The 57,671-nt window shown below is 50.4% G+C and carries 51 protein-coding genes and 13 pseudogenes (2 of these 64 cut by a window edge); 38 read left to right on the top strand and 26 right to left on the bottom strand.

Going from position 1 to position 57,671, the window contains the following annotated elements; all coding sequences use genetic code 11:
* The 3 genes and pseudogenes from tnpB (HV229_RS07700) to HV229_RS07690 form a co-directional block, all read left to right on the top strand.
* On the top strand, positions 1 to 64 hold the end of the coding sequence (gene tnpB, locus HV229_RS07700; RefSeq protein ID WP_000609174.1) for an IS66 family insertion sequence element accessory protein TnpB. 284 nt of this gene lie to the left of the window's left edge; 64 of the gene's 348 nt are visible here — the last part of the coding sequence; its start codon lies beyond the left edge, outside the window; its stop codon occupies positions 62 to 64.
* A gap of 49 nt (positions 65 to 113) precedes the next feature.
* Entirely contained in the window at positions 114 to 1,649 is a 1,536-nt protein-coding gene (locus HV229_RS07695; protein WP_016239903.1) for an IS66 family transposase, read from the top strand.
* Positions 1,650 to 1,685: 36 nt separating this feature from the next.
* Positions 1,686 to 1,766, top strand: a pseudogene (locus HV229_RS07690) (arsenate reductase); the annotation flags it as partial.
* Positions 1,767 to 1,956: 190 nt separating this feature from the next.
* Here the strand turns inward: HV229_RS07690 and HV229_RS07685 are convergent.
* The 8 genes and pseudogenes from HV229_RS07685 to HV229_RS07650 all read right to left on the bottom strand — a co-directional run.
* Positions 1,957 to 3,858, bottom strand: a pseudogene (locus HV229_RS07685) (hypothetical protein); the annotation flags it as partial.
* Positions 3,859 to 3,882: 24 nt separating this feature from the next.
* Positions 3,883 to 4,580 (bottom strand): IS1 family transposase gene (locus HV229_RS07680; RefSeq protein WP_223335778.1). Its coding sequence is split into 2 segments (ribosomal slippage): positions 3,883 to 4,331 and positions 4,331 to 4,580, totalling 699 coding nucleotides; the frame shifts between segments, so codons are not numbered across the junction.
* Positions 4,581 to 4,640: 60 nt separating this feature from the next.
* Positions 4,641 to 5,255, bottom strand: a pseudogene (locus HV229_RS07675) (hypothetical protein); the annotation flags it as partial.
* Positions 5,256 to 5,291: 36 nt separating this feature from the next.
* Complete coding sequence (locus HV229_RS07670; protein WP_181547196.1) at positions 5,292 to 6,737, bottom strand: hypothetical protein; 1,446 nt, start codon at positions 6,735 to 6,737, stop codon at positions 5,292 to 5,294.
* A complete protein-coding gene (locus HV229_RS07665; protein WP_047738096.1) occupies positions 6,737 to 7,582 on the bottom strand; it encodes a hypothetical protein in 846 nt (281 codons plus the stop codon). Before HV229_RS07665 ends, HV229_RS07670 begins: the two co-directional genes overlap by 1 nt.
* A gap of 34 nt (positions 7,583 to 7,616) precedes the next feature.
* On the bottom strand, positions 7,617 to 8,495 hold the full coding sequence (locus HV229_RS07660) for a WYL domain-containing protein (protein WP_181547194.1): 879 nt from the start codon (positions 8,493 to 8,495) through the stop codon (positions 7,617 to 7,619).
* A 304-nt stretch (positions 8,496 to 8,799) separates the two neighbouring features.
* Positions 8,800 to 9,411 (bottom strand): inovirus Gp2 family protein, encoded by a 612-nt coding sequence (locus tag HV229_RS07655; protein ID WP_181547692.1) that lies wholly within the window; start codon positions 9,409 to 9,411, stop codon positions 8,800 to 8,802.
* 383 nt (positions 9,412 to 9,794) lie between these two features.
* Entirely contained in the window at positions 9,795 to 10,001 is a 207-nt protein-coding gene (locus tag HV229_RS07650; protein ID WP_181547192.1) for an AlpA family transcriptional regulator, read from the bottom strand.
* Between the two features lie 394 nt (positions 10,002 to 10,395).
* Here HV229_RS07650 and HV229_RS07645 point away from each other — a divergent pair, with 394 nt between their 5' ends.
* The 15 genes and pseudogenes from HV229_RS07645 to HV229_RS07575 form a co-directional block, all read left to right on the top strand.
* Entirely contained in the window at positions 10,396 to 11,307 is a 912-nt protein-coding gene (locus HV229_RS07645) for a hypothetical protein (RefSeq protein ID WP_181547190.1), read from the top strand.
* Between the two features lie 90 nt (positions 11,308 to 11,397).
* The gene (locus tag HV229_RS07640; protein ID WP_181547188.1) at positions 11,398 to 12,261 is read left to right on the top strand and encodes a GTPase family protein; all 864 of its coding nucleotides are present in this window, start codon (positions 11,398 to 11,400) and stop codon (positions 12,259 to 12,261) included.
* Positions 12,262 to 12,350: 89 nt separating this feature from the next.
* On the top strand, positions 12,351 to 13,178 hold the full coding sequence (locus HV229_RS07635; RefSeq protein WP_181547186.1) for a DUF932 domain-containing protein: 828 nt from the start codon (positions 12,351 to 12,353) through the stop codon (positions 13,176 to 13,178).
* Positions 13,179 to 13,404: 226 nt separating this feature from the next.
* Positions 13,405 to 14,091 (top strand): WYL domain-containing protein, encoded by a 687-nt coding sequence (locus tag HV229_RS07630; protein WP_047738081.1) that lies wholly within the window; start codon positions 13,405 to 13,407, stop codon positions 14,089 to 14,091.
* A 72-nt stretch (positions 14,092 to 14,163) separates the two neighbouring features.
* Positions 14,164 to 17,007, top strand: a complete 2,844-nt coding sequence (locus HV229_RS07625) for an Ag43/Cah family autotransporter adhesin (protein ID WP_181547184.1) — start codon at positions 14,164 to 14,166, stop codon at positions 17,005 to 17,007.
* Between the two features lie 141 nt (positions 17,008 to 17,148).
* Positions 17,149 to 17,613 (top strand): antirestriction protein, encoded by a 465-nt coding sequence (locus HV229_RS07620; protein WP_181547182.1) that lies wholly within the window; start codon positions 17,149 to 17,151, stop codon positions 17,611 to 17,613.
* Positions 17,614 to 17,621: 8 nt separating this feature from the next.
* Positions 17,622 to 18,104: a DNA repair protein RadC gene (gene radC, locus HV229_RS07615; protein WP_181547180.1), complete on the top strand. Its 483-nt coding sequence runs from the start codon at positions 17,622 to 17,624 to the stop codon at positions 18,102 to 18,104.
* Between the two features lie 8 nt (positions 18,105 to 18,112).
* Positions 18,113 to 18,334: a DUF987 domain-containing protein gene (locus tag HV229_RS07610; RefSeq protein WP_181547178.1), complete on the top strand. Its 222-nt coding sequence runs from the start codon at positions 18,113 to 18,115 to the stop codon at positions 18,332 to 18,334.
* A 17-nt stretch (positions 18,335 to 18,351) separates the two neighbouring features.
* On the top strand, positions 18,352 to 18,669 hold the full coding sequence (locus HV229_RS07605; RefSeq protein ID WP_115615054.1) for a type IV toxin-antitoxin system YeeU family antitoxin: 318 nt from the start codon (positions 18,352 to 18,354) through the stop codon (positions 18,667 to 18,669).
* Positions 18,670 to 18,689: 20 nt separating this feature from the next.
* Positions 18,690 to 19,031 carry a TA system toxin CbtA family protein gene (locus tag HV229_RS07600; RefSeq protein WP_114263376.1) on the top strand — a complete coding sequence of 114 codons (342 nt, stop codon included), beginning with the start codon at positions 18,690 to 18,692 and terminating at the stop codon, positions 19,029 to 19,031.
* A 147-nt stretch (positions 19,032 to 19,178) separates the two neighbouring features.
* Positions 19,179 to 19,400, top strand: a pseudogene (locus HV229_RS07595) (transposase); the annotation flags it as partial.
* Between the two features lie 236 nt (positions 19,401 to 19,636).
* The gene (gene lacI, locus HV229_RS07590) at positions 19,637 to 20,719 is read left to right on the top strand and encodes a DNA-binding transcriptional repressor LacI (protein WP_069729011.1); all 1,083 of its coding nucleotides are present in this window, start codon (positions 19,637 to 19,639) and stop codon (positions 20,717 to 20,719) included.
* Between the two features lie 122 nt (positions 20,720 to 20,841).
* Positions 20,842 to 23,916 (top strand): beta-galactosidase, encoded by a 3,075-nt coding sequence (lacZ, locus tag HV229_RS07585; protein ID WP_040119782.1) that lies wholly within the window; start codon positions 20,842 to 20,844, stop codon positions 23,914 to 23,916.
* A 51-nt stretch (positions 23,917 to 23,967) separates the two neighbouring features.
* On the top strand, positions 23,968 to 25,221 hold the full coding sequence (gene lacY / locus HV229_RS07580) for a lactose permease (protein ID WP_015572119.1): 1,254 nt from the start codon (positions 23,968 to 23,970) through the stop codon (positions 25,219 to 25,221).
* 65 nt (positions 25,222 to 25,286) lie between these two features.
* Positions 25,287 to 25,427 (top strand): annotated as a pseudogene (locus HV229_RS07575) (maltose acetyltransferase domain-containing protein); the annotation flags it as partial.
* A 14-nt stretch (positions 25,428 to 25,441) separates the two neighbouring features.
* Here the strand turns inward: HV229_RS07575 and HV229_RS26445 are convergent.
* Both HV229_RS26445 and HV229_RS26440 read right to left on the bottom strand, forming a co-directional pair.
* Positions 25,442 to 25,817, bottom strand: a pseudogene (locus HV229_RS26445) (IS1 family transposase).
* 44 nt (positions 25,818 to 25,861) lie between these two features.
* Positions 25,862 to 26,137 carry an IS1-like element transposase gene (locus HV229_RS26440; protein ID WP_001775621.1) on the bottom strand — a complete coding sequence of 92 codons (276 nt, stop codon included), beginning with the start codon at positions 26,135 to 26,137 and terminating at the stop codon, positions 25,862 to 25,864.
* A 242-nt stretch (positions 26,138 to 26,379) separates the two neighbouring features.
* On the opposite strand from HV229_RS26440, the gene HV229_RS07565 reads away from it, so the two are divergent.
* Positions 26,380 to 27,303 (top strand): IS5-like element IS903B family transposase, encoded by a 924-nt coding sequence (locus HV229_RS07565; protein ID WP_001118619.1) that lies wholly within the window; start codon positions 26,380 to 26,382, stop codon positions 27,301 to 27,303.
* 120 nt (positions 27,304 to 27,423) lie between these two features.
* Here HV229_RS07565 and HV229_RS07560 read toward each other — a convergent pair.
* The 5 genes and pseudogenes from HV229_RS07560 to HV229_RS07540 all read right to left on the bottom strand — a co-directional run.
* Positions 27,424 to 27,732, bottom strand: a pseudogene (locus HV229_RS07560) (integrase core domain-containing protein); the annotation flags it as partial.
* Positions 27,733 to 27,748: 16 nt separating this feature from the next.
* Positions 27,749 to 28,825: an IS110 family transposase gene (locus HV229_RS07555; RefSeq protein ID WP_000227969.1), complete on the bottom strand. Its 1,077-nt coding sequence runs from the start codon at positions 28,823 to 28,825 to the stop codon at positions 27,749 to 27,751.
* 281 nt (positions 28,826 to 29,106) lie between these two features.
* Positions 29,107 to 29,286: pseudogene (locus HV229_RS07550) on the bottom strand (DDE-type integrase/transposase/recombinase); the annotation flags it as partial.
* Between the two features lie 80 nt (positions 29,287 to 29,366).
* Positions 29,367 to 30,875 carry a group II intron reverse transcriptase/maturase gene (gene ltrA, locus HV229_RS07545; protein WP_001189111.1) on the bottom strand — a complete coding sequence of 503 codons (1,509 nt, stop codon included), beginning with the start codon at positions 30,873 to 30,875 and terminating at the stop codon, positions 29,367 to 29,369.
* Between the two features lie 672 nt (positions 30,876 to 31,547).
* Positions 31,548 to 31,973, bottom strand: a pseudogene (locus HV229_RS07540) (IS3 family transposase); the annotation flags it as partial.
* Positions 31,974 to 32,037: 64 nt separating this feature from the next.
* Here HV229_RS07540 and HV229_RS07535 point away from each other — a divergent pair.
* Positions 32,038 to 33,189: an IS30-like element IS30H family transposase gene (locus HV229_RS07535; protein ID WP_001254955.1), complete on the top strand. Its 1,152-nt coding sequence runs from the start codon at positions 32,038 to 32,040 to the stop codon at positions 33,187 to 33,189.
* 12 nt (positions 33,190 to 33,201) lie between these two features.
* On the opposite strand, the pseudogene HV229_RS07530 reads toward HV229_RS07535, so the two are convergent.
* The 4 genes and pseudogenes from HV229_RS07530 to HV229_RS07515 all read right to left on the bottom strand — a co-directional run.
* A pseudogene (locus HV229_RS07530) lies at positions 33,202 to 33,459 on the bottom strand (transposase); the annotation flags it as partial.
* A 322-nt stretch (positions 33,460 to 33,781) separates the two neighbouring features.
* Positions 33,782 to 35,116, bottom strand: a pseudogene (locus HV229_RS26435) (IS66 family transposase).
* A gap of 39 nt (positions 35,117 to 35,155) precedes the next feature.
* Positions 35,156 to 35,503, bottom strand: a pseudogene (tnpB, locus tag HV229_RS07520) (IS66 family insertion sequence element accessory protein TnpB).
* Positions 35,503 to 35,718 (bottom strand): hypothetical protein, encoded by a 216-nt coding sequence (locus tag HV229_RS07515; RefSeq protein ID WP_123923598.1) that lies wholly within the window; start codon positions 35,716 to 35,718, stop codon positions 35,503 to 35,505. The pseudogene tnpB (HV229_RS07520) and the gene HV229_RS07515 overlap by 1 nt, the downstream one beginning before the upstream one ends.
* Before the next feature lie 14 nt (positions 35,719 to 35,732).
* On the opposite strand from HV229_RS07515, the pseudogene HV229_RS07510 reads away from it, so the two are divergent.
* From HV229_RS07510 to HV229_RS07500, 3 genes and pseudogenes are all read left to right on the top strand, one after another.
* Positions 35,733 to 36,116, top strand: a pseudogene (locus tag HV229_RS07510) (IS5 family transposase); the annotation flags it as partial.
* 697 nt (positions 36,117 to 36,813) lie between these two features.
* Positions 36,814 to 37,005, top strand: coding sequence for a helix-turn-helix domain-containing protein (locus HV229_RS07505; protein WP_013098166.1), 192 nt, complete (start codon positions 36,814 to 36,816; stop codon positions 37,003 to 37,005).
* Positions 37,006 to 37,234: 229 nt separating this feature from the next.
* Positions 37,235 to 38,233 (top strand): hypothetical protein, encoded by a 999-nt coding sequence (locus HV229_RS07500; protein WP_233618488.1) that lies wholly within the window; start codon positions 37,235 to 37,237, stop codon positions 38,231 to 38,233.
* Here the strand turns inward: HV229_RS07500 and HV229_RS07495 are convergent.
* The gene (locus tag HV229_RS07495; RefSeq protein WP_029039537.1) at positions 38,230 to 39,189 is read right to left on the bottom strand and encodes a hypothetical protein; all 960 of its coding nucleotides are present in this window, start codon (positions 39,187 to 39,189) and stop codon (positions 38,230 to 38,232) included. The genes HV229_RS07500 and HV229_RS07495 overlap by 4 nt on opposite strands.
* An 81-nt stretch (positions 39,190 to 39,270) precedes the next feature.
* Here HV229_RS07495 and HV229_RS07490 point away from each other — a divergent pair, with 81 nt between their 5' ends.
* From HV229_RS07490 to HV229_RS07440, 11 genes are all read left to right on the top strand, one after another.
* Entirely contained in the window at positions 39,271 to 40,155 is an 885-nt protein-coding gene (locus HV229_RS07490) for a GTPase (protein WP_007869717.1), read from the top strand.
* A gap of 260 nt (positions 40,156 to 40,415) precedes the next feature.
* On the top strand, positions 40,416 to 41,153 hold the full coding sequence (locus HV229_RS07485; RefSeq protein ID WP_069729802.1) for a WYL domain-containing protein: 738 nt from the start codon (positions 40,416 to 40,418) through the stop codon (positions 41,151 to 41,153).
* 56 nt (positions 41,154 to 41,209) lie between these two features.
* Entirely contained in the window at positions 41,210 to 41,482 is a 273-nt protein-coding gene (locus HV229_RS07480) for a hypothetical protein (protein ID WP_007869719.1), read from the top strand.
* 43 nt (positions 41,483 to 41,525) lie between these two features.
* Positions 41,526 to 41,762, top strand: a complete 237-nt coding sequence (locus HV229_RS07475; RefSeq protein ID WP_180217312.1) for a permease — start codon at positions 41,526 to 41,528, stop codon at positions 41,760 to 41,762.
* Between the two features lie 186 nt (positions 41,763 to 41,948).
* The gene (locus HV229_RS07470; protein ID WP_039390904.1) at positions 41,949 to 42,770 is read left to right on the top strand and encodes a DUF932 domain-containing protein; all 822 of its coding nucleotides are present in this window, start codon (positions 41,949 to 41,951) and stop codon (positions 42,768 to 42,770) included.
* Between the two features lie 23 nt (positions 42,771 to 42,793).
* A complete protein-coding gene (locus HV229_RS07465; protein WP_007869725.1) occupies positions 42,794 to 43,033 on the top strand; it encodes a DUF905 domain-containing protein in 240 nt (79 codons plus the stop codon).
* A 103-nt stretch (positions 43,034 to 43,136) separates the two neighbouring features.
* Entirely contained in the window at positions 43,137 to 43,595 is a 459-nt protein-coding gene (locus HV229_RS07460) for an antirestriction protein (protein WP_069729801.1), read from the top strand.
* A gap of 15 nt (positions 43,596 to 43,610) precedes the next feature.
* Positions 43,611 to 44,087 carry a RadC family protein gene (locus HV229_RS07455; protein ID WP_013098171.1) on the top strand — a complete coding sequence of 159 codons (477 nt, stop codon included), beginning with the start codon at positions 43,611 to 43,613 and terminating at the stop codon, positions 44,085 to 44,087.
* Between the two features lie 8 nt (positions 44,088 to 44,095).
* Positions 44,096 to 44,323, top strand: a complete 228-nt coding sequence (locus HV229_RS07450; RefSeq protein WP_013098172.1) for a DUF987 domain-containing protein — start codon at positions 44,096 to 44,098, stop codon at positions 44,321 to 44,323.
* Between the two features lie 13 nt (positions 44,324 to 44,336).
* Complete coding sequence (locus HV229_RS07445) at positions 44,337 to 44,654, top strand: type IV toxin-antitoxin system YeeU family antitoxin (protein WP_007869729.1); 318 nt, start codon at positions 44,337 to 44,339, stop codon at positions 44,652 to 44,654.
* Between the two features lie 20 nt (positions 44,655 to 44,674).
* Complete coding sequence (locus tag HV229_RS07440) at positions 44,675 to 45,001, top strand: TA system toxin CbtA family protein (protein WP_007869731.1); 327 nt, start codon at positions 44,675 to 44,677, stop codon at positions 44,999 to 45,001.
* Positions 45,002 to 45,248: 247 nt separating this feature from the next.
* On the opposite strand, the gene HV229_RS07435 is transcribed toward HV229_RS07440, so the two are convergent.
* A complete protein-coding gene (locus tag HV229_RS07435; RefSeq protein ID WP_181547176.1) occupies positions 45,249 to 45,875 on the bottom strand; it encodes a DNA-binding protein in 627 nt (208 codons plus the stop codon).
* A gap of 317 nt (positions 45,876 to 46,192) precedes the next feature.
* On the opposite strand from HV229_RS07435, the gene HV229_RS07430 reads away from it, so the two are divergent.
* Complete coding sequence (locus HV229_RS07430; protein WP_181547690.1) at positions 46,193 to 47,224, top strand: isoaspartyl peptidase/L-asparaginase; 1,032 nt, start codon at positions 46,193 to 46,195, stop codon at positions 47,222 to 47,224.
* A 66-nt stretch (positions 47,225 to 47,290) separates the two neighbouring features.
* On the opposite strand, the gene HV229_RS07425 is transcribed toward HV229_RS07430, so the two are convergent.
* Positions 47,291 to 49,189 (bottom strand): methyl-accepting chemotaxis protein, encoded by a 1,899-nt coding sequence (locus HV229_RS07425; RefSeq protein WP_016153885.1) that lies wholly within the window; start codon positions 49,187 to 49,189, stop codon positions 47,291 to 47,293.
* Between the two features lie 374 nt (positions 49,190 to 49,563).
* Here HV229_RS07425 and HV229_RS07420 point away from each other — a divergent pair, with 374 nt between their 5' ends.
* Positions 49,564 to 50,103: a DUF2058 domain-containing protein gene (locus HV229_RS07420; RefSeq protein WP_016153886.1), complete on the top strand. Its 540-nt coding sequence runs from the start codon at positions 49,564 to 49,566 to the stop codon at positions 50,101 to 50,103.
* Between the two features lie 104 nt (positions 50,104 to 50,207).
* On the opposite strand, the gene pgtA is transcribed toward HV229_RS07420, so the two are convergent.
* From pgtA to pgtC, 3 genes are read right to left on the bottom strand one after another with little or no spacing between them, the layout of a single operon-like run.
* Positions 50,208 to 51,455, bottom strand: a complete 1,248-nt coding sequence (gene pgtA / locus HV229_RS07415) for a two-component system response regulator PgtA (protein ID WP_016153887.1) — start codon at positions 51,453 to 51,455, stop codon at positions 50,208 to 50,210.
* Positions 51,445 to 53,439 (bottom strand): two-component system sensor histidine kinase PgtB, encoded by a 1,995-nt coding sequence (gene pgtB / locus HV229_RS07410; protein WP_181547688.1) that lies wholly within the window; start codon positions 53,437 to 53,439, stop codon positions 51,445 to 51,447. Before pgtB ends, pgtA begins: the two co-directional genes overlap by 11 nt.
* An 11-nt stretch (positions 53,440 to 53,450) precedes the next feature.
* Positions 53,451 to 54,650, bottom strand: a complete 1,200-nt coding sequence (gene pgtC / locus HV229_RS07405) for a phosphoglycerate transport regulator PgtC (protein ID WP_181547687.1) — start codon at positions 54,648 to 54,650, stop codon at positions 53,451 to 53,453.
* Positions 54,651 to 55,065: 415 nt separating this feature from the next.
* On the opposite strand from pgtC, the gene pgtP reads away from it, so the two are divergent.
* Positions 55,066 to 56,457 (top strand): phosphoglycerate transporter PgtP, encoded by a 1,392-nt coding sequence (pgtP, locus tag HV229_RS07400; protein ID WP_016153890.1) that lies wholly within the window; start codon positions 55,066 to 55,068, stop codon positions 56,455 to 56,457.
* 83 nt (positions 56,458 to 56,540) lie between these two features.
* On the opposite strand, the gene HV229_RS07395 is transcribed toward pgtP, so the two are convergent.
* A complete protein-coding gene (locus tag HV229_RS07395; protein WP_019077325.1) occupies positions 56,541 to 56,783 on the bottom strand; it encodes a DUF2545 family protein in 243 nt (80 codons plus the stop codon).
* A gap of 442 nt (positions 56,784 to 57,225) precedes the next feature.
* Here HV229_RS07395 and lpxP point away from each other — a divergent pair, with 442 nt between their 5' ends.
* Positions 57,226 to 57,671, top strand: the 5' end (the start) of a protein-coding gene (lpxP, locus tag HV229_RS07390; RefSeq protein ID WP_019077327.1) for a kdo(2)-lipid IV(A) palmitoleoyltransferase. 475 nt of this gene lie beyond the right edge of the window; the window shows 446 of its 921 coding nt (coding positions 1-446); the start codon lies at positions 57,226 to 57,228; its stop codon lies off the right edge, out of view.

The raw sequence follows: 57,671 nt of genomic DNA, 5'->3' as shown, positions 1-57,671 counted from the left end.
GCTGATGGAAGGTATCGACTGGCGACAGCCAAAGCGGTTACTGACATCCCTGACCATGTTGTAGCGCTCTTTATCCTGGTTGTCGCAGAATAAGCCTGGTAAAATACAGGCTTATGAACGACACCTCTTCTGACGACATCCTTCTGCTGAAACAGCGCCTGGCCGAACAGGAAGCGTTGATCCACGCCCTGCAGGAAAAGCTGAGCAACCGGGAACGCGAAATAGACCATCTGCAGGCGCAACTGGATAAGCTGCGCCGGATGAACTTCGGCAGTCGTTCCGAAAAGGTATCCCGCCGTATCGCGCAAATGGAAGCTGACCTGAACCTGCTGCAGCAGGAAAGCGATACGCTGACCGGCCGGGTGGATGACCCGGCAGTGCAGCGCCCGCTGCGTCAGACCCGCACCCGCAAACCGTTCCCTGAGTCACTCCCACGGGATGAGAAGCGGCTGCTGCCGACTGAGCCGTGTTGCCCGGAGTGCGGTGGTTCGCTGAGTTACCTGGGTGAGGATGCCGCCGAACAGCTGGAGCTGATGCGCAGCGCCTTCCGGGTTATCCGGACAGTCCGTGAAAAGCATGCCTGCCGTCGGTGCGATCGCATCGTTCAGGCCCCGGCTCCTTCGCGCCCCATCGAACGGGGGATCGCCGGACCGGGGCTGCTGGCCCGAGTGCTGACCTCAAAGTATGCAGAGCACACACCGCTGTATCGCCAGTCGGAGATCTATGCCCGCCAGGGTGTAGTGTTGAGTCGTTCTGTACTGTCGGGCTGGGTGGATGCGTGTTGTCGTCTGCTGGCACCGCTGGATGAAGCCCTTCAGCACTATGTCCTGACCGACGGCAAACTCCATGCTGACGATACGCCTGTCCCGGTGCTGTTGCCGGGCAATAAGAAGACGAAGACCGGGCGCTTATGGACGTACGTTCGAGACGACCGCAACGCCGGATCAGCGCTGGCCCCCGCAGTGTGGTTCGCTTACAGCCCGGACAGAAAAGGTATCCACCCTCAGACCCATCTTGCAGGCTTCAGTGGCGTACTGCAGGCTGATGCCTACGCCGGGTTCAACGAGCTCTACCGCGACGGCCATATAAAGGAAGCCGCGTGCTGGGCCCATGCCCGCCGAAAAATCCACGATGTTCACGTCCGTACCCCGTCAGCCCTGACGGAGGAGGCGCTGAAACGGATCGGCGAGCTGTATGCCATCGAGTCGGAGCTCAGAGGTAAAAGAGCAGAGGAACGGCAGGCAGTCCGGCACCAAAAAGTGCTGCCGCTGCTGGCGTCACTGGAGGGGTGGCTGCGGGAGAAACAGAAAACCCTCTCAAGGCACTCAGAACTGGCGAAGGCGTTCGGGTATGCGCTGAACCAGTGGCCGGCGCTGATCCGCTATGCAGAAGATGGCTGGGTGGAGGTGGATAATAACATTGCCGAAAACGCCCTACGACGGGTCAGTCTGGGGAGAAAAAACTGGCTGTTCTTCGGCTCGGATCATGGTGGTGAGCGCGGTGCGTCACTGTACAGTCTTATCGGGACGTGCAAATTAAACGGCGTGGATCCGGAACGCTATCTGCATTATGTACTTGATGTCATCGCCGACTGGCCTGTGAACCGGGTGGGTGCTCTGCTCCCGTGGCGGGTTACTCTGCCTGCCTGACCAGCTTCACTTCGTCAATACGGTTCTCACTGCACGCTTACAGATGCTCAGAAAGCGGCTTTCACCAAGGAAGACGGTGAGAAGGTTATTGATGATGCAGGTAAACGGCTGAAATAAACATTAAGGGGGCAATTGCCCCCATATTTGTTAATTCTTCATACCCTTCCGAAAGTCTGTTCGAATCAGTTCATTATGATGATTACCATTGTTTATTCTGGATTTTACAATGGTATCATGGGGTTAATGGTATTTAAGTTTGCTTCATCTAGAGCACCATATCACGATGGTAATGAATTTATACCTTTCATTATGCAACAGCAGATAATGAAACCGATGTATCAAGCTGATCGACCATTTCGCAGATTTGCGATTGTTCATAGCTCAGGACCGGTCGTTGCTTAACCACACTTACTACAAGTGGTTTAATCAGCATATTGGCCGTTGCTCGGTCTTGCTCTTTTGCGGCGAAGATAACCTCCAGGGTTTTTTGGTCAATTACTGTTGCCAGATTCGCGTTCAGGTTTTCAAGTTCGTGTTCTGTAAGCATGAAACTTGTTGCAAGCCATGTAACCTGTTCCTGGATGAGAGCCAGTACTTTTACTCGGTCGTCTTCAACCAGTGCACCCGCTATTTTTTTGGAAATCGCTGTGGCAATCATACCGCCTAACAAGCCACCAGCTGCGCGTCCTGCTAAAGCACCGAAAGGACCTAATGGACTAAGCATCATTCCGCCAGCAATAGAACCAATTGCACCTCCAGCCACACCAGATGAAGTAACTGCCAGATTTTTTATAAATTGTGCCCCAGAAATACGACCTCGCACCATTTTGATCATATCCGGACCAGTGGTCACGGCGACCAGTGCGAAAGAAGTAACCAGTGTGCCACGCATCATCTTGTTAAGGGAGTTGAGATTGTTAGCTCCGACTCCCTGTTGAAGCGCATTACGAACTGTCGGGCTGGCAGCGGCAAAATCAATATTTTTAAGTAACCCCTGAACGGCACTGATACGGTGTAATTGCTGTACCGTCACATAAACTGTCAGTGTGCGGGTAAATGTTTTACCTGCCTGTATTGCTGCCGTTTGCAACGCAGCCTTACGATCGCCGGTATTGAGGTAGAAAATAGAAGCTGTCAGACCGAAGCTGATACCTCCAGCTGCGAGGCTGATGATAGACCCTTCCGCAATGTCGTAAGTGATAGATTCGAACGTGCCAAACTTAGTGATGTTTTGTGCCTGGCTATAAGTCAGATGTCCCTGACGTACAAGTTTTGTGGCTTCTGCAGGATCTGTAACGCCGGGGACTTTGCCATCGCGAATTTTGTTCTCCATCGTTTCAAGCGCTTTCGAATACTGGTCTTTCGGAACCTCTAACTGCATTGGGGTTCCGTTACTGTCATAATAGCGATAATTACCGTTTTGTCCGTCAAAACCAGCACCGACGCTACGTGCAGCGGTTGCACAGTATTTGGTCTGAATCTCTGAACCGTTAACCAGCCTGTCTGCACCATTTTTCGCATTATCATCACCGAGAATATGTGCATCTTTTAGTTGGATTTTGTCAGTAAGATGATTTCCCCGTTCGGCTGCAAAACCATGTCCTTGTCCTCCCACTGCAAACATTTTTTCGTTAGTATTCCAGGCCTCCGGGAGTGTCATGAGAATCAGACCGTTTGTTGCTGCACTGGAAATAAATTCAGCCTGTGGTCGCTTGTGAATTTCAATGCAGAGTTTTTCCGTTTCCCGGCAAATATCAGAGCAATACCATTCCTGGCTCTCACCACCGCCCTGGTGATTTGCGTTTTTAATCTCGCTCAAACCGCATGAAGTGCAGGTACAAAGCTCGTCGACATAGTGAAACGAGACAAATTTTCGACCATCCGAAAAAGAATAATAGTTCCCACCATCAAGATAACGGTTCAGGAGATCATCATTCGCAGCAGAGGGTAAATTCAGCCTATTACCAAAAAGGCTCCTTAGCTCATCTGATGAGTGTACAATTTTACTGTTTAACTGCTCATTAAATTCAGCCATCTTTCTTTCATACCAGGCATCATTTAAAAGCCAGTTTTCACCAGCCAGATCCTGCTCTCGAGTATCGCCCTGAAAAATATGCTGTGAGACCAACTTCAGATAGATAGTCTCTACGAATTCTGCTGAGAGGTTACTTCCTTCTTTTAGTTCCGTCAGCCAAAGTTGGTTATTGATCGCTTTTTGGGTAATGACTCCAACTTAATGATAGTGTTTTATGTTCAGATAATGCCCGATGACCTTGTCATGCAGCTCCACCGATTTTGAGAACGACAGTGACTTCCGTCCCAGCCTTGCCAGATGTTGTCTCAGATTCAGGTTATGTCGCTCAATGCGCTGAGTGTAACGCTTGCTGATAACGTGCAGCTTTCCCTTCAGGCGGGATTCATACAGCGGCCAGCCATCCGTCATCCATACCACGACCTCAAAGGCCGACAGCAGGCTCAGAAGACGCTCCAGTGTGGCCAGAGTGCGTTCACCGAATACGTGCGCCACAACCGTCTTCCGGAGCCTGTCATACGCGTAAAACAGCCAGCGCTGGCGCGATTTAGCCCCGACGTATCCCCACTGTTCGTCCATTTCCGCGCAGACGATGACGTCACTGCCCGGCTGTATGCGCGAGGTTACCGACTGCGGCCTGAGTTTTTTAAATGGCGGAAAATCGTGTTGAGGCCAACGCCCATAATGCGGGCGGTTGCCCGGCATCCAACGCCATTCATGGCCATATCAATGATTTTCTGGTGCGTACCGGGTTGAGAAGCGGTGTAAGTGAACTGCAGTTGCCATGTTTTACGGCAGTGAGAGCAGAGATAGCGCTGATGTCCGGCGGTGCTTTTGCCGTTACGCACCACCCCGTCAGTAGCTGAACAGGAGGGACAGCTGATAGAAACAGAAGCCACTGGAGCACCTCAAAAACACCATCATACACTAAATCAGTAAGTTGGCAGCATCACCGCTTTTTGCTCATTTAACCCTGTATTGATGGCATTAGTTAACTTCTTGAGTTCCTGAATTTGGTTTGCCGCATAGAACTGTGTCAGTAAGGCTGCTATCCAGTATAGCAATCCTGTCCACCACATCAGTGAAGATGAGATATTATATTGCCAGGCTATAAACGGTGTAGCCGCAGAGCAGGCCATCAAAAAGTAAGACGTATAAAAACAGCAATAATACTCTTTAAGTTTGGCATTGATATCGGCTGGTATAAGCCCGTTTTGTAGAATAGCCTTGGTTTGTACAGGTACTGCAAGCAGGCCACTGGCAAATGCAGCGGTTAAAATAAACTTCATTGAATCAAATGAATAAGCTTCGTAGGCAATATGTTTACCATCAAGTCCCCACATAAAGCTAATCACCATTCCTGCTATGGCAAGAGGTACACCCAGCAGCCAACGTGAGTGAAGCGCATAAGTTACGCGCTCTACAATATAGCCCGCCAATAAAGGTGGGCCTGCAACAATCAATGCACCCAATCCTAATATCACACCTAGAATATTGAGAGATGCCTTAAACAACGCTTTTATAATAACAAAACCGATTACCAGTAAAATTAACGCACCAATTATCTGTAGCATTGTGTTTTTATCCTTGCTGTAATTTTTATTCGAGTGCTACGCCATCATAAATGTGTCAAGATCATCCGCATTTTTGATTATCTTCGCCTCTTCAACACCGTGGGCCTGGGCAAGCGTGATGCTTACTTCCAGCAACCGGCGATTGTTTTCCACGCTAAATGCAGCTGCGGTAAGCTCACCCAGCGCCGCGAACTCGTTCAAAATTCGGTTGAGTGCTTTCTGCTCAATCTCACTTAAGCGGCATGTAAATTGCTCCATTTTTTTCGCCAGCAATTGGCGTGCTTTACTGTCCAGATTTTTAGCTACGGTAACCATAAACTTCCCTGAGATAGAACCAACCAATGCCCCCAAAACAGGCACAGGGATGATTGCCTGACCTGCGACAGACATTGCGCCAACGATGGCCGATTCCGCGCAGATGATAAGGCCAAGATCGGTAAATTCATCAGCATTAATCTCACCGCGCTGATAGGAGAGAGCAAGATTGCTTACACCTTTAGCGGCAGTGACCAGCGCGCTGGCGAACGGTGCTCCCAGAGAGGCATAATTGGTCAGGGTATAAATTGCTCCGGCGGATACACCGCCAATAGCGGCACCTTTCAATGTATCTAAGCCGACATCCTGCCAGTCCTGTCTGTTGAAATCTCCACGAAATATATTTTTACCGTCACGGTATTTGCTATATATACCTGTTACAAGAGCAAAGGTTCCACCGAAAGCGGCTCCCATTGCGGTTGCACGCATGCCTTCACTTAGGGAGGGTTGGTGATCGTCAATAATTTCTGCTTTTTTTGCCTCGTTCTGTTCCGCTAATTCCTGATCATGTTTATCAAGCGTTTCGTCAATTTTTCCCCACTGAACATCTTTGTAATCAGAAACGCCAGGACGCACGACATCATTAAAGGATCTTCCCGTTGTACTTTCAATTTCTGCAACTTTATCCCTGATAGCCTGTATTGTTTTTTCGCTCAAGCCCTCCACCGGCTTCCCATCAATAACATCCTGAATCGTTTGCCAGGAGTCTTGGGGGATATGGTAAAAGGATTCTCCCTGGGTGAAATTGGGATAGGTTTCCATGTGCTGAAGGACATGGTTCAGGTTATTATTAATTCCGTTGATAAACTTTGACTGCACGTCAACGCCATCTATCATATAATCCGCCGGAGCGGTTCGACCCACTCCGTCAAACGTGGCGCTAAGATCAGAGGCATCCTGAACCCTTTCTTGTATTGCCTGGCGAGCATTGCGCACGCCAACTTCTACCTGCTCAGCAATTTCACCGTGTTTGGTGCTCATTGAGCCCAGGATGTTACCCGGTGACGCGATGAAATCACGCACCTTTTGCATTTGTTCGCCAGCCAACTCAAATGCACGATCCTGCTGCGATAGTTTTAACAGTTCATTATCAATGCGGGTCTGATTAATGGCGTTAACCGCGCTGCCGATAAGCTGATCGCCAACTGTATTATGGTTAATGCTCATTACTGGATTTTCTTGTTGATCAGTTTTGATAATGCATTGATATGGTTAATCAATGCCCCTAATTGATCTTTCTGATGGGTATTAAACTGGCAATAGTCTTGAGGCGCAGCCTTTTCCAGCACATCAATAATGCTTTCAGTACCATGATAGTGCTCGGATGTGAGCATCTTGAGTTCTTGCGCACCACGTTCCATCACCCGAAGTTCGCTGGTTTTTGCGCGAACCTGGCGCTCTTCCTGTTGTGCTTCATCAATGATTTTACCGTTTTTGCGACGTGCCAGTAAGGTTCCGCCAGCGATGCCTACAGCACCAATCCCCCAGCCTATTGGACCCGCCAGAGCCAGTAGTGCGCTTCCTGCTGACATGCCACCGCCACCCGCAGCCAGTGCGCCGCCGCCGAGCCATGCCAGGGCTGCATTTGTTGCGGCAGCTCCGCTTAACGTAGCAATAGCGGTACCCGTGGATGCTGTACCAAAAGTTGTTGCGACCGCCAGCGCAGCCGTAGGGGCAAATGCGGCGACCCCCGCCCCAACGGCAACCCCCGCAGCAGCCGTTCCTTTACCAATATGTGATGCGCGGTATTCTTCTTCCAGTTTTTCCACCACGTTATCAAATTCAGCGATTTCCGCTTTCAATTCGCTCCAGGATTTATCAAACTCTTTCGGTGTATTCGCCAGTCGATTAACAAAATTTTCACCACGGGCAATCAGGTCCTTACTGCATTTCTGGCGTAACAGAAAGAGGGCAGTGATCTCATCCTGGGTGTCTTTAGCCTGTACTTCATAACGGTTAGTTGCACTTTTGAGACTGGCTAATGCTTCTTTTCTTTCTGAACCACGTAACATTTTTTACTCCTGCTGTATGTTGTCAAAAATAATTTCACTGCAATGGGTTTTTCATTTCTATTATCTGCTGGTTGAGCTTCTGATAAAAACGTTGTTGTAGGCTAACCGGGGAAATAATAGTGAGATTTGGTAACCAATAACGTAATAATGGAAATAGCTGGTTTTCGTGTGCCATTTTGGTTTGCACGATCAAGTCGCCATTAGGTTCCTGACGAATTAACTTTTGGGCAGGCAGAACATTTCGACGTTTAAAAAAATGGCTTACGTCGGCTGAAATTTTAAGGAGTACAATCTGTTTATCCAAAGAAAACCAGACATCATCTTCTTCAGCAAAGTATTGTGTGATATGGGGTTGTGGTGTGAAGTGCTCTGATTTAAATTTCAGCCAATGAATTTTGGTGAGCTGGAATCCTTTAACCTTTTCATTCTCTACCGCACCGAGATACCAGACGCTCTTTATGTTAATAAGCTTATAAGGCGCGACGGTCCGATGTTTCCCTTTATAATGAAATTCACAAAGGCTATTTTCACGAATCGCTTTATCGAACACACTATAGTTATTCTCAAGTACGCGTTTCGCTTCTGGATCTCCGGGCAGCGATCTGATGATCAGTGAAGTCATGTCAGGCTGGGAGAAGATTTTTTTTACAGGGAATAACTCTGCCATCCCCAGGGCATTGATGAGATTTTGTTGTTCTTTTAGAGCCTGAGGTTTAGCGTAAGCGGGAGCCAGCCTGTAAATACCATCACCATCGGGGACGATTCTGTCGCCCAGACGATTAAGATCACGATACAAAGTGCGCTCACTGATGTTGAATTCGTCCATCATCTTCTTACGTGATACAAAACCGTACTGGTAACGTTCTGCAATAATAGCGGTTATTCTTTGTACCATTACCTCATGCCCGCTCATGCGCGTTCTCCTTGTAATTTTTCCTTGAGATTACCAGTCGCTACTGACAGGGCATGTCAGTAGCGACTGGGGGATCATGTTTTCATATCGGCAAATTTCTCACATAACTTAAGGAGATTAAGTCGAAAAGTCAGTTAATGGCTTTTGCGGTCAATAACATAATCAGTCTCCTGCAGACAGTCGCGAGCAGCCACTCAGAGGTGAAAGAACAACTGACGTGTCAAGGCTTCAAAAGCGGAGTATGCTGAGATTCAGTCGATTAGAGCCAGGCTTAAAAATTTTTGTAGAGCTAGTTTGTTTTGCCTCAGGACTGGCTGCAGCCAAATGAGCGTTCATTCCGGCTGTATGACTTGGTGCGCTCCTTCGCAAAATAACTCAGCCTGAAAGTGAGTTTATCGTAAACCGTTTTGTAGTCTAAATTATTGACGTCCAGGTAATACAATGGGTTGTCCGGGATATGTACCAGCGTTCGATATCCGGGAGGAGGGCTCAACTGTAAAGCACTCAGCCAGGCTGCCTGTATCAGGCTGGCTAATCCAGTTCCATCTTCACCGTACACCCCTAACCCGTTGAAAGTATCTTTATTCACAAAGAGTACCATGTGGTAATGAGACTTCTTGTTTACTTCTCCAACCTCCCGGACCCAGGCGTAACGTAAATGACATGGGTAGCATCGAATACCCTGCTTTAGTTTGCTTCGATATCGTGCTTCAATCTTTGCATTAAGCGATTCTATAAATCGAGAGATAAGACCAGCCTTACATTCATCGTGGTTATCAGGAAGTCGTAGGTCTACACGGACAACCATTGTTCGTGGGTATTGTGCTGTAGCGTTATTAATCACGCGAAGCATCCGTTGCAGATACATTGTATTGAATGGGGCATGACGTTGATCAAGATAAATATCATTAAGCATCATAAATTCCTGTTGTCTGTATAAGTATCTGGGGTGATTTCTTACCTTGGGTTGACGAGGTAATTAAATGGTGATTTATGGTTTTGATTTGAATGTTTGTTAGTTTGATTTGTGGGGTTGTGTATATGTGCAGAGTGTATTGACTGTTGACTTTTATATACTTGCAATGGATGAGTGTGTTGATGGTTGGATGCGTTGTATATTGTTGTATATATTACCAATCCGGGGCGTTAATTTTAATGTGTGTCATGCAAGATGTGGTTTTATTAGCTGGTGGTCATTTATTTTTACTCCGAAGTTAACATGTGGGTTATATAATGATGTTTATGATGTAAATATGTAGTCCGATATTTAAATTGTTGGGGTGTGGGCGTAATTTCATTTCAGCTTCGCGATGCTTTAACTCGTTCTCTTAACCAATGTTCAACTTCACTCTGTAACCAGCGAGAACTTCTCCCTAGCTTAATAGGTTTTGGAAATTCACCATCTTTAATTAATTTATAGAACCACTTGTCAGTTAATCCAGTTAGGGTGGTGATAAATAACATGTCAACTAATTTGTCTTCAGTTAATAGTGTTTCAGTTATCATATTAGATTCTCCGGTTGTTATTAGTGTGGCAGAGCTCAATTTGGAATTGAGTTCGCGTTCAGGCATAACAACCGGTTGTTATGTAAAAAATATAATGAGCCTTTTAAGTGATTCTGGAAATTGAAATGTCCCTCTTCATGCATATAAAGCAGTAAGGTTTTTCATAATTCGTTATGGCTATTTCAATCTGTTTATATTTTCGCTTAGAGTTTTATATCCCTTTGTAATCCAGAACCCAAACAGTTCTTTTACTTCTTTCCCTCTGCTATCCCCCCAGTCCTCAAGAAGCCAAATTTTTGTGACCGTATACACGTTATCAGCAATAACTCATTGAGTTAATGCGCAAAAATGGGCATTTTTGTACCTATAATCACGTAGTGACAAGGGGGTAGTGGTGGTTTCATTTTATGATGAAAGGAATCTCATTTTATTTTTGTACTTTAAATTAAAGAAATTCGAGGTTGATATTCCTCCTGAGTCGTCCGAAGCAAATCTTGCAAACTATGAAAAGAGAGTGCGCAATTTATTATTGAGTGGGAAAAAAGGCTCCGAAAGAGAAGTAGATATTTTTATCAATAACACCCGGGTTGAGGCTAAAAAAGAGATTCCATGTGAAGATGAGCTTGAATGGTTCACCACAGATTCCAGGGCTAGTTACTGGTTACTTTGTAAAACAGATCAAGATCACGTTACCTCGGGTTATGCACCCTATACAGATACTTTCCCTGTTCAGGCAGGAAATTCGCTGTTAAATGAACCATTCACTTTAGGATTCGATATTCCACCGGTCCATAATCTTCGGGTGCGGCTTATCAAAGATAAAATTGTAAAAAGTATCTCTGAAGGAAATGCCAGGCAATATATTCTAAAATTACATAATGAGTGGAATGAATTAATCACAAAGAAAAATTTATTTTCTGATGTTAATGGGAAAGCAGGGGTAACCATTGACTGGTTGCTGAATTATTTGCAGGAAAATAATGTTACCTTGCAAAGGTATCGGCATGCTGAAGGAACAGAAGAAAAAATCGCATACTGTTATGCGTCATATTTTATCTGGCGTGAGGATTTTTTTAGGACTGAAGCAGAAAGAGAGCTATTCATAAGGAAATTTAAAAGTGCATTGAGCACACAGAAAAGTCGAGAGAAGAAGCGTGCAGATAAAAATAAAGCCCTTAACGTGATCATTTCTCAGGAGACTCATGACAAGCTTCGTGATATATCTGTGAGAGAAGGGATCTCAAATGCCAGAGTTATTGAATATGCCATTCATCTGGCATGGAAGCAAAAATTGAATCCACGCTGAATGTTTTTTTAGATATATATCATCCCTATGAAGGATTCAAAAAGGTAGCCATGTAAGCTGCCTTTTTATTATCAATAAGAGGGTGGTGTTATGGAAAGTAAATACGGTTATTCTTCTTTGCTAAAACCGGTATCTGGATTACCTGAATGGGTTACTGAGCATTTATTGCAACAAATAAGACAGATAACTGAGTACGAACCGGTTATAGGTATTATGGGTAAAACGGGAGCAGGCAAAAGTAGCCTTTGCAATGCCCTGTTTGCTGGTGAGGTATCGCCTGTCAGCGATGTGGTGGCCTGTACCCGGGAACCTCTGCGCTTTCGCCTTCAGGTTGGCGAGCGCGTTATGACGTTGGTGGACCTGCCCGGCGTAGGGGAAAGTAGTGCACGCGATAGCGAGTATGCCGGGCTGTACCGTGATCAGCTTCCCCGGCTCGACCTGGTGCTGTGGCTGATCAAGGCCGATGATCGGGCGCTGGCGGTGGATGAGCATTTTTATCATCAGATAATTGGTGAGTCATACCGGCATAAGGTGCTGTTTGTTATTAGTCAGTCGGACAAGACCGAACCCACTAGCGGTGGCGGTTACTTATCCACAGAGCAGAAGCAAAACATTGGCCGTAAAATTTGCCTGCTGCATGAATTGTTCCAGCCTGTTCATCCTGTATGTGCCGTATCGGTCCGGGCTAAGTGGGGATTACGAACAATGGCGGAGAGAATGATTCGCTGCCTGCCGTGCGAGGCCAGCAGCCCGGTGGTCGCGCAACTGCAGTCTCCCTTTCGCACAACAGTAGTCCAGGAAAAAGCGCGCGTTGATTTTGGTGAAACTATCGGTGCGGTGCTGGATACGGTGAGTACTTTCCCGCTGATACCGACTCCGGTGCGGACCATCATTCAGGCCATGCGCACCACCGTGGTATCAGTGGCCCGTGCTGTCTGGGATTTCTTCTTCTGAGCGTTTAATTCCAACCTGTTATTCCATGAGCCCTGTCGCCTGTGCGGCAGGGCTTTCTATTATTGTTTTCCGTTATTAGGAGTCTGCTTATGACCCGTCTGGCTTCGCGCTTTGGCGCAGCAAATCTTATCCGTCGTGACCGTCCGTTAACCCGTGAAGAGCTGTTTCGTGTGGTGCCCAGCGTTTTCAGTCAGGACAAACACGAATCCCGCAGCGAACGTTATACCTATATTCCAACCATATCCCTGCTGGACAGCCTGCAGCGCGAAGGCTTTCAGCCATTCTTTGCCTGTCAGACCCGCGTGCGTGACCCGGGGCGTCGGGAACACACCAGGCACATGCTTCGCCTGCGTCGGGAGGGGCAAATTACAGGTAAACAGGTCCCTGAAATCATTCTGCTTAACAGTCATGACGGCTCCAGCTCATACCAGATGCTGCCGGGATTATTTCGTGCGGTGTGTCAGAACGGGCTTGTCTGCGGTGAGTCGTTTGGTGAGGTGCGGGTACCACACAAAGGTGATGTGGTGAGTCAGGTGATTGAAGGGGCTTATGAAGTGCTTGGGATTTTTGACCGGGTGGAAGAGAAACGCGATGCCATGCAGTCTCTGATGCTACCGCCACCTGCGCAGCAGGCACTTGCGAAAGCAGCGCTTACGTATCGCTTTGGTGAGGACCACCAGCCTGTTACTGAATCGCAGATACTCTCCCCACGCCGCTGGCAGGATGAGAGCAATGATCTGTGGACCACTTATCAGCGTGTACAGGAAAACCTGATTAAGGGCGGGCTTAGTGGACGCAATGCTAAAGGCGGACGAACGCATACCCGTGCGGTGCGTGGCATTGACGGGGACGTAAAACTCAACCGTGCGCTGTGGGTGATGGCGGAAACGATGTTGTCACAGTTTCAGTCTGTTTAACTTCAGATTCTGCATCTGAAAAGTTAATGCCTCGTTAAAGAATGACATACCCTGTCAATTCACCTCTTCTTGTATTGCTGATTAATTGAACAAAAAAACCGGCTTACCCAGTGAGCAGTGGCTTCCTGTCCATCGAAAAATAGTTATTGCCCCGGACATACCCTGTCAGACCCCTTCTTTAGAATCATAACCCTTTCAGTCAGTTAACTCGTATGGAGAAATGATAATGACACAGACAGAGCGCCGCCACGACAGGCTGGCGATCAGGCTGTCGCTGATTATCAGTCGTCTTGTCGCAGGCGAAACGCTGGATATGCGCAGGCTGACCGCAGAGTTTGGTGTATCTGCACGTACTCTGTACCGCGATTTTCGCGAACGGCTAATGTATCTGGATCTTGAATGTAGCAACGGTTGTTACCGCCTGCGGACGGGCGTGAGTGGTGCGCAGGCCGAGCTGGATGTGCTGACCTTCGCTCACCGTACAGGTGTAGCCGATCTGTTTCCGGGGCTGGACCGTCGACTGGTCAGCCTGCTGCTGAACTGCAACGACGCGCCCTGTCTGGCGGGTGAAGCTGTGGGTATAACCAGCCCGTCAGCGTCACTGTCATTCTATCGTCTGGTCAAAGCCATTACCGCCTGCTATCGCGTCACGCTGCTCGCTGACGGACAGCGTTGCGAACGGCTGGCACCGTATCGGCTGATGATGCAGGAAGGTCACTGGTATCTGATCGCTGAATATCAGGAGCGTCCGGCTGTTTTCACCCTGAATGAAATCCATGTGGTACAGCCCACAACGGAGATATTCAGACGTAACGAGAGGCTCTGGCGGATGGCAGAGAATACCGGTTTTGCCCGGGCTCTGCCGCATTTCCGCTGCATCCAGCAGTCGCTGAATGCATTTACCTCACCCTGAAGTTTTTCACCAGCCAGCATCCACGGAGAGTGGATGCTGGCTTTTTTATTTACACACAACAAGGTTAATACGATGAAGCGAAATCTAAATACCAGTTATCGACTGGTCTGGAACGAAGTTCTCGGCGCATTTGTGGTTGTTTCAGAACTGGCAAAAGCAAAAGGAAAGCGTGCTGGCACAGTACTCACACTGGCCGTTGCCGGACTGACCTCGGGGACAGTACTGGCGGCAGAAACCTCTGTACCTGTCGGAGAGACGACTGACGGGGTGGTTATCAGCAATAACGACACACAGCTGGTTTACGGGCAGGCGAATAACACCACCATTAACACTGGGCTTGAGTACGGCAGCGATGATGAAGATAACAATCAGGGCGGCCAGTTCGTACAGGATGGTGGCGTAGCAAACCACACCACCATAAACAGTAACGGTCTTCAGGCGGTGCTTGCAGGCGGCAGTGCCAGCGATACAACGATAAATACCGGTGGTGGTCAGAGCGTACACGGTCAGTCTTCCGGTACGGTACTGAACGGTGGCGAGCAATGGGTACATTCCGGCGGGATTGCCAGCGGTACCGTCATTAATGAAGGCGGCTACATGGTAGTTAAAGGGGGGGCTCAGGCAATTGGCACCGTTGTGAATACCGGCGCACAGGGTGGTCCGGATTCGGAAAACAGCGATGGGATGTTTGTTTCTGGTACCGCAACAAATACAACCATCAATGAAAATGGCCGCCAGGTCGTTTTCGAGCAAGGGACCGTCGTCGCTACGACGGTGAATGCTGGCGGTGACCAGAGCGTTCATGGCAGTGCAGAAAATACCACGCTAAATGGCGGCTATCAGTACGTTCATTCCGGTGCGGCAGCAACGGATACCGTCATCAACAACGGTGGCTGGCAGGTAGTTAAGGACGGCGCTCAGGTCAGCGATACCACGGTCAATAACAGCGGCAGACTCAGCGTGGTGGCGGGTGGCAAAGCCTCAGATGTCATTATCAATGCCGGTGGCGCACTGGTGACAAATACGGCTGCGGATGTGTCCGGCACCAACCGGCTAGGCAGCTTCAGTGTTGATTCGGTTTCCGGTAACGCAAGCAATGTGGTGCTGGAAAATGGGGGGCGACTGGATGTCCTCACTGACAATGCCGCAGACACAACAATGGTCGATAAGGGCGGTGTGCTGGCGGTTAACAACGGCGGAACGGCGACAAACGTGACTATAAATGAGGGCGGTGCCCTGATTGCCGACAGCGGTTCAACGGTCAGCGGTACAAACGCGCGTGGTGAATTCAGTATTGATGCTGCATCTGGCAAAGCCCGTGGACTCTGGCTGGAAAACGGCGGCCGCTTTAGCGTTAAATCCGGTGCGATAGCGGAAAATACCACCGTGGGCAGCGGTGGTGAGCTAAGCGTAGAAAATGGTGGCGGATTGAGCGGTACCACCAGCCTGGCTGAGCATGCAAACCTGACGGTTACGGGGGATGTCATCAGTACCGGCACCATTGAAAATGCCGGTACGATAACCTTCGCGCCTGAGCAAAGCGATGCCGCCAGAACTCGCCTGTTTGCTGCTTCCTCTGATAATACCTTTACTCCCCGCAAGCTCACCACGACAAATCTTGTCGGCCAGGGCGGTACCATTAACATGAATATCAACCTGGCGAATCCTGACTTCCCGGCTGATATGCTGATTATCGACGGCGGGCAGGCAACGGGGAAAACCTGGCTGAACTTCACCAATGCCGGTGATGCCGGGCTGGGCCTTGCTACCTCGGGGGACGGTATCAAAGTAGTGGATGCGATTAACGGTGCCACGACGGAGGCCGGGGCCTTTGCGCTTGGCAGCAAGCTGCAGGCAGGTGCGTATAACTACATCCTGAACCACGGCGCTGCTGATGAAAACTGGTATCTGACCAGCGAAGCTGGCTATCGTGCTGAAGTTGCGCTTTATGCTTCGCTGTTTGCGCAGAGCATGGACTATGACCGCGCACTGGCAGGCAGTTACAACCAGCGCAGCGCGGTCAAAGGTGACAGCGGAGTCTGGGGACGCATCCAGGGCGGTCACATGGGACATGATAATAACGGCGGAATTGCACAGGGTGCCACACCGGAAAGCAGCGGCAGCTACGGCTTCGTACAACTGGGTGGCGACTTGCTGAGCACCTCTTCGCTGAACGCCGGTGTGTATGGTGCAGCAGGACATTCTTCCGTTGATGTAAAAGACGATGACCGCTCCCGCGCCGGGACTGCCCGTGATGATGCGTACAGCCTAGGCGGTTATCTGACCGCCGTGCATGCCACCAGTGGCCTGTGGGCGGATGTGGTGGCTCAGGGCTCTCGTCATAACCTGAAAGCGACGTCTGATGCAGACAGCTTCGCTACCCACGGCTGGGGCTGGCTGGGCTCGCTGGAAACGGGCCTGCCGTTCAATGTGACCAGTGGCCTGGTACTGGAGCCGCAGCTTCAGTATATCTGGCAGGGGCTGTTCCTGAATAACGGCCATGACAATGGAGGCTACGTGAACTTCGGTGACGGTAGCGCACAGCATATTCGCGCCGGTGTTCGCTTCGGCAGCCAGTCGGAGCTGGCCTTCGGTAACGGCACTTCCACACGGGCAGGTTTTGGCGACAGCATGAAACACAGCGTAAGCGAACTGCCGGTGAACTGGTGGGTGCGTCCGTCTGTTATTCGTACCTTCAGCTCAGACGGCGATCTGGACATGGGAACGGCTACGGCGGGTAGCAATGTTACCTTTACCCCGTCTCAGGATGGTACATCCGTTGATTTCCAGGCGGGTATTGATGCGCTCATCCGCCAGAACGTAACGCTGGGTATTCAGGGCGGCTATACCCGTAGTGTCAGCGGTAACAGCGCTGACGGTTACAACGGGCAGGCCACACTAAAAGTTGCCTTCTGATAGCTCTGCCCCACTAAAACAGAGATAACCACTCTCATCCGGCCCCTGTTGCTTATGCAGCAGGGGCTTTTTGTTTTTAACGTTATGTAATCGACTTCACGCCAGCACACAGTCGCTGGCTTTTTATTTCGGAGAAACATCATGAACGCATTCAATAGCAATAGCGTTACGCCCTTTCAGGAACAATCGCCAGCGACAGGTATTACCGCCTCTGTTGTGCCCGATCGTCAGCGGCTCTCATTCTGGCCGACACACTTTGGTTCCATTCCGCAGTGGATAATCCTGGAGCCCCGCATTTTCGCCTGGATGGACCGCTTCTGTGATGAGTACAGCGGTGGTATCTGGTCCTTTTACATGCTCAGCAATGGCGGAGCGTTTATGGCCCCTGATGCTGACAGTGACGATAAATGGCATCTGTTCAACGGCATGAACGGCAATGGTGCGGAAATGAGCGCGGAAGCCGCAGGTATCGCTGTCTGCCTGATTGAATACAGCCATCATGCCTGTCACACCGAATGCGATGCCATGACTGAGCACTATTACCGCCTGCGGGATTACGCTCTGCAGCACCCTGAATCCAGCGCCATTTTGCGCATTATTGATTAAGGATACTCATGATGGAACAGTCAATTATCCCACCTGCTCCGGCACTTCCACTGACCGCACAACGCACGGTAAAGCGTGCGTTAACGCTACTTGACCGACACCTGCGAGAAAAAGGCGTGGCATTCACCTCCACCCAAGCTGCCCGTGACTGGCTAAAGCTAAAAATGGCGGGGCTGGAACGCGAAGAGTTCATGGTGCTGTACCTGAACCAGCAGAACCAGTTGATTGCTCACGAAACCCTGTTTGCCGGTTCTATTAGCAGTACCGAGGTGCATCCCCGTGAGGTGGTTAAACGTGCCCTGTACTTCAATGCGGCAGCAGTGATACTGGCGCATAACCATCCCTCCGGCGACACCACACCCAGCCAGGCAGATAAGATCATCACGCAGCGTCTGGTGCAGGCGCTTCAGCTCGTTGATATCCGTGTGCCTGACCATCTTATCGTCGGTGGCACGCAGATATTGTCGTTCGCTGAACACGGCCTGCTTTGAGGCATTACATGAAAGTTATCAGTAAACGCCGGGCGATGATGATTTACCGTCAGCATCCGGCCTCCCGCATTTTTCGATACTGTACCGGCAGATACCAGTGGCACGGCAGTGTCTGTCATTACACCGGTAAGGTAGTTCCTGACATTCCCGGCGTGCTGGCTATATATGCCGAGCGCCGCCAGGACCGCAACGGACCTTATGCCTGTCTGAGGAGTATCACCCTGAACTGACAATAAAGAGGTTATAAATGAGCAACACCACATGGGGCCTGCAGCGGGATATCACGCCGCGCCTGGAAGCACGTCTGGTGCAGGAGGGCAACAGGCTGCACTATCTGGCTGACCGGGCCAGTATCACCGGTAAGTTCAGCGAAGCAGAATGTCTTAAGCTGGATGTGGCATTTCCGCATTTTATCAGTCAGATGGAATCGATGCTGACCACTGGTGAAATGAATCCTCGGCATGCCCACTGCGTCACCCTTTACCACAACGGTTTTACCTGCGAAGCCGACACCCTTGGCAGTTGCGGCTACGTATACATCGCAGTTTATCCCACTCAACGCTAACTAATTTCACGAGAGCAAGTATGAAAACTCTACCTGCTACAATTTCGCGGGCGGCGAAGCCCTGTCTGTCGCCAGTGGCTGTCTGGCAAATGTTACTGACACGCCTGCTGGAACAACACTATGGCCTGACACTGAACGACACGCCGTTCAGTGATGAAACTGTTATTAAGGAATATATTGATGCTGGTATCAGTCTGGCTAATGCTGTTAACTTTCTGGTGGAGAAGTACGAACTGGTTCGTATCGATCGCAGAGGATTTAGCTGGCAGGAACAATCACCTTATCTTCTGGCGGTAGATATCCTGCAAGCACGACAGGCAATTGGTTTATTGCGACGAAGTCTTAATGATGCTGTTTTGTGAGAGTTCTGAGCAGTTTTTTTGACTTAAAGCATCAGTCTTCACCCAATTTATAAAATATACATAGCACCTGCCAATAGTGGCAGGTGAATCGCCACGGGTTTAACAGACACCTCAGAGTCATTTAAGATGGCTTAAAGAGAGGTGCCCATGAGCGGTAAGCGTTATCCCGAAGAGTTTAAAACTGAAGCAGTCAAACAGGTTGTTGATCGCGGTTATTCTGTTGCCAGCGTTGCAACACGTCTCGATATCACCACCCACAGCCTTTATGCCTGGATAAAGAAGTACGGTCCGGATTCTTCCACTAATAAAGAACAGTCAGATGCTCAGGCCGAGATCCGCCGTCTCCAGAAAGAGCTGAAACGGGTTACCGGTAATGCTGTCAACCTGTTGATGACTATTTTAATCTGTAGTCATTCAATCCTTGTAACATCAGGATGATCCTGGTGTCAGTGAAAATACGAAATCAACACGTTGGTATCATTACCCACCTGTGAACTGACGTCGGCATTTTGAATCTCACTTCGGCGTGCCCCCTCCGAATGGCGCAAAACATTTCGTGGTATGGCATGATAGCACCCGAAGAGAGTCAATTCAGGGTGGTAAATGTGAAACCAGTAACGCTATACGATGTCGCAGAGTATGCCGGTGTCTCTTATCAGACCGTTTCCCGCGTGGTGAACCAGGCCAGCCACGTCTCTGCGAAAACGCGGGAAAAGGTGGAAGCGGCGATGGCGCAGCTGAACTACATTCCCAACCGCGTGGCACAACAACTGGCGGGGAAACAGTCGTTGCTGATTGGCGTTGCCACCTCCAGTCTGGCCCTGCACGCGCCGTCGCAAATTGTCGCGGCGATTAAATCTCGCGCCGATCAACTGGGTGCCAGCGTGGTGGTGTCGATGGTAGAACGAAGCGGCGTCGAAGCCTGTAAAGCGGCGGTGCACAATCTTCTCGCGCAACGCGTCAGTGGGCTGATCATTAACTATCCGCTGGATGACCAGGATGCCATTGCTGTGGAAGCTGCCTGCGCTAATGTTCCGGCGTTATTTCTTGATGTCTCTGACCAGACTCCCATCAACAGTATTATTTTCTCCCATGAAGACGGTACGCGACTGGGCGTGGAGCATCTGGTCGCATTGGGTCACCAGCAAATCGCGCTGTTAGCGGGCCCATTAAGTTCTGTCTCGGCGCGTCTGCGTCTGGCGGGCTGGCATAAATATCTCACTCGCAATCAAATTCAGCCGATAGCGGAACGGGAAGGCGACTGGAGTGCCATGTCCGGTTTTCAACAAACCATGCAAATGCTAAATGAGGGCATCGTTCCCACTGCGATGCTGGTTTCCAACGATCAGATGGCGCTGGGCGCAATGCGCGCCATTACCGAGTCCGGGTTGCGCGTTGGTGCGGATATCTCGGTAGTGGGATACGACGATACCGAAGACAGCTCGTGTTATATCCCGCCGTTAACCACCATCAAACAGGATTTTCGCCTGCTGGGGCAAACCAGCGTGGACCGCTTGCTGCAACTCTCTCAGGGCCAGGCGGTGAAGGGCAATCAGCTTTTGCCCGTCTCTCTGGTGAAAAGAAAAACCACCCTGGCGCCCAAGACGCAAACCGCCTCTCCCCGCGCGTTGGCCGATTCATTAATGCAGCTGGCACGACAAGTTTCCCGACTGGAAAGCGAGCAGTGAGCGCAACGCAATTAATGTGAGTCAGCTCACTCATTAGGCACCCCAGGCTTTACACTTTATGCGTCCGACTCGTATGTTGTGTGAAATTGTTAGCGGATAACAATTTCACACAGGATACAGCTATGACTATGATTACGGATTCACTGGCCGTCGTATTACAACGTCGTGACTGGGAAAACCCTGGCGTTACCCAACTTAATCGCCTTGCAGCACATCCCCCTTTCGCCAGCTGGCGTAATAGCGAAGAGGCCCGCACCAATCTCCCTTCCCAACAGTTGCGCAGCCTGAATGGTGAGTGGCAATTTGTCTGGTTTCCGGCACCAGAAGCGGTTCCGGAAAGCTGGCTGGAGTGCGATCTTCCTGTCGCCGATACTGTCGTCGTCCCCTCAAACTGGCAGATGCACGGTTACGACGCGCCCATCTACACCAACGTGACCTATCCCATTACGGTCAATCCGCCATTTGTTCCCACGGAGAATCCGACTGGTTGTTACTCGCTCACATTTAATGTTGATGAAAGCTGGCTACAGGAAGGCCAGACGCGAATTATTTTTGATGGCGTTAACTCGGCGTTTCATCTGTGGTGCAACGGGCGCTGGGTCGGTTACGGCCAGGACAGCCGTTTGCCGTCTGAATTTGACCTGAGCACATTTTTACGCGCCGGAGAAAACCGCCTCGCGGTGATGGTGCTGCGCTGGAGTGACGGCAGTTATCTGGAAGATCAGGATATGTGGCGGATGAGCGGCATTTTCCGTGACGTCTCGTTGCTGCATAAACCGAGCACGCAAATCAGCGATTTCCATGTAGCCACTCACTTTAATGATGATTTCAGCCGCGCTGTACTGGAGGCAGACGTTCAGATGTACGGCGAGCTGCGCGATGAGCTGCGGGTGACGGTTTCTTTGTGGCAGGGTGAAACGCAGGTCGCCAGCGGCACCGCGCCTTTCGGCGGTGAAATTATCGATGAGCGTGGTGGTTATGCCGATCACGTCACCCTACGTCTGAACGTCGAAAACCCGAAACTGTGGAGCGCCGAAATCCCGAATCTCTATCGTGCGGTGGTTGAACTGCACACCGCCGACGGCACGCTGATTGAAGCAGAAGCCTGCGATGTCGGTTTCCGCGAGGTGCGGATTGAAAATGGTCTGCTGCTGCTGAACGGCAAGCCGTTGCTGATTCGCGGCGTTAACCGTCACGAGCATCATCCTCTGCATGGTCAGGTCATGGATGAGCAGACGATGGTGCAGGATATCCTGCTGATGAAGCAGAACAACTTTAACGCCGTGCGCTGTTCGCATTATCCGAACCATCCGCTGTGGTACACGCTGTGCGACCACTACGGCCTGTATGTGGTGGATGAAGCCAACATTGAAACCCACGGCATGGTGCCAATGAATCGTCTGACCGATGATCCGCGCTGGCTACCCGCGATGAGCGAACGCGTAACGCGAATGGTGCAGCGCGATCGTAATCACCCGAGTGTGATCATCTGGTCGCTGGGGAATGAATCAGGCCACGGCGCTAATCACGACGCACTCTATCGCTGGATCAAATCTGTCGATCCTTCCCGCCCGGTACAGTATGAAGGCGGCGGAGCCGACACCTTCGCAACCGATATTATTTGCCCGATGTACGCGCGCGTGGATGAAGACCAGCCCTTCCCGGCTGTGCCGAAATGGTCCATCAAAAAATGGCTTTCGTTGCCTGGAGAGACGCGCCCGCTGATCCTTTGCGAATACGCCCACGCGATGGGTAACAGTCTTGGCGGCTTCGCTAAATACTGGCAGGCGTTTCGTCAGTACCCCCGTTTACAGGGCGGCTTCGTCTGGGACTGGGTGGATCAGTCGCTGATTAAATATGATGAAAATGGCAATCCGTGGTCGGCTTACGGCGGTGATTTTGGCGATACGCCGAATGATCGCCAGTTCTGCATGAACGGTCTGGTCTTTGCCGACCGCACGCCGCATCCGGCGCTGACGGAAGCAAAACACCAGCAGCAGTTTTTCCAGTTCAGTTTATCCGGGCGAACCATCGAAGTGACCAGCGAATACCTGTTCCGTCATAGCGATAACGAGCTCCTGCACTGGATGGTGGCGCTGGATGGCAAGCCGCTGGCAAGCGGTGAAGTGCCTCTGGATGTCGCTCCACAAGGTAAACAGTTGATTGAACTGCCTGGACTACCGCAGCCGAAGAGCGCCGGACAACTCTGGCTAACGGTTCACGTAGTGCAACCGAACGCGACCACATGGTCAGCAGCCGGACACATCAGCGCCTGGCAGCAGTGGCGTCTGGCGGAAAACCTCAGCGTGACACTCCCCTCCGCGCCCCACGCCATCCCGCAACTGACCACCAGCGAAACGGATTTTTGCATCGAGCTGGATAATAAGCGTTGGCAATTTAACCGCCAGTCAGGCTTTCTTTCACAGATGTGGATTGGCGATAAAAAACAACTGCTGACGCCGCTGCGCGATCAGTTCACCCGCGCACCGCTGGATAACGACATTGGCGTAAGTGAAGCGACCCGCATTGACCCTAACGCCTGGGTCGAACGCTGGAAGGCGGCGGGCCATTACCAGGCCGAAGCAGCGTTGTTGCAGTGCACGGCAGATACGCTTGCCGACGCGGTGCTGATTACCACGGTCCACGCGTGGCAGCATCAGGGGAAAACCTTATTTATCAGCCGGAAAACCTACCGGATTGATGGAAGTGGTCAAATGGCGATTACCGTTGATGTTGAAGTGGCGAGCAATACGCCACATCCGGCGCGGATTGGCCTGACCTGCCAGCTGGCGCAGGTAGCAGAGCGGGTAAACTGGCTCGGATTAGGGCCGCAAGAAAACTATCCCGACCGCCTTACTGCGGCCTGTTTTGACCGCTGGGATCTGCCATTGTCAGACATGTATACCCCGTACGTCTTCCCGAGCGAAAACGGTCTGCGCTGCGGGACGCGCGAATTGAATTATGGCCCACACCAGTGGCGCGGCGACTTCCAGTTCAACATCAGCCGCTACAGTCAACAGCAACTGATGGAAACCAGCCATCGCCATCTGCTGCACGCGGAAGAAGGCACATGGCTGAATATCGACGGTTTCCATATGGGGATTGGTGGCGACGACTCCTGGAGCCCGTCAGTGTCGGCGGAATTCCAGCTTAGCGCCGGTAGCTACCATTACCAGTTGCTCTGGTGTCAAAAATAATAATAACCGGGCAGGCCATGTCTGCCCGTATTTTGCGTAAGGAAATCCATTATGTACTATTTAAAAAACACAAACTTTTGGATGTTCGGTTTATTCTTTTTCTTTTACTTTTTTATCATGGGAGCCTACTTCCCGTTTTTCCCGATTTGGCTACATGACATCAACCATATCAGCAAAAGTGATACGGGTATTATTTTTGCCGCTATTTCTCTGTTCTCGCTATTATTCCAACCGCTGTTTGGTCTGCTTTCTGACAAACTCGGGCTGCGCAAATACCTGCTGTGGATTATTACCGGCATGTTAGTGATGTTTGCGCCGTTCTTTATTTTTATCTTCGGGCCACTGTTACAATACAACATTTTAGTAGGATCGATTGTTGGTGGTATTTATCTAGGCTTTTGTTTTAACGCCGGTGCGCCAGCAGTAGAGGCATTTATCGAGAAAGTCAGCCGTCGCAGTAATTTCGAATTTGGTCGCGCGCGGATGTTTGGCTGTGTTGGCTGGGCGCTGTGTGCCTCGATTGTCGGCATCATGTTCACCATCAATAATCAGTTTGTTTTCTGGCTGGGTTCTGGCTGTGCACTCATCCTCGCCGTTTTACTCTTTTTCGCCAAAACGGATGCGCCCTCTTCTGCCACGGTTGCCAATGCGGTAGGTGCCAACCATTCGGCATTTAGCCTTAAGCTGGCGCTGGAACTGTTCAGACAGCCAAAACTGTGGTTTTTGTCACTGTATGTTATTGGCGTTTCCTGCACCTACGATGTTTTTGACCAACAGTTTGCTAATTTCTTTACTTCGTTCTTTGCTACCGGTGAACAGGGTACGCGGGTATTTGGCTACGTAACGACAATGGGCGAATTACTTAACGCCTCGATTATGTTTTTTGCGCCACTGATCATTAATCGCATCGGTGGGAAAAACGCCCTGCTGCTGGCTGGCACTATTATGTCAGTACGTATTATTGGCTCATCGTTCGCTACCTCAGCACTGGAAGTGGTTATTCTGAAAACGCTGCATATGTTTGAAGTACCGTTCCTGCTGGTGGGCTGCTTTAAATATATTACCAGCCAGTTTGAAGTGCGTTTTTCAGCGACGATTTATCTGGTCTGTTTCTGCTTCTTTAAGCAACTGGCGATGGTTTTTATGTCTATTCTGGCGGGCAATATGTATGAAAGCATCGGTTTCCAGGGCGCTTACCTGGTGCTGGGTCTGGTGGCGCTGGGCTTCACCTTAATTTCCGTGTTCACGCTTAGCGGCCCCGGCCCACTTTCCCTGCTGCGTCGCCAGGTGAATGAAGTCGCTTAAGAAATTAATGTCGGATACGGCGCGAGCGCCTTATCCGACCAACTTATCAGGACGGAATGTTAAAAATGAACATGTCGATGACAGAAAAAATAAAAGCAGGCAATCTATTTACCGATATGTGCGAAGGCTTACCTGAAAAAAGACTTCGTGGGAAAACATTAATGTATGAGTTCAATCACTCGCATCCATCAGAAGTTGAAAAAAGGGTAATGACTCCAACTTATTGATAGTGTTTTATGTTCAGATAATGCCCGATGACTTTGTCATGCAGCTCCACCGATTTTGAGAGCGACAGCGACTTCCGTCCCAGCCGTGCCAGGTGCTGCCTCAGATTCAGGTTATGCCGCTCAATTCGCTGCGTATATCGCTTGCTGATTACGTGCAGCTTTCCCTTCAGGCGGGATTCATACAGCGGCCAGCCATCCGTCATCCATATCACCACGTCAAAGGGTGACAGCAGGCTCATAAGACGCCCCAGCGTCGCCATAGTGCGTTCACCGAATACGTGCGCAAACCGTCTTCCGGAGCCTGTCATACGCGTAAAACAGCCAGCGCTGGCGCGATTTAGCCCCGACATAGCCCCACTGTTCGTCCATTTCCGCGCAGACGATGACGTCACTGCCCGGCTGTATGCGCGAGGTTACCGACTGCGGCCTGAGTTGTTTAAGTGACGTAAAATCGTGTTGAGGCCAACGCCCATAATGCGGGCGGTTGCCCGGCATCCAACACCATTCATGGCCATATCAATGATTTTCTGGTGCGTACCGGGTTGAGAAGCGGTGTAAGTGAACTGCAGTTGCCATGTTTTACGGCAGTGAGAGCAGAGATAGCGCTGATGTCCGGCAGTGCTTTTGCCGTTACGCACCACCCCGTCAGTAGCTGAACAGGAGGGACAGCTGATAGAAACAGAAGCCACTGGAGCACCTCAAAAACACCATCATACACTAAATCAGTAAGTTGGCAGCATCACCCATTTTTGTGCATTACTTCGCATGTATATTCCTCGTTAAAATACAGGCGGGGCTGAATAAAGGTGAGGCTCGCAATGCCCTTGCGCGAGCGGTCTTTATGCATCGGCTGGGGCTTTGTTGAATAAATCGAACTTTTGCTGAGTTGAAGGATCAGATCACGCATCTTCCCGACAACGCAGACCGTTCCGTGGCAAAGCAAAAGTTCAAAATCACCAACTGGCCCACCTACAATAAAGCCCTCATCAACCGTGGCTCCATAACTTTCTGGCTGGATGATGAAGCTATTCAGGCCTGGTATGAGTCAGCAACACCTTCTTCACGAGGCAGACCTCAGCGCTATTCTGACCTTGCCATCACGACTGTGCTGGTCATTAAACGCGTATTCAGGCTGACCCTGCGCGCTGCGCAGGGCTTTATTGATTCCATTTTTTCTCTGATGAACGTTCCGCTACGCTGCCCGGATTACAGCTGTGTCAGCAGGCGGGCAAAGTCGGTTAATGTCAGTTTCAAAACGCCCACCCGGGGTGAAATCGCACACCTGGTAATTGATTCCACCGGGCTGAAGGTCTTCGGTGAAGGCGAGTGGAAAGTCAAAAAGCATGGCCAGGAACGCCGCCGTATCTGGCGTAAGCTGCATCTCGCCGTTGACAGTAAAACACATGAAATCATCTGCGCTGACCTGTCGCTGAACAACGTTACGGACTCAGAGGCCTTCCCCGGGTTAATCCGGCAAACCCACCGGAAAATCAGGTCAGCCGCCGCCGATGGCGCTTACGATACCCGGCTATGTCACGATGAACTGCGGCGTAAGAAAATCAGCGCGCTTATCCCTCCCCGAAAAGGTGCGGGTTACTGGCCCGGTGAATATGCAGACCGTAACCGTGCAGTGGCTAATCAGCGAATGACCGGGAGTAATGCGCGGTGGAAATGGACAACAGATTACAACCGTCGCTCGATAGCGGAAACGGCGATGTACCGGGTAAAACAGCTGTTCGGGGGTTCACTGACGCTGCGTGACTACGATGGTCAGGTTGCGGAGGCTATGGCCCTGGTACGAGCGCTGAACAAAATGACGAAAGCAGGTATGCCTGAAAGCGTGCGTATTGCCTGAAAACACAACCCGCTACGGGGGAGACTTACCCGAAATCTGATTTATTCAATAAAGCCCATAATGCTCTGGCACCAGCTCCTGTGATGCATGGTTTAACGCGAGAGCTTCCAAGTGAAGTGGTCAACAAAAACTGGCCACCGCGTTAGAGTTTTTCCAGTATCGGTTTTCTGATTCGTTTGGCGGTAACCCACCATTATATTCGTGCGGTCTTAGTGCGCTGTAATATCCAACGATATAGTCCGTTATTGCGTGAGCTGCATCGCTGAAGCTTACATAGCCCGTCGCCGGCACCCATTCGTTCTTCAGACTCCTGAAGAAGCGCTCCATTGGGCTGTTATCCCAGCAGTTTCCACGCCGACTCATACTCTGCCTGATCCGGTATCGCCACAGTAACTGCCGGAACTGCCTGCTCGTATAATGGCTGCCTTGGACGCCCTTCTAAGAGTCAAGCTGTTATCGGGATACTGTTGATCCGCCTGTTTTGATTGCGCAGTAACGTGTAAACTTCGCGGGAGATATATCGCTTTAGACAGCGTATCGCTTCCATTTTTGTATGTCCTTCGGCTACACGCCTGGCGACATATTCCTTTGTTTTTGCGTCAGTTCGTAAGCGTCCGATGGCGATGATGTGAAGTGCACTATTTGCAGCACGATCTCCACCACGATTAAGTCGGTAACGGTTCGTTTTTCCAGAAGAAACGGGGACCGGGCTGACACCACACAGTGCCGCAAATCCTGATTCTGATCTTAACCGTTGAGGATTGTCTCCGGCAGTGATCAGCAACTGTGAAGCGCTTTCGTATCCGATAGCATTACGTTTAATCAGCTCAGGTGCCAACTCGTCGACAATTGCCGCAATCATGACATCCAGATCAGCGATTTCGTCATGTAACTCGAGATAGCGTCGGGCAAGGGACTTTAATGAAATGCGATAAACGTTGGTTACATTGCGGTATTCACTGGCATCAGGTCTCCAGGAACCCAGGGTCCTGATGAGCTGCATGCGCGTCATATTTCTGAGCTGTTCACGTAATTCATCCGGGGCAGAGATAATATTTGAATGGATAATCTGGAGAGCGACTCTGCGGGCTGATATTGCTGTTTTTCGGCAAGTTTTTAATACCCGCAGGGACTCAATCATGCCATCACGCGTTTTGGGAGTAACTGTCCTGATGCCTGAGAATGCTGCATGAGCGGCACATTCAGCATCAATTGTGTCACTTTTACCCCGTTTGCGTCGCTCCATCCGGTCTGGAGCAGTCACCTCAAGAACTTCTAACCCGGCGTTCTGAAAATAACGAAGCAAACCGGAACCATAGGTACCTGTGCACTCAACACCAATTCGCTTTAATGTCCCAAACGAGGTCATCCATGCCAGCATCTGCCGGTAACCTTGTCGTGTTGTGGAGAAATACTGAGTCCCAAGGACTTTATTGTTCTGATCTACGACAGCGGCAACGTGCAAATCTTTATGTGTATCCACGCCACCCACAACGGCAGCTTCGGTAACTTTATCAACCATGACAGAGCTCCTGTGAGGAAACAGAGTTGAATCTCCAGACAGATAACCCGGACAGGACAGTAACGAGACAAGCCGTCAGGCCCTTCTTGAGTCACGCGCATCGGTGAGGAGATGCCTCGCATGAAGGCGCTTCCGGCAACCGACGGGTCCAGGGCAGGACACAAAAGGTCGATCGCTGTGTGAGTCAGGATGCGGGAAGGTCTTCACTGCATCAGTAATCACACCAATCTGGTTAAACGGCAAACTAAGTGGTGGTAAAGACTGACATCGGCATTATTACTATCGCTGTGGAACATCACCCCGACGGGCTTACCACGGGTTTCCCATGCCATTTCCAGTGCTTTCATGGTGAGCCTGCTGTCCGGCGAGAACGACATGGCCCAGCCCACTGGTTTTCTTGCGAACAGGTCGAGAACAACGGCGAGGTACGCCCAGCGCTTACCCGTCCAGAGTAGAGTAAGAGGCAGGGCGTAGTCGGACTATTTCCCTGCCTCTCCTCCCCGAACCGGACGTGCACCTTTCAGCGCATCCGGCTCTCCATTTAAATGCTGGCGAACGCCATTGCCACTTCTGTAAAGCGCGATGTATACGTGTTTCTGGTCTCCGTCCTCAGATAGGGATTACCTTCGGGTAGCCGCCAGCGGAACAGCTTCTTGCCTTGCCCCACCAACCGGTACAGTATTTCGCCGCTGAGCTTGCCGTGATTGGTTTTACCAAATAAAACCCACGTTTTGCTCTGACCCGGTTTCGGTGATTTACACCACCACCTCATCAGGGAAGCGATACCTGTACGGTATTTGCGGGCCAGCCAGTGAGCCAGCTTCCAGAACACGACACGGTCGATATAACTGAAGACTTTGGCCTTAAAATCAACGAACTGATAGAACATGGCCCAGCCTTTCAGTTTTCGGTTGAGTTGTTCAGCCATATCGACTTTGCTTTCACTGTAGTTGCCTGATAACAGTGCTGTCAGCGATGCGGCGAAGTTTCTGGCTTTCTCCTGCGGGATCGTTGAGACCACTCGCATCTCGCCATAACGACTGCGTTTGCGAATGATCCTGTGCCCCAGAAAGATAAAGCCGTCATTAACATGGGTGATTTTAGTCTTATCCATGTTCAGCCTGAGTTTCAGACTGCCTTCGAGCACACCCCGACACTCCTCCCTGATGGCTTCCGCCTGTGCTTTGGTGCCTTTGACGATGAGGACAAAATCATCGGCATAGCGGCAGTACGCCACCGCGGGTTTCCACTGCCAGTTTTCTCTGACCGCCGTACTTCGGCCCCGTTGGATACTGTTATTCCAGTACCACCGATCTTTTCTGGCTTTCCCGCTCAGGTAGCGCTCATGCAGGTATTGATCGAACTCATTCAGCATGATGTTCGATAATAGCGGCGATATAACACCGCCCTGTGGCACACCTTCACTGGCCGCCCGAAAGAGACCGACATCGATATGTCCCGCCTTGATGGTTTTCCACAGCAGAGTCATGAAACGTGCGTCACTGATCCTGCGGCGTACAGCCTTCATCAGCAGTCGATGATGTACGGTGTCGAAGTAACTGGACAGGTCGCCTTCAATCACCCAGCGTCCCCGGGTTTCACCGCAGTCTGTGAGCTGTAATTTCACCGTGCGGATCGCGTGGTGGACACTGCGCTCAGGCCGGAAGCCATATGAGAGCGTATGAAAATCACTCTCCCATATCGGCTCCATCGCCATCAGCATGGCCCGCTGAACAATACGATCCCGCAACGCGGGGATACCCAGTGGTCGCAGTTTGCCGTTGCTTTTAGGGATGTAAACCCGTCTGGCGGGCAAGGGCTGGTAGTGGCCTGAGAGTAATTCATCCCTGAGGATTTGCAGCTCAACAGCCAGTCTGGCCTGTAGCATTGTTTTGTTCACGCCATCAACGCCGGGGGTATGCGCCCCCTTTGATGAAAGCGTGATCCGCGCCGCTTCAGCCAGCCATTCTGGTTGTGTTATCAGACGCAGCAGCCGTTGAATCCGTAGGGACGGATCGGTGGCTGCCCATGTGGCAAGCTTGCGTTGCATTTCGCTGATTATCAAAGGTCTTCACCTCGTTAGGTCAGTTAATTCACGTCGCAAACACATTCAAACTGCTTCCCTTCGCCATGTAATGGGCTTTCCCCATCGCGGACTACTACGGAAGCTCCGCCAGCCAGCGCGTCATCGGAGCCATGCCCCCTTAACATCCGTCGCTGACCTTCCCCGGTTTACCTGCCTGGACTCAGGCATACTGAGGAGGCTGCCCGTCGCACTCTTTATCCTTGCTTGCCGCAAGTTGGCAGAAGTCAGCAACGCAAGCGTGATAGACGCTGCTGCCCCGGTGTTTCGCATACATGTCAAAACACCTTCGACCGGCAGTGCTTACGTATCACTGCCAGTTCCTCCTGCACGGCCTGTCAGATCACGTAGGCCGTGGTGACGTTTTCAACCCACAGAGGCGGATTAACGGGTTCATGTTCTTCAGCCTTTCAGTACTTAACCTTGAGGATCATCTCGGCTTAGTGATCTCGCCTCAATCCCCGTTGTCAGCGGGTTACATCACCCTGCGGGCATGCCGCAGGTCACTGCCGCTCAGGTTCTCCACCGTCACACCCGGTGGGATTGTTGGGTTTCTCATCGTGAGTTACCGGTTCAATATTCCAGACAGACTCGCGGTTCATTTAAGCATCCATGCCCGCCCTGAACTCCGGGCACACTATAGGTCACATCACCGCACCACACCTGATTTGGTTCCGTTACGGCGAACTGTCGCTCAAGATGATTCGGGATAGCAACGTGCTCATGACCGCCACGCTTATACCGGTGAGTCGGCTGCTGGCAACTGACCAGCCCCAGCTCTTTCATGAGTCTGCCAGCAAGCCAGCACCCCATCTGGTAGCCTCTCTGGGTTGCCATTGTGGCGATGCTTCTTGCTCCGGCAGAGCCGTGGCTGATGCCATGCAGTTCAAGTACCTGACTGCGTAATACAGCCCGTCTGCCGTCTGGCTTTTCAGGACGGTTTTTCCAGTATTTGTAGCTGCTGCGATGAACCCCGAACACATGGCAGAGAGTGGCCACAGGATAACGCGCCCTGAGTTTCCCGATTATCGAGAACTGTTCAGGGAGTCTGACATCAAGAGCGCGGTTGTAGATTCAATTGGTCAACGCAACAGTCATGTGAAAACATGTAGTTGCGGAGGATTGTTGAATGAGACGAACATTTACAGCAAAGGAAAAAACATCTGTTTTTGAACTGTGGAAGAACGGAAAAGGCTTCAGTGAGATAGCTAATATCCTGGGTTCGAAACCAGGGACCATCTTCACGATGTTAAGAGATACTGGCGGCATAAAACCCAATGAGCGCAAGCGAGCTGTTGCTCACCTGACGCTGTCTGAGCGCGAGGAAATACGAGCCGGTCTGTCAGCTAAAATGAGCATTCGAGCCATCGCTACAATGCTGAATCGTAGCCCTTCAACAATCTCACGTGAAGTTCAGCGTAATCGTGGTAGGCGCTATTACAAAGCCGTTGATGCGAATAACCGGGCCAACAGGATGGCTAAAAGACCAAAACCGTGCTTACTGGATCAGAATATGCCGTTGCGAGAGCTTGTTCTGGAAAAGCTTGAGATGAAGTGGTCCCCAGAGCAAATATCAGGATGGTTAAGGCGAACGAAGCCGCGTCAAAAAACACTACGAATATCACCTGAGACAATTTATAAGACGCTTTACTTTCGTAGTCGTGAAGCGCTACACCACCTGAACGTACAGCACCTGCGCCGATCGCACAGCCTCCGTCATGGCAGGCGCCATACTCGCAAAGGTGAAAGAGGCACTATCAACATAGTGAACGGAACGCCAATCCACGAACGTTCCCGGCATATCGATAACAGACGCTCTCTGGGACACTGGGAAGGCGATTTAGTCTCGGGTACAAAAAACTCCCATATAGCCACACTTGTAGACCGAAAATCACGTTATACGATCATCCTGAGACTCAGGGGCAAAGACGCTTTATCAGTGAATCAGGCTCTTACAGATAAATTCCTGAGCTTACCACCTGAACTCCGGCGATCACTGACATGGGACAGAGGAATGGAGCTGGCCAGACATCTGGAATTTACTGGCAGCACAGGAGTTAAAGTTTACTTCTGCGATCCTCAGAGCCCCTGGCAGCGGGGAACAAACGAAAACACTAATGGGCTAATCCGACAGTACTTTCCCAAAAAGACATGCCTTGCCCAATATACTCAATATGAGCTGGATCAGGTTGCAGCTCAGCTAAACAACAGACCGAGAAAGACACTGAAGTTCAAAACACCTAAAGAGATAATTGAAAGGGGTGTTGCGTTGACAGATTGAATCTACAGTAGCCTTTTTTAATATTTCATTTTCCATTTCAATACGTTGTAGCTTTTTCCTGAGCTCACGGATTTCAATTTGTTCCGGGGTAATGGGGGAGGCTTTTGGTGTTTTGCCCTGCCGTTCATCACGTAATTGTTTCACCCATCGCGTCATTGTGGAAAGGCCGACATCCATAGCGCTGGCTGCATCTGCCACGGTGTAGTTCTGGTCAACGACCAGTTGAGCGGATTCGCGTTTAAACTCTGCGCTGAAATTTCTTTTTTTCATTATGACACCTGTGTTGTTCTGAGGTGAGCATATCACCTCTGTTCAGGTGGCCAAATTCAGTAAACCACTTCAAAAAGCCTATCTGGCTTCTCCACTATCTTTTGCTTCAGACCATCATTAGTCATGAGTCTTCTATACCTAAGTCGCGCTTTATCCGTGTTTCAATGAATGCCCATATTGGGTTAGCCAAGAGACCATCTTCATCCCCTAGTGCTGATTGCGCATTTACTACGCACTAACATAATCAAATTTATTAGGTTGTATCCTACCAGATAATTCGTAAGCGTTCAGCGAGAACCGTATTGACAGGATGACCCGGAGATTACCCCACGGGCAGAGTGATGCGCCACGGCAGTAACTCACCCACGCGGTTTACCGGCCAGTCGGCTATCACCGACAGCACGTGACGAAGATAACGCTCAGGATCGATGCCATTCAGCCTGCAGCTCCCGATTAACCCGTACAGCTGCGCACCACGATCGCCACCGTGGTCCGAGCCGAAGAACAGGTAATTCTTCCGCCCCAGACTCACTGTCCGTAGCGCGTTTTCCGCGATGTTGTTGTCAGCTTCTGCCCAGCCATCGCTCGCGTAGTATTTCAGCGCACCCCACTGATTGAGCGCATACGCGAAGGCCTTCGCCAGCTCCGAGTGCCGTGAGAGGGTTTTCTGTTTCTAACGCAGCCAGCCCTCCAGCGCGATCAGCAGCGGCACCGTTTTTTCCTGCCGGACAGCGAGCCGTTCCGCCGCGCTTTTACCCCGGATGCCCGCTTCGACTCCGTACAGCGTCACCGATGCGGCGTAGTGCTTCGGTTGTCAGCTCTGACGGCGTCCGCACGTGCACGTCGTGGATTTTGCGCCGCGCGTGCGCCCAGCACGCCGATTCCTTTATCTGGTCTTCGCGGTACAGCTCGTTGAACTCGGCGTAAGCGTCCGCCTGCAGCACAACGATGAAGCCGGCCAGGTGCGTCTGAGGATGGATGCCTTTTCGGTCCGACGAGTACGCGAACTACACCGCCGGGGCCATCACCGAGCCCGCGTTGCGGTCGTCGCGCACGTAGATCCACAGGCGACCGGTTTTGGTTTTGCCGTTGCCCGGCAGCAGAATCAGTACGGGGGTATCATCGGCATGAAGCTTGCCGTCTGTCAGCACGTAGCGCGAGAGCGCTTCATCCAGCGGCGACAGCAGCTGGCAGCACGCGTCAACCCAGCCCGACAGCAGCGAGCGGCTGAGCGTGTCCGTATATCTCCGACTGCCGGTTCAGCGGCGTGTGCTCCGCGTACTTCTACGTCAGCGCCGCGCCAGCAGCCCCGGACCGGCGATGCCGCGCTCGATGGGCCGCAACGGTGCGGGTGCCTGCACGATGCGGTCGCACTTATTACAGGCGTGTTTTCCCCGAACGGTGTGGATACCCCGGAACGCGCTGCGCATCAGCTCCAGCTGCTCTGCCGCGTCTTAGCCCAGGTACGACAGCGCGCCGCCACCTTTTCAGAGCGGCTGCCGAAGTTCATACGCCGCAGCTTATCCAGTTGCGCCTGCAGGTAGTCAACTTCGCGCTCGCGTAAGGCAAGCTTTGCTTCAAGAGCGAGTATCTGCGTTTGTTGTTCGGCCAGGCGCTGTTTAAGCAGGGCGATGTCGTCGGGAAGAGATTCGTTCATAGCGGGTATGCTACCAGGTTGCCCGCGAGGTAATCAGGATTACAGCAGGGTAAGTGGCGACAGCAGGCGCTTTGGCTGCCGCCAGTCGATGCCTTCCAGCAACATGGCGAGCCGGGCGGGTGTGAGGAACACTTTGCCGTCGTGGGCCGACGGCTAGGCGAAGCGACCGCGCTCCAGCCTTTTGGTGAGCAGGCACAGGCCGTCACCGGTGGACCAGAGCAGTTTGACCTGACTGCCGTTACGACCGCGGAAGATAAAGACGTGACCGGACATCGGGTCATCTTTGAGTGCAGTCTGGATTTTTGCGCCCAGGCCATTGAAGCCGTTGCGCATGTCGGTGATACCGGCAACCAGCCAGATTTTTGTGCCAGTGGGCAACGGGTTTATCACGAACGACCTCCGCGCATCATAGCCTGCAGCATGGCGCTGAGCTGTTCCGGTGAAGGGTTGTGGAGTGATATTTCACCACCCGGGAGGAGGATAACGCAGTCTGCACTGATGCCAAGCTTCGGTTCGGGAGCAGGTAAAGGATGGACTATCTGAACCGGCACCAGCGCGGACAGTGCTGGCGTTTTAGCTTTTCGCCCGCGGGGTTTGGCCACACGCCCCTTGTAATAGCCCCGGACAGTCTCATGAAAGCCAGTTTGCACAACGGCTTATGGACGGTATTGGCGTTCAGCGCCAGAACGGCAGCATGAAACGCCGTGGTCATGCGGTACTGGCCGACAAAGCGTACTCCGAGCGCGCATTACGCAATGAGCTAAAAAATGGCGGAATATAAGCTGTAATTCACCGAAAATCAAACGAGAAAATGGCATCGGATGGACGTGCTCAGCTTGATCGTGATGCGTACCGCAATCGAAATGTCGTTGAACGATGCTTTGGGCGGCTGAAAGAATACCGCCGCATCGCAACGCGCTACGACAAAACGGCGAGGAATTATCTGGCGATGGTGAAACTGGGCTGCATCCGACTTTTTTACAAAAGGTTATGCAATTAAGGGGCACAGCCTACATCACCGTGAGTAAGCCGGTATTGCTCATAAGATATCTGATTGGAGTAACGAGCGGCTGTCAGGATGTGCACTGGTAATAGCTACCAGCGTTTAATTAGGCAGACCCATACCGGAGTCAATAGCCGATTTAGGTCACAGCACTCAATCTGTAATGTTTCCAGCACTACATTAGTCAGCCTTGTAACAAGCAGCAGGTAACACCTGTCGCAACTTACTGCGGTGGTATAGCTGATGCCTTCCATTCAACATGCAATCAATGTTCAGCAATCTGCAGCAAGATGTTGTTTGATATAGCTGTCCATATATCGGTTACGCTGACTTTAAATATATCTTTAATTTTTATTTATTTGGTTTGATTGGCTGGGTTTTTAATTAATGTTTGAATTTATATTCCAATCTTGATCTGTTTGTAAGATTTAAATACTAGTAAATGCTGCGTGGGTAGCAACCTGAATCTTACCATTTTTACTTTAATGGCAGGTCTCATTTGATCATTTTGCATGATCAACTTAGGCGGTTTTATCGGAGCATCTTACAAAGACTACACCATCAATCGTTTCCTCCCCTCTAGTTCGCAACTGAAGTGAATTGTCAAGACAATTTCTAGAGCGATCTTTTGCCTGCACTTTGTGGCCCTATACAGCCAGTATCTTGCGAAAGGGCGGCACATCAGGAGAACAGTGTGGAAAGAAGTGAAAACAATGACATGCAACTTGTAGATATGAAGTGGATCGCAGCAACGCTGAAAGTCACTGATAAATGGATTTATAAGCAAATTCAGGACGGAAAATTTATGAAGCCAATAAAACTTGGCAGAAGTTCTCGTTGGAGGCTAAGTGACATACACGAATGGTTGGAAAACCGCGTGAAGTGAACATGGACGGTATGTAATGGCAATATGTTGCAGAAAAGGGTGCAAAGAGAATATAGCATCTATTAGCTATGAATATGGTGTCAGGCTTTGTTATATCCACTTTAATAGACGGAAGGAATTGAGCCGAAAAAGGAATGTAAAGAAAGACATTCGCTGTAAAGTTTGTGGTGCTAATTTCTCTGAAACGAGAAATAATAAATTTTGCTCAAATAAATGCAAAGGGATTGGTATGAGAACCCTTAAGGATTCTGATAAAACTGAAATCCATAATCACTCGTACTGGCTTAACACAGAGGGGTTTATTAAAAACAATCCATTGCAATTGAATTCAATTAACGGTCTTGAGGATATCGCCAACATCATTTCACTATACCGAATTAAATCCCGATTACAGATTCCATGTAGCCATTTTTTGAAAAAGAAAATACGAGGCAACTGCAAAAAAAATGAACACAAACTAACTCCATTTATTAAGCTGGATTTAAGTCATAAGTATCCAAATTCAAAAGGAGGGATGAATGTACCAGAGAACATTATGATTGCACCTTCATTTATAAACAAAATGAATAAAGATAAAATCCCTGAAAATGATGCTTTTGAGATGTTTAATGGTCATTCTCTAAGTAAGAAAAGGAAGGATATGCCGCATAGTCTCATCAATTCTATCGTTAAAAATTATTCAGACGATGAAGTTAATGCATTGTTTTGTAAAATTGGCAAGCTGCCAAGAATAAAAAATGGACAAAGCAGATATTTAAATGCTGACGCAGTTTTCAACCAGGTTTTTATTTTTGATCTATTGAATGCGGAACTGATTCGCTTAAAAGAAAAAACCATCCTTTATTGTCTGAAATACATATGTAAGCTTTTTCGAAACAAAATAATTAAGTTTAAAGGTAAGCGTGTCACTTTTATTACCTGCTACTTTGATATGATTGCACTTGCTTTCTTTCATGCTTATTTGCGAGGCGATCCTGAACGCTTTTTATCCAGAATTAAGAGGTTCGTGTGGGTAATGGAAAATGGGAAGAAAACAATGTTAAGGGTACGTGCGCTTTTTTCTTCACTATCTCTGTTTAGGCGGTATTGTAAAAAACACCTGTCAATATCTGTTAGCGATCCTGCGTCTGCTAAAGAGAGTATATTAGACATTTATGCGAAGTTTTTTGCGGTTAAACCCTCCTACATTTCCGATGAGGGCTATCCGAGGTGGATTCGCAAATGCTAGTGAGGTGTGAATTCATTATTATCAAGTTCATCGCTAAGTATATCCATGAAATAATCGATCGCGTTCTTGATATTACGCAACTCAGTGCCTGAGGAATTAAGTGAGTTGTTTATTTCAGTGTTTTTTAAGATTACGCCTTTAGCTGCGCTCAATATTAAAGCATCGATGATAACGAATGTGTCAAGTGTGAGCAATTTCCTTTTTATTGTTTCAAAACTCAGCCAATTATCTATATCATTTTGCACTTGTTTTGGATATGACTGCCTTTCGAGTTTGATGAGGCCTGCAATTTGGCTGGAGAGAATATAATCAGAGTAACGAAGATCAATTGTAATCCATAAATTAGATAAAGAGGCCATTTCAGTTGAGTAAGGATAATTATCTGGAATGATTTGGCTGGTCAGATGATTGATTTTATTAAAAACAGAGCTTAACTCAGGATTGGCGCTTCGGGCATTAGGGTAATCATTAGGAGTGAAGGGGAAGCATGCATGGCATGCTTCAAGAAAACGCATGTGCTCCTTTATACTGGGATGTGCATTTCTGGATTCATTAAAAATCCTTTCAAAGGTAAGTTTTTGCACAGCCTGTCTGGGGTTTTGTTTCCAGATAATTAAATCCACATTGTCTTGCTTTAAAATATCAAGGTTTTCGATGCGTGTTGACAACGTTTTTAACTTTTCCTTATTTGAATCGTTTTGCATGAATTTGTTTCGCAGAGTTCTCTTTTGGCTGTCAGAAAGCTTTTTATTATCAAACTCCATGCTGTTTATTTCCATGCGTTTGATTGCTCTTTCACAGTTAAAGAATAACTCTCTGCAGTAGAATGCATTCATTAACTCTTCTTTTTTATAGGTTGATATACGCCTGGAGTATAGTGCTTTGTTCTTTTTAATGAATTCCAGAACTTCTTTTTTTGCTTTTTCTTGATTGTGACTTTTCATTTTTTTATTCACGATTTAAATTTTCTTTAAATATATATCACCAGATTGACAGAGGCAAGCGATGCTTTCTTAATCAATTGATAAGGTGACATAATGAAATGCAATAAAGAATTAAATCAGCTGTATTCGCCACTTAGTCTGCTGCCCAGCAATGTTGCAGAGGAAGTCACTAAACGTCTGCACGACATTATTCATTACCAGCCCATCATCGGCATAATGGGAAAGACTGGTGCTGGGAAGTCGAGTTTGTGTAACGCACTGTTTCGCAGCACGGTCTCGGCCGTCAGTCATACCACTGCGTGTACCCGTGAGCCACAGCGTTTTACGCTGCAGGCAGGTGAACGCCAGGTGACGCTGATTGATCTGCCCGGGGTGGGCGAAAGCCCGGAGCGGGATGAAGAGTATCAGGCACTGTATCAACGTATCTGGCCGGAGCTGGACCTGGTGCTCTGGCTGATTAAAGCCGATGACCGGGCACTGACCCCCGACTGTGATTTTTACTTTCGGATGCTGTCACCAGGCAGTGCTGGGAGGGATAAGGTGCTGTTTGTCCTGACCCAAGCCGATAAAATCGAGCCTTCCCGTGAATGGAGCGGCTTTCTTAATCAACCTTCAGAGCAACAGTTAAAACACCTGAAGGAAAAGCAGCGCGCGGTGTGCTCGTTATTCAACCACCCGGCACTCCCGGTGATCACCGTATCAGCAGCCACTGGCTGGCATCTGCCTGAGCTGGTGGAGGTGCTGTTTCGCTCACTGCCTGCCCGCGCCAGCAGTGCCGTCAGTTCGGTCATCAGACCACAATACCGCACGCAAAAAATTGAGGCGCAGGCGCAACAGGATTTTGGCGATACGGTCAGCGACGTGATGACACACACCCTGTCGGAGCTGTCCCTTCCCTCCGCAGTGAATGCGGTGGTCAGTACCGTGATTAGTGCGGTGGTCTCTGTTGCCCGCAGTGTCTGGCGGTTTTTCTTCTGACGGCTGAAATGCCGTTATCCCGTGAGCAAATGCACCACTATGTGTGCACCTTGCATTCGCTCTCCGTTTGCCGGACACACCCTGTCCATTTTAGGTGTGGTGTATCCGGTTAAAAAACAGACTGAATACAGTCAGTGCCGCAGCCCGTACGGTACTGACGGGTGATAAAAATATTTTTCGCCCTGTCCATACCCTGACCCTCCCCCTGTTTACAGTAATCACATCTTTTTCAATACGTTCATCACGATGGAGAACATGCCATGTCACAGACTGAGCACCGCAATGACCGACTGGCGGTCAGACTGTCTCTCATTATCAGTCGTCTGCTGGCAGGCGAAACACTGAGCGTGAAGACACTGGCAGTCGAGTTTGGTGTCTCGGTACGCACCCTGCGCCGCGATTTTCGTGAGCGGCTGATATATCTGAACCTTGAGTACCGTCATGGGCACTGCCGATTGTTGTCAGATCCCGGTATGGCACAGCGTGCCCCGGGAACCCTGTGCTTTATGCGCAATGTTGGGCTTCAGCAGGTGTTTCCAGAAACGGACCTTCGCTTGGTAAACACGCTAACGGACAGTGAGGATATCTCACCCTGTCTGGTCTGGCAGGAGGACGCCGAAAGCGCCCCCGTCCGCCCCGGTCTCTTTTCCCGACTGGTCGATACCATCATTCAGCAGCAGTGCATCCGGGAACTGGCTGACGGTGTGCGGGCTGAACACCTGGCACCGTACCGGCTTATTTACCTTGAGGGAGCGTTGTATCTGGTCGGTGAGCAGCACGGAAGGATCGTTGTTCTGCCGCTGTCCGGGATCACCGCCATCACCGTCCTGAGTGAGGGCTTCGAGCGTCGTGATACGGTATGTCAACTCACCCGTCAGGTGGCCTTCATCCGGGCGCTGCCTCATTTCCCGGTCATGCACGACGTGATGGCTGCATCCCATTCTGCGCCGCCTTTAACAGAGGAGAAGAGCCCTGCTGCAACTAACACGACGGGGTGACCATCAGGCCATCCCTTTCATTGTTGTCTATTACCTACTTAATAAGGAAACACCGTATGCATCCGCGTTATCGTCGCATGATTGCCAGCGCCCTGGCCCTCAGCAGTGTCAGTCTTTTTATCCCCACCGTAGCCCAGGCTGGATACAGTGATTACGAGGCATTCCGTCTGGTCAGAACGGAGAACAGCGCCGCGGGCGGGGCACAGAAAATCTGCACGTATCAGAGTATGGTCACCCGAAAATATGTCCAGTTGGACATGCCCTATACCTGCCAAGGCATGATGTTTCGCAACCGGAACGACGGGCTGTTTTACGACAGAACAAACTAACTCACTGAGTTTATGGAAATTGCCATGTTTAAGGAGGGCTGCTATGCCTTTGAGCCTTTGTCTCAGCCTGTCAACCCTAGTGGGGCTGATTATCACGGTTGTTGATACCCGTATTGTCGGGTTCGGGTATTCAGCATGGGCCGCCGTGCTGCAGTGTGTCCTGCCGGGCCTGGGCGTCTGGCTGGGTAATCTCATCCGAAAATGGATCATGCCGGATGCGGTTTACGGAAGTACCGGTGCCGTCATTCAGGCCCGTCTGCTCTGGGCGGTATTGCCCTAGTTTATTGGCTGGTTCATCGGATTTATGGTCGCCATGAGCATACTGGGTATCCGGGCCTGAGCCTCCCGCGACAAACTCAACGACGGGTATTCCCCCTTCCGCACACTTTGCTGTTTAACCCCCTACCACGGCCTGCTCAGTTGAGCAGGCCGTTTTCGTTTGTTTTTTTCTCACAGGAGTCTCGCCATGACCCGATTAGCCAGCCGCTTTGGTGCGGTAAATCTTATTCGCCGTGACCGTCCGTTAACCCGTGAGGAGTTAATGCATTATGTACCGAGTGTGTTCAGCGAAGACAAGCATGAGTCCCGAAGTGATCGTTATACCTGTATTCCGACCATTACCCTTCTCGATAACCTTCAGCGCGAAGGCTTCCAGCCATTTTTTGCCTGCCAGACCCGGGTTCGGGACCAGAGCAAGCGAGAGCACACCAAACACATGCTGCGCCTGCGTCGCGAAGGCCAGATCACTGGCAAACAGGTCCCTGAAATCATCCTGCTTAACAGTCATGACGGCTCCAGCTCATACCAGATGCTGCCGGGGCTGTTTCGTGCAGTCTGCCAGAACGGGCTGATTTGCGGTGAGAGTTTTGGTGAGGTACGTGTGCCACATAAAGGCAATGTGGTGGAGAAAGTCATTGAAGGGGCTTACGAAGTACTGGGGATATTCGACCGTGTGGAGGAGAAGCGCGATGCCATGCAATCGCTTTTGTTACCGCCACCAGCACAGCAGGCACTGGCCAAAGCGGCGCTCACGTACCGCTTTGGCGAAGACCACCAGCCGGTGACGGAATCACAGATACTTTCCCCACGCCGCTGGCAGGATGAGAGTAACGACCTGTGGACCACCTACCAGCGCATTCAGGAGAATCTGATTAAGGGCGGTCTGCCGGGCAGAACGACCAAAGGCAAGCGAGCTCATACCCGTGCGGTAAAGGGGATTGACGGGGACGTGAAGCTCAACCGGGCGCTCTGGGTCATGGCGGAGAATATGCTGCACCTAGCGTCCTGACACGCTGACTATCCGGAGTCACCATGACTGAATCGTTAACCCTGCCTCCCGGTTCGTTCTCACGTCAGCAGGCCGAAACCCTTATCCGTCTGTACCGTAATATCACCATTGAAGACGACCAGGGCAGTCACTTCCGCCTGGTGGTTCGCGACACCGAAGGCCGGACGGTCTGGCGGGCATGGAACTTTGAACCGGATGCCGGTGAAGGTCTTAACGGCTACATCCGGCAGTATGGCATCCACAAAGACACCGTTACCCGCTGACCCCGAAGCATTTACCCGCGACATCTCACCTTCCCGAACACGCTTTGTTAACCCCATACGCCAGCCCTCGCCGCTGGCGTTTTTTATTGACGGAGACATATCCATGACAACGCAGACGCAGTACGACCTCGCACCCGCTAACCAACCCGAATTTGAACTGACCGTCACGCCAGTCCCCGATGAACAGCGTATCGATTTCTGGCCGCAACACTTCGGCAGCATACCGCAGTGGCTAACCTTGGAGCCGCATATCTTCGCCTGGATGGACCGCTTCTGTACGACCTACGGCGGTGGTATCTGGTCGTTCCACACCCTGAGCAACAGCGGGGCATTTATGGCCCCCGAGTATGACAGTGACGATAAATGGCATCTGTTTAACTGTCTGAATGGCAACGATGCAGATATGAGTGCAGAAGCCGCCGGTATCGCGGTCTGCCTGATTGAATACAGCCACCATGCCTGTCGCACCGAATGCGATGCAATGACCGCACACTTCTACCGCCTGCGGGACTACGCCCTGCAGCATCCTGAAGCCCACGCCCTTCTGCGTATCATCGACTGACCGGAGGAACAACGAATGAAACAGCTTTCCTTTTTACCCGGCGAGATGACGCCACACGACCGGCGTCTCATCCAGCGGGCGCTCAGGGCGCTGGACCGGCACCTGCATGAGCCCGGCGTGGCCTTCACCTCCACCCATGCTGTCCGTGAATGGCTGCGACTGCATATGGCCGCACTTGAGCGGGAAGCGTTCCGGGTGCTGTATCTGGACAACCAGAATCAGTTGATTGCCCATGAAACGCTCTTCACCGGCACGATTAACCGCACTGAAGTCCATCCCCGGGAAGTGGTCAAACGTGCTCTGCATTTCAACGCGGCGGCGGTGATACTGGCGCATAACCATCCTTCCGGTGAGACAACACCCAGCCAGGCTGACAAAGCCCTCACGCAGCGACTGGTGCAGGTGCTTCAGCTGGTGGATATCCGCGTCCCTGACCACCTGATTGTTGGCGGCAGGCAAATCTATTCGTTCGCAGAACACGGTCTGTTGTGAGGTATGACATGAAAATTATCAGTAAACGCCGGGCAATGACGATATACCGCCAGCATCCTGAGTCCCGGATCTTTCGCTACAGCAGCGGAAAATATCAGTGGCACGGCAGCGTCTGTCATTACACCGGCAGGGACGTTCCGGATATCACCGGAGTCCTCGCGGTATACGCCGAACGCCGCCAGGACCGCAACGGGCCTTATGCCTGCCTGATGAGTATTACCCTGAACTTACAATAAAAGGAGAGCCCCCATGACCCACATCATCTGGGGCCTGCAGCGGGCTATCACGCCGCGCCTGGGAGCCCGTCTGGTACAGGAGGGCAACCGGCTGCACTACCTGGCTGACCGGGCCAGCATCACCGGTATGTTCAGTGACGCCGAATGCCGGAAGCTGGATGACACATTCCCACACTTTATCCGCCAGATGGAATCGATGCTGACCACCGGTGAACTCAGCCCCCAACATGCCCACTGCGTCACCCTGTACCACAACGGTTTTACCTGTGAAGCCGACACCCTTGGCAGTTGCGGCTACGTATACATCGCCATTTATCCCACTCAGCGTTAATTACCTTCACGAGAGCAAACATGAAAACTTTACCTGCAACAACTCAGCGGGCAGCGAAGCCCTGCCTGTCACCCGTGGCTGTCTGGCAAATGTTACTGGCGCGTTTGCTGGAACAGCACTACGGTCTGACAATAAACGACACCCCATTCAGCGATGAAGTTGTTATACAGCAACATATCGATGCCGGTATCACCCTGTCAGATGCCGTGAATTTTCTGGTGGAAAAATACGAACTGGTCCGTATCGACAGGAAGGGATTTCGCTGGCAGGAACAATCCCCTTACCTTCGGGCTGTCGATATTCTGAGGGCAAGACAGGCAATAGGTCTTTTACGAGGATCTCATTGAGATATGGTAAGATGAAGTTTTCGAGTACGATATCTATTAAGCGGAATCGAACCAAAGACGGTTAGTTATTATTCAATGAATTCTGTCAAAATAACTTTTGGGGGCCTTATTGGGGGCCCCTTAACTTTATTAACAACAAATAAACCTTAACTATCAACAAATAAACCATACATATTCGAAGTCTGCAGGGGACACTTTTAATTAAATGCATCCGGCTAAATCCTTTCATTTACCTGTCAGTTCATCCCTAAGCCAGGCGATAAAACGGCACATTCCTCACCGTTGCAGTAAGATTGTCGGACACCATTGTCTGCTCAGTAGCTATCCGCATCCCTGATTTTCTCAGCCTCAGTACGTCAGCAGCAATACGTTGACTGCCAAACCAGAAAAGCCCGTCCAAAGCAGTGACATCAAGGCCTGATTCCAGTGCCAGCTTCAGACGCTCACGCGGTGCTTTTACCGTTTTAGCAATTTGCTGATATGGCGCTTCGCTTGAACCTGCACGATTAATGCGTCGAATACGATGCGACAGGCGGTACTGAAATTCATCCGGTATCCCGCAGAGACTCGCTTTCAGGCTGTAAACACAACCAAAGCGTTTGCCGTTAAAGATTACGTTTTTCTGACTAAGCTGTAGCTCTTCACGAACGCTGGCAATCAGTTGCGGGGTACGGAGTAATAACAAACGGAAAGGCAGCTCAAAGCTGGTCACATAGTCCACATTCAATAAAGCAATACGCAGACGCTCTTCCGGACCCGCCTTCATTTCCCGACATTCAGCAATAACATCAGCCCACTGGCCAGCCAGACGGGAACTTTCAGTCGCCTCAGTAAAGCTGTATTTTTCAGTCTGATAATCAATACGTTCGGTCACTCGGAATTCCCTTCTGGCCACATCTCGGTATTGGTTGCTCACTTTACCAGCGACAGACTGCAACCGGAAGCCTGCGAGTATGGTCAGTGGAATGATAGAAACTTCTGCGGAAACGCTTCATTTATTGATAAATCAATCATTAAAAATATATTTTGACTAAAATCAATTAACCAAAATTATGGTTATTGAAGTATAGCCATGATTAATCTTTAGCCAGTTTGTCAGGAATAAGTTCTCCATAAACAGGCTGATTAATACCGGTAATGAGAAACATTATCGGAAATGATTCATCACTCAGAAAAAAGGAATTTATTCATATGTTCAGAATCAAGACCAGTATCGCTACTTTGACCCTTTGTACCTTACTGACAGCTCCCGCATGGGGAGACGCGCAATCGCCGATAAGGCTGGTGATCCATGGTGGTGCCGGTACCATTACAAAAGATACCATCACACCAGAACAGGAAAAGCAGTATACAGAAAAACTCACTGAAGCTCTGAATGCAGGTTATACGGTTCTGAATAAAGGCGGTAGCAGCCTGGAAGCCGTTCAGAAAGCGATTAATGTGATGGAAGATTCTCCTCTCTTCAATGCAGGTAAAGGTGCCGTGTTTACCCACGATGGCCGCAATGAACTGGATGCGTCCATTATGGATGGAAAAACCCGAAAAGCCGGTGCCGTTGCCGGTGTAACCACGGTTAAAAACCCAATTAATGCGGCGTATGCCGTTATGACTCAAAGCCCGCACGTACTCATGGTCTCGACAGGCGCGGATACCTTTGCAAAAGAACAGGGACTCGCAACCGTTGATCCTGCTTATTTCAAAACAGATTTTCGCTGGCAGCAATTACAGAATGCAATCCAAAAAGAAAAAGTGCTCCTTGATCACGATGGAAAGAGCGCTGCCCTGTTCGCTGACCCGATGATGTATGACTATAAATATGGCACTGTCGGCGCTGTTGCTCTGGATAAAGACGGTAATCTCGCTGCCGGAACGTCTACAGGCGGAATGACCAACAAACGTTACGGACGTGTGGGGGATTCACCTATCATTGGCGCAGGAAATTATGCCGACAATGAAACCGTGGCGGTATCCGCAACCGGCTCAGGAGAAATGTTTATCCGCACGCTGACCGCGTATAACATTGCAGCCCAGGTGAAATACCGCAATACTCCTTTAAAAGACGCAGCGCAGAATGCTCTGGATGAAGTTAAGGCGCTGAATGGCAGCGGTGGAGTAATTGTGCTTGATAAAGCCGGTAATTACACCATGTCCTTCAACTCTGAAGGTATGTATCGGGGAACCATAGGCGATGACGGAAAACCCGTTGTAGCCATTTATCGTTAATACTATTTCCCCGCCAGGGGATGAACCGACCCGGTATGTTGTCCGGGTCGGTTAAACGGCGTCAGGTCAGACAACAAAACGATTGACCAGATCCTTCATAGTGACAGACAGATTGTCCAGGCGCTGGCTGTCGCTTGCGGCCTGAGAAACCAACGCCGCGTTTTGCTGCGTGACCTGCTCCATAGGTCGCAGTGCCAGGTTAATCTGAGTTACCCCTTGCGATTGTTCCGTCGCTACACGAGCGATATCCGCAATATATTGCTTCATGCTGGTGGTATTGTCCGCCGCGGCTTCTAGCGCGGTAGCGGACGCCGTAACCCGCTCAACACCCTCACTAATTTTTACCATATTCTGCGCGACCAGCTCGCGGATCTGATTAGCTTCTTTGGCACAACGCTGCGAAAGATTCCGCACTTCACTGGCGACAACCGCAAACCCCCTGCCCATCTCTCCTGCCCGTGCAGCTTCCACTGCCGCATTCAGCGCCAGCAAGTTAGTCTGAAACGAAATATCGTCTATCGAGGTCACAATATTCGAGATTTTCTCACTGGAAGAGCGAATATCCCCCATGCTTTGATTTGCCGCACTGGCGACGTTACTGGCCTGGCGGACCTCTTTTTCCAGCCTGATTGTCAGATGCTCCGCTTCGCGGGCATTGTCCGCCGTTTGCGTAATCGTCGTGGAGAGCTGTTCCATACTGGCCACCGCTTGTACTATTGATGCTGCCTGTTCATCCGTGCGTTGGGCCAGGTCCTGATTACCCGCCGTAATACTGCTGCTGGCATCGGATAAAACCACGGAGCCTTGTTTAATCTCCTGGACGATATGCTGAATACTTTCCAGCATCGTGTTATAGGCGCGATTAAGTGAGGAAAGCTCATCTTTCCCCGGGGTCGCCAGTCGTTGAGTCAGATCGCCGTTCATACCCGCAATCTTGCGGAGCGTGTCACTAAATTGACGATGCATATTGATAGCGATTGCCCCTGCGAACGCCAATGATGCCAGGAGCGCTAACAAGCTGACAATCATATATATTTGCCAGTTTTTTCGTGCATCCTGCGCGAGTTTTTCCGCATTCGCTAACAGAAGATTCGCCGTCACATCTTCTATCTGCCGCATCACTTCAATACGCTGGGTTTGAACCTTGAACCAGACAGTAGGATCGACATCAAATCCACCGTTCGCGGCATGACTAAACGCGGTTTCGCGTAATGAGAGGGCTTTTGACGCTTCTGTGGACTGTAAGCGGCTTTCCAGCATGGCCGCCTGTTCCGGAGGGCTCAGACGCAACGATTGTGCCAGCCAGACGTTCTGTTTACTGACGACATCACTGAGTTGATGTAACTGCCCCTCGGCGAAATGACCGGAGGAAAAGATATTTGACAGCAGCGCGCGTTCAATACCTGCTTGTTCTTTCAAATTCAGCAAGTTGTAGTAGGCGGCGAATGCGTTCGCCATCTCGCCTGAATCCGTCAACTGTCCCAACCTGCCCACAAAACTCAGCACATCAGCAATGACATTAGTATAAAACTTAACGACATCGGAGGCCGGAAGCCCCAATCGCGTGACGTTTTCCCGGATGGTGGCAAGCGACAGAATGTTTTTCTTGAACGTGGTGACAGAATTGGCGGCATCCCCTTCTGGCAATGCAGTATCGGACAGTGAACGCACAAAGACCTCGATCTCGCGATCGGTTAAAGCCCGCTGTGCGGTTAACTCATCTTTGAACGTCTTCCCTTCAGCCCCCAGAAATCCGACGCTCATTCCCCGTTCTTTTTGCAGCTCATGCACCACATTTCCGGCACTACGCGCGAGCGCTGTCAGTTGAGCAATATTCTCCATCTGCCGTTCTGTCTCAATGCGCGTCAATATTCCTGAACCAGCAAACCAACATAACGCCAATAATAGTGGTTGTAGCGCGATTATTAACTTCATTTTCATCGGCATTCGATAAACCCACCACATGCCACTTCCCTCCATTGTCCATATTTTCATTATGGTTATCGGCGCAATGAGGCTGCACTTTAAATTTGATCAAGAGACAACTGATTGTTTTTTAGATTAAATACCTGCCAAAATAACTCTATTTGATTATGACAATCAGGATAAATCACTGAAATATTTATTTTTATGATATCTATTCTCAAGATAGTTAAATCATTCAGCATATTATTTCTTATTAAAAAACGAGTTAACTATCAACACGATTCGGAAAGGGAGTAAGACACAGAACGGTGACGCCTACTGGAGATAACCGTCGAGGCACGGCCATTTTCTGGCATCCCGCCGAACGTTAAGGTTATAATCCTGACAACGATTTTATTGGATTAGAAGCGACGATGACAAAACTTACCCTACAAGAACAGATGCTTAAGGCAGGTCTGGTCAGCAGCAAAAAAATGGCCAAAGTGCAAAGAACGGCGAAGAAATCGCGCGTTCAGGCTCGCGAAGCCAGAGAAGCGGTTGAAGAGAATAAAAAAGCGCAAATTGAGCGCGACAAGCAGCTCAGCGAACAGCAGAAACAGGCCGCGCTGTCTAAAGAATATAAAGCCCAGATCAAGCAACTGATTGAAATGAATAAAATCACCATTACCCGTGGCGATATTGGTTACAACTTTACTGATAATAACCTGATCAAAAAAGTCTATGTTGATAAGGTGACTCAGTCTCAGCTGATCAAGGGCCGTCTGGCCATTGCCCGACTCACGGCTGAAAGCGGCAACGATAGCGAATACGCCATTATCCCGGCTGTCGTCGCCGACAAGATTGCGCAGCGCGATGCAAGTTATATTGTTTTAAATTGCGAGCTGAGCCAGGAAGCGAAGGACGAAGACGATCCGTATGCTGATTTTGTCATCCCTGATGATTTGATGTGGTAAGAAAAACAACCAGATAATCACCCGGACTTCCGTTGCCTATTTCGGTGAACGCCAACGCCGCCACCGAAATACTCTCGACGTCCCTTCTCCCCCAATCCTGGCGACTAAAACTTATAGTGTTCTTTGCTCAGCCCGTATTTTCTCATGCGTAAATACAATTTTTTACGCGGGATTTGTAAATACTCCGCCACTTCATTAATGCGCCCCTGATGAATATTTAGCGCTTCAGTAATGATCTGTCGCTCGTACTCTTCAACCCGCCGATCGAGCGGTGTTGGTTCAGGCAGATGCAGCTGCGGATTCGCGGTTTCAGCCAGCGGGAGTAGCCCAACGGCAAAAAGCTCGGCGGCATTCGCCAGTTCCCGGACATTACTTAACCACACGCGACGCCGCATGCCTTTCAGTAACTCCCCTTCAACCTCGGGCACGGGATGGTTCAGGCGCAGACAGGCTTTCTGCAGGTAATGACGAAACAGCGGCTCAATATCATCCGGACGCTGTGACAACGGCTGGCAACCGATTTGCGTCATCGCAAAACAGTAGTAGAGTTCGGCCACAATCTGGTTGGTTGCCGCCAGTTCCACTAACGATGTGTCACCAATGCCTATCAGACGAAACGGACGCCGCTCCTGGCTTTGCAGATGCACCAGATGGTGCTGCTGTTCACGTGTCAGGCACTCAATATGGCTCAGGACCAGCGTTCCTCCTTGCGCCTGTGCAATAAGGTCATTGAGTAGTCCCGCGTTCCCGGGCGTCAGTTCACCGCGGATAAACGGCCCATCAGCGCTGCGCCCAAGCTGATGCAAATACCGGGCTCCGGTCATACGTCCCGTTCCCGGCTCGCCATAAAACCAGACGGCAATATCCGTTTCCGCCAGGTGTTGCAGACGTTGACGATACTGATTGACCCAGTCACTGTAGCCGAGCAGTTCAACCTGAAGCTTTTGCTGGCAATAATGGCGACGGGCAATCACGGATTGTCTCTGACGCAGCGCATCCTCTACCAGCGACAGCAGTTTGCCGGGGTCGACCGGTTTTTGCAGAAAGTCCCATGCGCCTTTCTTTACTGCCTCCACCGCCATCGGGACATCGCCATGCCCGGTGATTAGCAGAATAGGGAGCTGATTATCATCCTGATGAAACAACGTCATCAGGTCTATTCCATTGCAGCCAGGCATACACACATCGCTCAGAACAATCCCCGGCCAGTCGGCCTGCAGCCAGTTTCGGGCATCAAAAGGGTTATTGCATGCGTAGACACGGTACCCCTCTTGTTCAAGCAACAGAGTGTAAGCGTCGAGAACATCGGCATCATCATCAATCAGCAGAACAGAATAGTCATCACACAACATCGTTTACATCCGTCAGATTAAATTGCAGAACGACGCAGGCATTACGCCCCGGTGTCGACGCCAGGCGCAGCTCGCCGTTCATTTGCCCCATTAACGATACACAAATCGATAAGCCAATACCGAGCCCCACATCCTTACTGGTGGTAAACGGCTTTAATAGTGATGGCAATAACGCCTCAGGCCAGCCGGGGCCGTTATCGCAGACAAAGACGCACAATCGGCTGCCCTCAGCCTGCCAGTGAACCTCTATTTGCGCGCCAGTCGGACTGGCATCCAGCGCATTTGCCAGTACGTTTACCAGCACCTGCTGAATACGCACTTCATCACCTGTCACCCATACACTCTGGGCTGGAAGCGTCAGCGTACCCTGCTGAGGCTTATGCCGCATGGCCAACAGTTCCCAGGCGGCGCTGAATGTTTGTCGCAGATCGACCGGATGCAAAGGCGCGCCCGGCTCGGCCCGACGTGCAAACTGACGCAGCGAACGGATAATGGCATCAATACGGGTAATCAGCCCCTCCGCTTTGGTTAACGTACTTCTGACCTGAGCGGATTGCCCTTGTTCAATTGCCCTTCCCGCCGTAAACAGGTACATCGACAGCGCATTCAGCGGTTGGTTAATCTCGTGCGCCAGCGTGGTCATGGTCTGTCCCACCACTGCCAGTTTTGCCGTCTGGATCAGTTCATCCTGCGTTGCCCGGAGATCGGACTCAATCTCCTTGCGCTCTGTCACTTCCTGCTCCAGCTGATTTTTTTGCGCACTCAACTGGCCCAGAGTATGGCGCAGCAATCCTGCGATGCGCCCGAGCTCATCGCGCCCATAAACCGGGATGGTGGCATCCGTTCTGCCAAGACCAATTTGCACCACGGCCTGGTTGAGTGCGGTAAAACGCTTCACCAGACGCGAACGAATAAAGTAATGGTTGAGCCCCCAGGCGAGAAGTAGCGCCAGCAGCGTCGCCAGCAGAATAAGTCCACCGCTGACGCGAACAATTTGTTCCAGCCGCTGGTTAAACATCTGCATTTGCTGATGGCTACTCCCCAACTGCGCCTCAAGCAGTGTTCGAAAGCGCCCGAGCGTTGCCTCTCTGGCATGGTTAGCATCAACGAGCGCTTTTTGCGCGGCGACATAATCGCGCATGGTATCGGGCATTTTATTTTTCATCATCCCGATTTCCAGTAACTCATCAATGGTTTGCCGCAGGGTGATAGTACTGGGCCAGTCATCGAGGGTACGGATATTTTCATCCGCCGTTTTCTTCAGGTTCTCCAGATAGCGGATATGATTCTCCACCAGCATTCCGTCGTCGCTACCCGACTTCAGTTCATTGAGCCTGTCGCGTAAATCATCCACGATCTGATTTTCAATTCTTGCCAGGGTGTAAACCTGCTGCTGCTCGTTTTGTACCTCTCTGGCACGTTTGAGATACTGCGCTGCATCGCCGTTTTTGGCCTCAATTTGATCCAGCAACGTCCCCTGCTGCCAGGTAAAATCCTGCACCAGCGAATTCAGCTCGGTAGTAAAATCATCATGTAGCCAGTCGATGCGCGCGGAGAGTTCACTCACCTTTTCGCGCACGAGGAACATGTTGTAGAGCACCCGGTCCAGCTCCGCCATCAGCGCCCGACTGTCTTGCAAAATCACCGCCAACTGCTGTTGTTCTGCCGATTGTAATCCCCGGCTCAGCACCTCAATTTTGTCCAGATGAGAAATAATTTGATTGCGCAGTTGCAGCCTCACCGTGGTGTTGGGGGCCAACAGGAATTCATTAAGCTGATCCACAACCAGGTTGAGATTTCCTTCTATCAAAAAAGCGGAATGTACGCGCGGGAAGTAATCATCAAGTGAATAGCGTATCTGCGAGCTCTGCTCATGCCAGGAGTACAAACTGACGCAGCTTACGCTCAACGTCAGTAATGCGCCCGTCAGAAACGCTCCCCGCAGGCTGCTGCTGATGCTGAGCTGGCGCAGGCGTTGCAGTATCGAACCACCTTTCATTTTAACTCTTCCAGTTTGGATATCGCCTGACGCTGATTTTTAAGAAACCAGAGCTGCCACTCCATCATCTGCTGTTCGGCTACGCTTTTATTCTCAAATTGCGCAAGCCAGGCCTCATCTTCACTACTTCTGGCGTCTATCGGGACGCTGGTCAGTAATGCTCTGATTTCGGGTAGCGGGCGTTTCAGGCGCGCTTCCGCACTGTATAGCGCCCGCCAGGCATCTTTCAGCTGCGCGAGTCGAAAACTGATGGCGGTATCAAACATCCGCTGCACCAGCTGTTGCCGCTTAAGGATCAGCCGATAATTAAGCGCGGGCTGGCTCATCAAAATAGCCTGCTGAGCGGCGCGTGGGTTATCAGGCGCGAGCTGCGTGACCGGATATTTCCCCGTGTTCGCATCCGCAAGGATCCGCTGTCCTTCCGGGCTTAACAGATAGCGGATAAAGCGACGCGCTTCGTTGGGGTGCTGGCTATTCTTGAGTACGGCAACATAGGTGGGTGACACCGCCGAGCGAGGGAAATAGGTAAAAGTAAGGTGCGGATCGTTAAGCAACAGGTTGGCATAGTTATCAATAACCGGCCCCGCCACGCCCAGACCGCTCTTAATTTTGTCGGCCACGCCAAAACTGCGTGATGAAATCGTTACCAGATTACCGGCGCTGGCCAACAGCGTCGCCCAGCCCTCTTCCCACCCTTTCTGTTGCAGCAGCGACTCAACCATCAGGTGGTTGGTATCGGAACGCGACGGGCTACTCATCAACAGCGCGTTCTGATATTTAGGCTGCGTTAAATCCCCCCAGTCGGCAGGCGGCGGAAGATGCCGCGCCGCCAGCGCAGAACGATTAATCAACAGGCCAAACCCTGATATCGCCACAGCCACGGAGGTCGAGCGAATCGAGTCTGGCACCAGCCGCTGGCTTTCAGGCAGCGCATTATCGAAAGGAGCCAGCTTCTGATGCTCCTGAAGATGCTGCAACAGCATGGGGGATGAGGTCAAAATCAGATCGACGTTTTCTGCATTCGCAGTATCCAGCAACTGTTCCAGCGAACCGCTGGTCCGGTTTAACGTGCGAATCATCACTGACCCTGGCTCCGTCTGCCAGCGCTGGATAATCCAGGCCGTGGCCCCTGGGGAAAAGGTGGTCGCCATCACCAGCTCTTTACCCAGGACCTGGCTGCTCGCCGACAGCGACATAAAACAGAGCAAGAATGCCCAAAAACGCCCCCGGCCCAACAGTCTGTTTGTGATCCCGTTCATAAATACCAACATGTACAAAAAATAATATTGAGACAAAACTTACCCGTTTATCACCGCTGGGGGGAAGAATAAGGTTATTCGTAGAATAACCAAACGGAAAGTGACGACATCAGTAAAGAATACCCGAAAATGCAGCCTGAATTTGTTAATACCCGCACACGCCGATGATAAAAATGCCCGTGAAAGAATAGAATTGAAAATCCATTATTAAAAAAGAGTCAAAATCTGCCACGCCGCCCGCAAATTGAGTCAATAGTGACACATTTCATCAACTTGAGTTTCTTTGCCGTCTATTTCACTCTTCACTGCGAAAAATCCTGATATTCACATCAATAAAAAATTAGGTGATGATATGTTATCAATATTTAAGGCAGGACCAGCGGCGAATAAAGTCCCGGCGGAGAAAGTCCAGGCAACTTATGGCCGATACCGCATTCAGGCATTACTCAGCGTATTTCTTGGCTATCTTGCGTACTATATTGTGCGCAATAACTTCACGCTCTCGACTCCATACCTGAAGGAGCACCTGGATCTCAGCGCTACGCAGATTGGTTTACTCAGCAGCTGCATGCTTATTGCCTATGGGATCAGTAAAGGCATTATGAGCAGTCTGGCAGACAAGGCCAGCCCGAAAGTCTTCATGGCATGCGGCCTGATCCTGTGCGCTATCGTCAACGTAGGCCTGGGGTTCAGTACCGGATTCTGGATATTCGCCGCGTTGGTCGTTTTCAACGGTTTGTTTCAGGGGATGGGCGTTGGCCCTTCATTTATTACCATCGCTAACTGGTTTCCACGTAAAGAACGTGGACGCGTTGGTGCATTCTGGAATATCTCACACAACGTTGGCGGTGGTATTGTCGCCCCGATTGTTGGCGCCGCGTTTGCCATTTTGGGGAGCGAACACTGGCAAAGCGCCAGCTATATTGTTCCGGCCTGTGTTGCCGTACTGTTTGCTTTTATTGTGCTGATGCTGGGGAAAGGTTCACCACGCCAGGAGGGTTTGCCAGCTCTGGAACAAATGATGCCGGAAGAAAAAGTCGTATTAAATTCCCGACACGCTGTCCAGGCGCCAGAAAATATGAGTGCCTTCCAGATCTTCTGCACCTATGTATTGCGTAATAAAAATGCCTGGTATGTTTCACTGGTAGACGTCTTTGTCTATATGGTGCGTTTTGGTATGATTAGCTGGCTGCCAATTTATTTATTAACCGAAAAACATTTCTCGAAAGAGCAAATGAGCATAGCTTTTCTTTTTTTCGAATGGGCGGCAATTCCTTCCACATTACTAGCGGGTTGGCTCACCGATAAACTGTTTAAAGGCCGTCGCATGCCGCTGGCCATGATCTGTATGGCGCTGATTTTCGTCTGCCTGATCGGTTACTGGAAAAGTGAATCGCTGCTGATGGTCACTATTTTTGCCGCCATCGTGGGTTGCCTGATTTATGTTCCGCAGTTCCTGGCCTCCGTTCAGACCATGGAAATCGTCCCCAGCTTCGCAGTAGGTTCTGCGGTAGGGTTACGCGGATTCATGAGCTACATTTTTGGCGCATCGCTGGGAACCAGCCTGTTTGGCGTGATGGTCGATAAAATGGGATGGCATGGCGGCTTCTATCTGTTGATGGGCGGGATTGTATGCTGCATCCTGTTCTGCTACCTCTCCCATCGCGGCGCGCTGGAGCTCGAACAACAGCGGAAAAACGCTCAGCAAGAGGAAGCGTCACTCCAGTTGGCTGATGCCCGGTAGCCGATTTCAGTCTCGCAAAAAGTGCCAGCGATGCTGGCACTTCAATACATTCAGATAAAGAATAAATAGCTCAACGTGATAGTTTATTGCTTACCGTAACCCACCATAAAGCGGATGATCAAACCGCATGCTGGGGCAAGAAAAAGGAATAATCCGGTAACCATCTCGTTACCATTGGTCAACTGCATAGTAAAAACGTAAATTAATGCCGTGAGTATGGCCATGCCGATAAAAGCACTTATTGACGCCGCAGTCCCCATAACCTGCCAGATATAGCAACTGACGCTCAGAATGCTCAACGCGAGAAAGATCCAAAAATAGAACATAGCGATACCTCCTGTTTGCCGTAAAAATTTACGTAAGTCCTTACACTCCCTTGAGTTTATATTCTAAAACAATTCCCAATGGTTCGCAATTTAAGCAACATTTTCGTTACAAAAATCACTCAATCGCTGACTACTAATTTATTCGACAGCCGTTTATTTAATCGTCATAAAAACAACGCATTATATATCGACTCATTTTTGACCTTAATCGCCGTAAAAACATTTACGCATCTTGAGTAATTATTTCTGGCTGACATTAATATTCGGGTGTACATTGAGCGTCCGATCATTCATGCCCCTTCCTGGTTTTGTCCTGACTCAGTTTTACACTCTTTACAGGAACCAATGTCGTTCATGGCGGCCTAACGATCAGTACAGACTGTAAAGCGGCAGACTAAAGAATCTTCGCGATACACCTATTTCGTATCAACAACAGGTGCTTATGTTCCCCCAATGTAAATTTTCACGCGCGTTTTTGCATCCGCGCTACTGGCTCACATGGTTTGGCGTCGGTGTGCTCTGGTTACTGGTACAGCTTCCCTATCCCGTATTGTGTTTTCTTGGTACCCGTACAGGAACGCTGGCTCGTCCATTTTTAAAGCGCCGTGAATCTATTGCTCATAAAAATCTCGAACTCTGTTTCCCAAATCTGTCGCAAGAAGAAAGAGACAAACTGGTCGATGAGAACTTCCGTTCACTCGGCATGGCGCTGCTTGAAACGGGTATGGCCTGGTTCTGGCCGGATCGCCGGGTACGCAAATGGTTTGATGTAGAAGGGCTGGACAACCTGCAACGCGCACAGATGCAAAACCGTGGCGTGATGGTGGTAGGCGTACACTTTATGTCACTCGAGTTGGGTGGCCGCGTAATGGGACTTTGCCAACCGAT

Origin of the sequence: Citrobacter sp. RHBSTW-00524, from assembly GCF_013747755.1 — a bacterium.
Taxonomy (GTDB): domain Bacteria; phylum Pseudomonadota; class Gammaproteobacteria; order Enterobacterales; family Enterobacteriaceae; genus Citrobacter; species Citrobacter braakii.
This window is presented reverse-complemented; position numbering and strand designations above follow the sequence as displayed.

What these genes read in the sequence shown, in the direction of transcription:
- HV229_RS07605 (WP_115615054.1), top strand. Translation starts at nt 18,352, where the DNA reads ATGAGCAACACCACATGGGGCCTGCAGCGGGATATCACGCCGCGCCTG.
- radC (WP_181547180.1), top strand. Translation starts at nt 17,622, where the DNA reads ATGATGGAACAGTCAATTATCCCACCTGCTCCGGCACTTCCACTGACC.
- HV229_RS07475 (WP_180217312.1), top strand. Translation starts at nt 41,526, where the DNA reads ATGCCTTTGAGCCTTTGTCTCAGCCTGTCAACCCTAGTGGGGCTGATT.
- HV229_RS07610 (WP_181547178.1), top strand. Translation starts at nt 18,113, where the DNA reads ATGAAAGTTATCAGTAAACGCCGGGCGATGATGATTTACCGTCAGCAT.
- HV229_RS07640 (WP_181547188.1), top strand. Translation starts at nt 11,398, where the DNA reads ATGGAAAGTAAATACGGTTATTCTTCTTTGCTAAAACCGGTATCTGGA.
- HV229_RS07480 (WP_007869719.1), top strand. Translation starts at nt 41,210, where the DNA reads ATGCATCCGCGTTATCGTCGCATGATTGCCAGCGCCCTGGCCCTCAGC.
- HV229_RS07555 (WP_000227969.1), bottom strand. Translation starts at nt 28,825, where the DNA reads ATGGTTGATAAAGTTACCGAAGCTGCCGTTGTGGGTGGCGTGGATACA.
- HV229_RS07665 (WP_047738096.1), bottom strand. Translation starts at nt 7,582, where the DNA reads ATGTTACGTGGTTCAGAAAGAAAAGAAGCATTAGCCAGTCTCAAAAGT.
- HV229_RS07395 (WP_019077325.1), bottom strand. Translation starts at nt 56,783, where the DNA reads ATGTTCTATTTTTGGATCTTTCTCGCGTTGAGCATTCTGAGCGTCAGT.
- HV229_RS07695 (WP_016239903.1), top strand. Translation starts at nt 114, where the DNA reads ATGAACGACACCTCTTCTGACGACATCCTTCTGCTGAAACAGCGCCTG.
- ltrA (WP_001189111.1), bottom strand. Translation starts at nt 30,875, where the DNA reads ATGCAACGCAAGCTTGCCACATGGGCAGCCACCGATCCGTCCCTACGG.
- pgtP (WP_016153890.1), top strand. Translation starts at nt 55,066, where the DNA reads ATGTTATCAATATTTAAGGCAGGACCAGCGGCGAATAAAGTCCCGGCG.
- HV229_RS07625 (WP_181547184.1), top strand. Translation starts at nt 14,164, where the DNA reads ATGAAGCGAAATCTAAATACCAGTTATCGACTGGTCTGGAACGAAGTT.
- HV229_RS07485 (WP_069729802.1), top strand. Translation starts at nt 40,416, where the DNA reads ATGTCACAGACTGAGCACCGCAATGACCGACTGGCGGTCAGACTGTCT.
- HV229_RS07455 (WP_013098171.1), top strand. Translation starts at nt 43,611, where the DNA reads ATGAAACAGCTTTCCTTTTTACCCGGCGAGATGACGCCACACGACCGG.
- lacZ (WP_040119782.1), top strand. Translation starts at nt 20,842, where the DNA reads ATGACTATGATTACGGATTCACTGGCCGTCGTATTACAACGTCGTGAC.
- HV229_RS07465 (WP_007869725.1), top strand. Translation starts at nt 42,794, where the DNA reads ATGACTGAATCGTTAACCCTGCCTCCCGGTTCGTTCTCACGTCAGCAG.
- HV229_RS07500 (WP_233618488.1), top strand. Translation starts at nt 37,235, where the DNA reads ATGAGAACCCTTAAGGATTCTGATAAAACTGAAATCCATAATCACTCG.
- HV229_RS07450 (WP_013098172.1), top strand. Translation starts at nt 44,096, where the DNA reads ATGAAAATTATCAGTAAACGCCGGGCAATGACGATATACCGCCAGCAT.
- HV229_RS07630 (WP_047738081.1), top strand. Translation starts at nt 13,405, where the DNA reads ATGACACAGACAGAGCGCCGCCACGACAGGCTGGCGATCAGGCTGTCG.
- HV229_RS07445 (WP_007869729.1), top strand. Translation starts at nt 44,337, where the DNA reads ATGACCCACATCATCTGGGGCCTGCAGCGGGCTATCACGCCGCGCCTG.
- HV229_RS07430 (WP_181547690.1), top strand. Translation starts at nt 46,193, where the DNA reads ATGTTCAGAATCAAGACCAGTATCGCTACTTTGACCCTTTGTACCTTA.
- HV229_RS07620 (WP_181547182.1), top strand. Translation starts at nt 17,149, where the DNA reads ATGAACGCATTCAATAGCAATAGCGTTACGCCCTTTCAGGAACAATCG.
- pgtC (WP_181547687.1), bottom strand. Translation starts at nt 54,650, where the DNA reads ATGTCGCTGTCGGCGAGCAGCCAGGTCCTGGGTAAAGAGCTGGTGATG.
- HV229_RS07635 (WP_181547186.1), top strand. Translation starts at nt 12,351, where the DNA reads ATGACCCGTCTGGCTTCGCGCTTTGGCGCAGCAAATCTTATCCGTCGT.
- HV229_RS07460 (WP_069729801.1), top strand. Translation starts at nt 43,137, where the DNA reads ATGACAACGCAGACGCAGTACGACCTCGCACCCGCTAACCAACCCGAA.
- HV229_RS07470 (WP_039390904.1), top strand. Translation starts at nt 41,949, where the DNA reads ATGACCCGATTAGCCAGCCGCTTTGGTGCGGTAAATCTTATTCGCCGT.
- HV229_RS07425 (WP_016153885.1), bottom strand. Translation starts at nt 49,189, where the DNA reads ATGTGGTGGGTTTATCGAATGCCGATGAAAATGAAGTTAATAATCGCG.
- lacY (WP_015572119.1), top strand. Translation starts at nt 23,968, where the DNA reads ATGTACTATTTAAAAAACACAAACTTTTGGATGTTCGGTTTATTCTTT.
- HV229_RS07600 (WP_114263376.1), top strand. Translation starts at nt 18,690, where the DNA reads ATGAAAACTCTACCTGCTACAATTTCGCGGGCGGCGAAGCCCTGTCTG.
- HV229_RS07440 (WP_007869731.1), top strand. Translation starts at nt 44,675, where the DNA reads ATGAAAACTTTACCTGCAACAACTCAGCGGGCAGCGAAGCCCTGCCTG.
- HV229_RS07655 (WP_181547692.1), bottom strand. Translation starts at nt 9,411, where the DNA reads ATGCTTAATGATATTTATCTTGATCAACGTCATGCCCCATTCAATACA.
- HV229_RS07650 (WP_181547192.1), bottom strand. Translation starts at nt 10,001, where the DNA reads ATGATAACTGAAACACTATTAACTGAAGACAAATTAGTTGACATGTTA.
- pgtA (WP_016153887.1), bottom strand. Translation starts at nt 51,455, where the DNA reads ATGTTGTGTGATGACTATTCTGTTCTGCTGATTGATGATGATGCCGAT.
- HV229_RS07420 (WP_016153886.1), top strand. Translation starts at nt 49,564, where the DNA reads ATGACAAAACTTACCCTACAAGAACAGATGCTTAAGGCAGGTCTGGTC.
- HV229_RS07660 (WP_181547194.1), bottom strand. Translation starts at nt 8,495, where the DNA reads ATGAGCGGGCATGAGGTAATGGTACAAAGAATAACCGCTATTATTGCA.
- HV229_RS07490 (WP_007869717.1), top strand. Translation starts at nt 39,271, where the DNA reads ATGAAATGCAATAAAGAATTAAATCAGCTGTATTCGCCACTTAGTCTG.
- HV229_RS07670 (WP_181547196.1), bottom strand. Translation starts at nt 6,737, where the DNA reads ATGAGCATTAACCATAATACAGTTGGCGATCAGCTTATCGGCAGCGCG.
- HV229_RS07535 (WP_001254955.1), top strand. Translation starts at nt 32,038, where the DNA reads ATGAGACGAACATTTACAGCAAAGGAAAAAACATCTGTTTTTGAACTG.